Annotated in this window: 56 protein-coding genes (2 of these 56 cut by a window edge); 30 read left to right on the top strand and 26 right to left on the bottom strand. The window is 64.6% G+C overall.

The window, feature by feature from the left end:
• Window positions 1-363, top strand: partial view of a hypothetical protein gene (locus PspR32_RS10870; protein WP_159388458.1) — the 3' portion only. It extends 63 nt beyond the left edge of the window; 363 of the gene's 426 nt are visible here — the last part of the coding sequence; the start codon falls outside the window, past its left edge; its stop codon occupies window positions 361-363.
• Window positions 360-1409 carry an NAD(P)/FAD-dependent oxidoreductase gene (locus tag PspR32_RS10865; protein ID WP_159388457.1) on the top strand — a complete coding sequence of 350 codons (1050 nt, stop codon included), beginning with the start codon at window positions 360-362 and terminating at the stop codon, window positions 1407-1409. Before PspR32_RS10870 ends, PspR32_RS10865 begins: the two co-directional genes overlap by 4 nt.
• On the opposite strand, the gene PspR32_RS10860 is transcribed toward PspR32_RS10865, so the two are convergent.
• Window positions 1399-2274 (bottom strand): LysR family transcriptional regulator, encoded by an 876-nt coding sequence (locus PspR32_RS10860; RefSeq protein ID WP_159388456.1) that lies wholly within the window; start codon window positions 2272-2274, stop codon window positions 1399-1401. The genes PspR32_RS10865 and PspR32_RS10860 overlap by 11 nt on opposite strands.
• 131 nt (window positions 2275-2405) lie before the next feature.
• On the opposite strand from PspR32_RS10860, the gene ampC reads away from it, so the two are divergent.
• Window positions 2406-3560 carry a class C beta-lactamase gene (gene ampC, locus PspR32_RS10855; RefSeq protein ID WP_159388455.1) on the top strand — a complete coding sequence of 385 codons (1155 nt, stop codon included), beginning with the start codon at window positions 2406-2408 and terminating at the stop codon, window positions 3558-3560.
• A gap of 196 nt (window positions 3561-3756) precedes the next feature.
• On the opposite strand, the gene PspR32_RS10850 is transcribed toward ampC, so the two are convergent.
• The gene (locus PspR32_RS10850; protein WP_010221772.1) at window positions 3757-4380 is read right to left on the bottom strand and encodes a glutathione S-transferase family protein; all 624 of its coding nucleotides are present in this window, start codon (window positions 4378-4380) and stop codon (window positions 3757-3759) included.
• A 3-nt stretch (window positions 4381-4383) separates the two neighbouring features.
• Window positions 4384-5175: a helix-turn-helix transcriptional regulator gene (locus PspR32_RS10845; RefSeq protein ID WP_100782221.1), complete on the bottom strand. Its 792-nt coding sequence runs from the start codon at window positions 5173-5175 to the stop codon at window positions 4384-4386.
• A 166-nt stretch (window positions 5176-5341) separates the two neighbouring features.
• On the opposite strand from PspR32_RS10845, the gene PspR32_RS10840 reads away from it, so the two are divergent.
• From PspR32_RS10840 to PspR32_RS10830, 3 genes are all read left to right on the top strand, one after another.
• On the top strand, window positions 5342-6460 hold the full coding sequence (locus PspR32_RS10840) for a DmpA family aminopeptidase (RefSeq protein WP_010221770.1): 1119 nt from the start codon (window positions 5342-5344) through the stop codon (window positions 6458-6460).
• Between the two features lie 86 nt (window positions 6461-6546).
• The gene (ppnN, locus tag PspR32_RS10835; RefSeq protein WP_010221769.1) at window positions 6547-7920 is read left to right on the top strand and encodes a nucleotide 5'-monophosphate nucleosidase PpnN; all 1374 of its coding nucleotides are present in this window, start codon (window positions 6547-6549) and stop codon (window positions 7918-7920) included.
• Between the two features lie 182 nt (window positions 7921-8102).
• Window positions 8103-8789 (top strand): TIGR04211 family SH3 domain-containing protein, encoded by a 687-nt coding sequence (locus PspR32_RS10830; protein ID WP_010221768.1) that lies wholly within the window; start codon window positions 8103-8105, stop codon window positions 8787-8789.
• Window positions 8790-8807: 18 nt separating this feature from the next.
• On the opposite strand, the gene PspR32_RS10825 is transcribed toward PspR32_RS10830, so the two are convergent.
• Window positions 8808-9731, bottom strand: a complete 924-nt coding sequence (locus tag PspR32_RS10825) for a DMT family transporter (protein ID WP_159388454.1) — start codon at window positions 9729-9731, stop codon at window positions 8808-8810.
• Between the two features lie 96 nt (window positions 9732-9827).
• On the opposite strand from PspR32_RS10825, the gene PspR32_RS10820 reads away from it, so the two are divergent.
• Together PspR32_RS10820 and PspR32_RS26505 are read left to right on the top strand one after the other, a co-directional pair.
• Complete coding sequence (locus PspR32_RS10820) at window positions 9828-10385, top strand: helix-turn-helix domain-containing protein (protein ID WP_010221765.1); 558 nt, start codon at window positions 9828-9830, stop codon at window positions 10383-10385.
• 13 nt (window positions 10386-10398) lie between these two features.
• The gene (locus tag PspR32_RS26505; protein WP_010221764.1) at window positions 10399-10920 is read left to right on the top strand and encodes a methylated-DNA--[protein]-cysteine S-methyltransferase; all 522 of its coding nucleotides are present in this window, start codon (window positions 10399-10401) and stop codon (window positions 10918-10920) included.
• A 94-nt stretch (window positions 10921-11014) separates the two neighbouring features.
• On the opposite strand, the gene PspR32_RS10810 is transcribed toward PspR32_RS26505, so the two are convergent.
• The 3 genes from PspR32_RS10810 to PspR32_RS10800 all read right to left on the bottom strand — a co-directional run bounded on the left by PspR32_RS10810 (window position 11015) and on the right by PspR32_RS10800 (window position 15009).
• Window positions 11015-13414, bottom strand: coding sequence for a TonB-dependent siderophore receptor (locus PspR32_RS10810; RefSeq protein WP_159388453.1), 2400 nt, complete (start codon window positions 13412-13414; stop codon window positions 11015-11017).
• Between the two features lie 99 nt (window positions 13415-13513).
• On the bottom strand, window positions 13514-14476 hold the full coding sequence (locus tag PspR32_RS10805; RefSeq protein WP_036996036.1) for a FecR domain-containing protein: 963 nt from the start codon (window positions 14474-14476) through the stop codon (window positions 13514-13516).
• Complete coding sequence (locus PspR32_RS10800; RefSeq protein WP_159388452.1) at window positions 14476-15009, bottom strand: sigma-70 family RNA polymerase sigma factor; 534 nt, start codon at window positions 15007-15009, stop codon at window positions 14476-14478. The genes PspR32_RS10805 and PspR32_RS10800 overlap by 1 nt, the downstream gene beginning before the upstream one ends.
• A 259-nt stretch (window positions 15010-15268) precedes the next feature.
• On the opposite strand from PspR32_RS10800, the gene PspR32_RS10795 reads away from it, so the two are divergent.
• The 4 genes from PspR32_RS10795 (at window position 15269) to PspR32_RS10780 (ending at window position 19156) form a co-directional block, all read left to right on the top strand.
• The gene (locus PspR32_RS10795; protein ID WP_036996039.1) at window positions 15269-15856 is read left to right on the top strand and encodes an SMI1/KNR4 family protein; all 588 of its coding nucleotides are present in this window, start codon (window positions 15269-15271) and stop codon (window positions 15854-15856) included.
• Window positions 15857-15950: 94 nt separating this feature from the next.
• Window positions 15951-16766: a carbon-nitrogen hydrolase family protein gene (locus tag PspR32_RS10790; RefSeq protein ID WP_159388451.1), complete on the top strand. Its 816-nt coding sequence runs from the start codon at window positions 15951-15953 to the stop codon at window positions 16764-16766.
• A 35-nt stretch (window positions 16767-16801) separates the two neighbouring features.
• Entirely contained in the window at window positions 16802-17905 is a 1104-nt protein-coding gene (locus PspR32_RS10785; protein ID WP_036996041.1) for a polyamine ABC transporter substrate-binding protein, read from the top strand.
• 42 nt (window positions 17906-17947) lie between these two features.
• Complete coding sequence (locus PspR32_RS10780; RefSeq protein ID WP_159388450.1) at window positions 17948-19156, top strand: GNAT family N-acetyltransferase; 1209 nt, start codon at window positions 17948-17950, stop codon at window positions 19154-19156.
• Between the two features lie 3 nt (window positions 19157-19159).
• Here PspR32_RS10780 and PspR32_RS10775 read toward each other — a convergent pair whose 3' ends face one another.
• Window positions 19160-19741, bottom strand: a complete 582-nt coding sequence (locus tag PspR32_RS10775; RefSeq protein ID WP_159388449.1) for a DUF4174 domain-containing protein — start codon at window positions 19739-19741, stop codon at window positions 19160-19162.
• Between the two features lie 223 nt (window positions 19742-19964).
• On the opposite strand from PspR32_RS10775, the gene PspR32_RS10770 reads away from it, so the two are divergent.
• A complete protein-coding gene (locus PspR32_RS10770) occupies window positions 19965-20468 on the top strand; it encodes an anthrone oxygenase family protein (protein ID WP_159388448.1) in 504 nt (167 codons plus the stop codon).
• A gap of 524 nt (window positions 20469-20992) precedes the next feature.
• Here the strand turns inward: PspR32_RS10770 and PspR32_RS10765 are convergent.
• Together PspR32_RS10765 and PspR32_RS10760 are read right to left on the bottom strand one after the other, a co-directional pair.
• Window positions 20993-23353 carry a DNA polymerase II gene (locus tag PspR32_RS10765; protein ID WP_159388447.1) on the bottom strand — a complete coding sequence of 787 codons (2361 nt, stop codon included), beginning with the start codon at window positions 23351-23353 and terminating at the stop codon, window positions 20993-20995.
• 66 nt (window positions 23354-23419) lie between these two features.
• The gene (locus PspR32_RS10760; protein ID WP_036996140.1) at window positions 23420-24619 is read right to left on the bottom strand and encodes an MFS transporter; all 1200 of its coding nucleotides are present in this window, start codon (window positions 24617-24619) and stop codon (window positions 23420-23422) included.
• 122 nt (window positions 24620-24741) lie between these two features.
• Here PspR32_RS10760 and PspR32_RS10755 point away from each other — a divergent pair, with 122 nt between their 5' ends.
• The gene (locus PspR32_RS10755; RefSeq protein WP_036996047.1) at window positions 24742-25647 is read left to right on the top strand and encodes a LysR family transcriptional regulator; all 906 of its coding nucleotides are present in this window, start codon (window positions 24742-24744) and stop codon (window positions 25645-25647) included.
• Here PspR32_RS10755 and PspR32_RS10750 read toward each other — a convergent pair.
• The gene (locus PspR32_RS10750; RefSeq protein ID WP_159388446.1) at window positions 25644-26543 is read right to left on the bottom strand and encodes a LysR substrate-binding domain-containing protein; all 900 of its coding nucleotides are present in this window, start codon (window positions 26541-26543) and stop codon (window positions 25644-25646) included. The genes PspR32_RS10755 and PspR32_RS10750 overlap by 4 nt on opposite strands.
• 108 nt (window positions 26544-26651) lie before the next feature.
• Here PspR32_RS10750 and PspR32_RS10745 point away from each other — a divergent pair, with 108 nt between their 5' ends.
• From PspR32_RS10745 to PspR32_RS10720, 6 genes are all read left to right on the top strand, one after another.
• The gene (locus PspR32_RS10745) at window positions 26652-27269 is read left to right on the top strand and encodes a LysE family translocator (RefSeq protein ID WP_010225677.1); all 618 of its coding nucleotides are present in this window, start codon (window positions 26652-26654) and stop codon (window positions 27267-27269) included.
• Between the two features lie 125 nt (window positions 27270-27394).
• On the top strand, window positions 27395-28123 hold the full coding sequence (locus tag PspR32_RS10740) for a sel1 repeat family protein (RefSeq protein ID WP_159388445.1): 729 nt from the start codon (window positions 27395-27397) through the stop codon (window positions 28121-28123).
• 98 nt (window positions 28124-28221) lie between these two features.
• Entirely contained in the window at window positions 28222-28920 is a 699-nt protein-coding gene (locus PspR32_RS10735) for an AzlC family ABC transporter permease (RefSeq protein ID WP_159388444.1), read from the top strand.
• Entirely contained in the window at window positions 28917-29240 is a 324-nt protein-coding gene (locus PspR32_RS10730) for an AzlD domain-containing protein (protein WP_010225671.1), read from the top strand. The genes PspR32_RS10735 and PspR32_RS10730 overlap by 4 nt, the downstream gene beginning before the upstream one ends.
• Window positions 29237-30067, top strand: coding sequence for an AraC family transcriptional regulator (locus PspR32_RS10725; RefSeq protein WP_010225669.1), 831 nt, complete (start codon window positions 29237-29239; stop codon window positions 30065-30067). Before PspR32_RS10730 ends, PspR32_RS10725 begins: the two co-directional genes overlap by 4 nt.
• Window positions 30068-30079: 12 nt before the next feature.
• Window positions 30080-30475: a hypothetical protein gene (locus PspR32_RS10720; RefSeq protein ID WP_010225667.1), complete on the top strand. Its 396-nt coding sequence runs from the start codon at window positions 30080-30082 to the stop codon at window positions 30473-30475.
• A 38-nt stretch (window positions 30476-30513) separates the two neighbouring features.
• Here PspR32_RS10720 and PspR32_RS10715 read toward each other — a convergent pair whose 3' ends face one another.
• Window positions 30514-31143 carry a LysE family translocator gene (locus PspR32_RS10715; RefSeq protein WP_010225665.1) on the bottom strand — a complete coding sequence of 210 codons (630 nt, stop codon included), beginning with the start codon at window positions 31141-31143 and terminating at the stop codon, window positions 30514-30516.
• A gap of 97 nt (window positions 31144-31240) precedes the next feature.
• Entirely contained in the window at window positions 31241-32011 is a 771-nt protein-coding gene (locus tag PspR32_RS10710; protein ID WP_159388443.1) for an AraC family transcriptional regulator, read from the bottom strand.
• 98 nt (window positions 32012-32109) lie between these two features.
• Between PspR32_RS10710 and PspR32_RS10705 the strand changes: the two genes are divergently transcribed.
• The gene (locus PspR32_RS10705; protein ID WP_159388442.1) at window positions 32110-33240 is read left to right on the top strand and encodes a Bcr/CflA family efflux MFS transporter; all 1131 of its coding nucleotides are present in this window, start codon (window positions 32110-32112) and stop codon (window positions 33238-33240) included.
• 54 nt (window positions 33241-33294) lie between these two features.
• On the opposite strand, the gene PspR32_RS10700 is transcribed toward PspR32_RS10705, so the two are convergent.
• Genes PspR32_RS10700 through PspR32_RS10680 form a run of 5 tightly spaced genes read right to left on the bottom strand, consistent with a single transcriptional unit; the run spans window position 33295 to window position 37730 of the window.
• Window positions 33295-34050 (bottom strand): ABC transporter permease, encoded by a 756-nt coding sequence (locus PspR32_RS10700; protein WP_159388441.1) that lies wholly within the window; start codon window positions 34048-34050, stop codon window positions 33295-33297.
• Entirely contained in the window at window positions 34050-35249 is a 1200-nt protein-coding gene (locus tag PspR32_RS10695) for an ABC transporter substrate-binding protein (protein ID WP_159388440.1), read from the bottom strand. The genes PspR32_RS10700 and PspR32_RS10695 overlap by 1 nt, the downstream gene beginning before the upstream one ends.
• Window positions 35215-36063, bottom strand: a complete 849-nt coding sequence (locus tag PspR32_RS10690) for an ABC transporter ATP-binding protein (protein WP_036996053.1) — start codon at window positions 36061-36063, stop codon at window positions 35215-35217. Before PspR32_RS10690 ends, PspR32_RS10695 begins: the two co-directional genes overlap by 35 nt.
• Entirely contained in the window at window positions 36060-37121 is a 1062-nt protein-coding gene (locus PspR32_RS10685) for an acyl-CoA/acyl-ACP dehydrogenase (protein ID WP_036996054.1), read from the bottom strand. The genes PspR32_RS10690 and PspR32_RS10685 overlap by 4 nt, the downstream gene beginning before the upstream one ends.
• A 51-nt stretch (window positions 37122-37172) precedes the next feature.
• Entirely contained in the window at window positions 37173-37730 is a 558-nt protein-coding gene (locus PspR32_RS10680; RefSeq protein WP_010225657.1) for a carboxymuconolactone decarboxylase family protein, read from the bottom strand.
• Between the two features lie 106 nt (window positions 37731-37836).
• Here PspR32_RS10680 and PspR32_RS10675 point away from each other — a divergent pair, with 106 nt between their 5' ends.
• A complete protein-coding gene (locus PspR32_RS10675; protein ID WP_159388439.1) occupies window positions 37837-38748 on the top strand; it encodes an AraC family transcriptional regulator in 912 nt (303 codons plus the stop codon).
• A 140-nt stretch (window positions 38749-38888) separates the two neighbouring features.
• On the top strand, window positions 38889-40514 hold the full coding sequence (locus tag PspR32_RS10670; protein WP_159388438.1) for a methyl-accepting chemotaxis protein: 1626 nt from the start codon (window positions 38889-38891) through the stop codon (window positions 40512-40514).
• An 87-nt stretch (window positions 40515-40601) separates the two neighbouring features.
• Here PspR32_RS10670 and PspR32_RS10665 read toward each other — a convergent pair whose 3' ends face one another.
• Entirely contained in the window at window positions 40602-40955 is a 354-nt protein-coding gene (locus PspR32_RS10665; protein ID WP_010225651.1) for a DUF1428 domain-containing protein, read from the bottom strand.
• 172 nt (window positions 40956-41127) lie between these two features.
• Here PspR32_RS10665 and PspR32_RS10660 point away from each other — a divergent pair, with 172 nt between their 5' ends.
• Window positions 41128-41991, top strand: a complete 864-nt coding sequence (locus tag PspR32_RS10660; protein ID WP_010225649.1) for a LysR family transcriptional regulator — start codon at window positions 41128-41130, stop codon at window positions 41989-41991.
• Here PspR32_RS10660 and PspR32_RS10655 read toward each other — a convergent pair.
• The 5 genes from PspR32_RS10655 to PspR32_RS10635 form a co-directional block, all read right to left on the bottom strand.
• On the bottom strand, window positions 41965-43125 hold the full coding sequence (locus tag PspR32_RS10655) for an HPP family protein (RefSeq protein WP_100782231.1): 1161 nt from the start codon (window positions 43123-43125) through the stop codon (window positions 41965-41967). The two genes, PspR32_RS10660 and PspR32_RS10655, sit on opposite strands and share 27 nt — an antisense overlap.
• Window positions 43126-43341: 216 nt before the next feature.
• Entirely contained in the window at window positions 43342-44601 is a 1260-nt protein-coding gene (locus tag PspR32_RS10650) for an MFS transporter (protein WP_159388437.1), read from the bottom strand.
• 10 nt (window positions 44602-44611) lie between these two features.
• Window positions 44612-45298, bottom strand: a complete 687-nt coding sequence (locus PspR32_RS10645) for a hypothetical protein (RefSeq protein WP_159388436.1) — start codon at window positions 45296-45298, stop codon at window positions 44612-44614.
• Between the two features lie 169 nt (window positions 45299-45467).
• Entirely contained in the window at window positions 45468-46817 is a 1350-nt protein-coding gene (locus tag PspR32_RS10640) for a sigma-54-dependent transcriptional regulator (RefSeq protein WP_100782233.1), read from the bottom strand.
• A complete protein-coding gene (locus PspR32_RS10635; RefSeq protein ID WP_223253833.1) occupies window positions 46802-48205 on the bottom strand; it encodes an ATP-binding protein in 1404 nt (467 codons plus the stop codon). The genes PspR32_RS10640 and PspR32_RS10635 overlap by 16 nt, the downstream gene beginning before the upstream one ends.
• A 278-nt stretch (window positions 48206-48483) precedes the next feature.
• Between PspR32_RS10635 and glsB the strand changes: the two genes are divergently transcribed.
• Window positions 48484-49404, top strand: a complete 921-nt coding sequence (glsB, locus tag PspR32_RS10630; protein ID WP_010225642.1) for a glutaminase B — start codon at window positions 48484-48486, stop codon at window positions 49402-49404.
• A gap of 104 nt (window positions 49405-49508) precedes the next feature.
• Window positions 49509-50063 (top strand): AAA family ATPase, encoded by a 555-nt coding sequence (locus tag PspR32_RS10625; RefSeq protein ID WP_010225640.1) that lies wholly within the window; start codon window positions 49509-49511, stop codon window positions 50061-50063.
• A 304-nt stretch (window positions 50064-50367) separates the two neighbouring features.
• Here PspR32_RS10625 and PspR32_RS10620 read toward each other — a convergent pair whose 3' ends face one another.
• A complete protein-coding gene (locus PspR32_RS10620; RefSeq protein WP_010225638.1) occupies window positions 50368-50775 on the bottom strand; it encodes a MerR family transcriptional regulator in 408 nt (135 codons plus the stop codon).
• Between the two features lie 82 nt (window positions 50776-50857).
• Here PspR32_RS10620 and PspR32_RS10615 point away from each other — a divergent pair, with 82 nt between their 5' ends.
• Together PspR32_RS10615 and PspR32_RS10610 are read left to right on the top strand one after the other, a co-directional pair.
• The gene (locus PspR32_RS10615) at window positions 50858-51688 is read left to right on the top strand and encodes an alpha/beta fold hydrolase (RefSeq protein WP_010225637.1); all 831 of its coding nucleotides are present in this window, start codon (window positions 50858-50860) and stop codon (window positions 51686-51688) included.
• A gap of 114 nt (window positions 51689-51802) precedes the next feature.
• Window positions 51803-53035, top strand: coding sequence for an NADH:flavin oxidoreductase/NADH oxidase family protein (locus PspR32_RS10610; RefSeq protein WP_036996070.1), 1233 nt, complete (start codon window positions 51803-51805; stop codon window positions 53033-53035).
• Between the two features lie 52 nt (window positions 53036-53087).
• Here the strand turns inward: PspR32_RS10610 and PspR32_RS10605 are convergent, their stop codons facing one another.
• The gene (locus PspR32_RS10605) at window positions 53088-53618 is read right to left on the bottom strand and encodes a glyoxalase superfamily protein (protein ID WP_036996071.1); all 531 of its coding nucleotides are present in this window, start codon (window positions 53616-53618) and stop codon (window positions 53088-53090) included.
• Window positions 53619-53853: 235 nt separating this feature from the next.
• On the opposite strand from PspR32_RS10605, the gene PspR32_RS10600 reads away from it, so the two are divergent.
• Complete coding sequence (locus tag PspR32_RS10600) at window positions 53854-54468, top strand: dihydrofolate reductase family protein (protein ID WP_159388435.1); 615 nt, start codon at window positions 53854-53856, stop codon at window positions 54466-54468.
• 32 nt (window positions 54469-54500) lie between these two features.
• Window positions 54501-54987, top strand: partial view of a class I SAM-dependent methyltransferase gene (locus tag PspR32_RS10595; protein ID WP_010225631.1) — the 5' portion only. The gene runs 185 nt beyond the window's last position; 487 of the gene's 672 nt are visible here — the first part of the coding sequence; its start codon is at window positions 54501-54503; its stop codon lies beyond the right edge, outside the window.

Below are 54987 nucleotides of genomic sequence, written 5' to 3'. Positions count from 1 at the left end.
TATCCGGACCCGCTCTACGGCTTTGTGGTCGGGCCTTATGCACTGGTCGGCAAACAACCGGACAACGGCGCCACGTATTCGGGCCGGGCCACCCTGCGCTATCTGGACGGTCAACTGGTGCTGGCGAAGACCATCGACGGCAAGACCCGGACGGCCATCGGCAAGGTCGAGGTCGCGGCCATCGCCCGCGCGAAAGTGCTGCGCTTCACCTGGCCCGGACACTACTCGACCTGCCTGGCCCACAGCGACCTGGATAACAACGCGCGCCTGACCTGTTACTGGCAGCGCAACGGCGTCGAGCACAAGGAGCCCGGTATGGAAAGCTACTTCTCGACTGCCACCTGGCCGGAGAATCGCCAATGACCACCGACCGGCAACGCCCGAACGTCGTAGTGATCGGCGCCGGTATCGTCGGCGCCTCGATTGCCTATCACCTGAGCAAGCATGCCCAGGTGACGGTGATCGACAAGGGCCAAGCAGGCCTGGGCGTCACCTCACAGGCCTTTGGCTGGCTCAACACAACGTCGCCACAGCCCGGCGAATTTGCCCAACTGCGCGGCCTGGCGATTGCCGAGTATCACCGGCTGCAAAACGAGTTGGGCACGGCGCCGATCAACTGGACCGGCGCGCTGTCGTTCAACCAGGCGCTGTCGCCTGCTGACGGCGTCGAGCCGATCGACCCCGCTCGTGTGCAACAGCTTGAGCCGCATTTCAAAGCGCCCCGGCAGCAGGCGCTGTTTGCGCCGCAGGAAGGCTCCATCGACCCGCCAGCGATGACCCGTTTGCTGCTGGAGCGCGCCCAGGCCAACGGCGCCAACTTGCTGACCGACACCCAGGTGCTGGCCATCGAATGCCTTGACGGCGCCGTCGCGGCACTCGTTACGACTGGCGGGCTGATTGCCTGCGAGCGCCTGGTACTGGCGGCCGGCACCGAGTGCAAGGCCTTGCTGCAGCCCTTGGGCGTGACATTACCGCTGCACCCGTCGCCGTCGATCCTGATCCGCCTGCGGGCACACGAGCGACTGGTGCACACCCTGATCGCCAGCAACGATCTGGAAATCCGCCAACCGACGCCCGAGCAGGTCCTGGCCGCCGAAGACTACCTTGATGCCGACGGCGAAAACGGCCCCGAGGCTATTGCCCAGCGGGCGCTGAATACCATTCGGGACAGTTTGCATCGGGGCCAGGAGCTTGAACTGATCAGCACCGAGGTTGGCTGGCGGCCCATGCCGGATGATCGCATTCCGATCATCGGGGCCTTGCCCGCTGTCAGCGGGCTGTACCTGGCGGTGATGCATTCGGGCGTGACCCTGGCAGCGGTGGTCGGTCGCCTGGTTGCGCAAGAGCTGATCGATGGCCAGCTTGCGCCCGAGCTGCGAGGCTGCCGGCCTTCACGCTTCAGCCTGTAGCCGCCTTCGACAACCAGCTTTTGAACGCTGCCATCGCCGGGCTCTCGGCCTTCGACTGCAGGCGCGTCAGCCAGTAGCTACCGGTGCTGATGCTCAAGGCAAACGGCTGGCGAATGGCATCGCTGGCCAGCAGCCGTTCGAACATCAGCGGCGGTGCCAGGGCCACGCCGGCGCCTTGCAGGGCCGCTTCCATCATCCCCAGCGACGAATCGAAGACCATGGTCCGCGAAGGCTGCACCGCGCCCGACAGCCCGGCGGCCTGGAACCATTCGGTCCATTCATCGCTGCGGTAGGAGCGCAGCAGGGTTTGTTGCAACAGATCGGCAGGCGTGTGCAGCTGCAGCGCAATCGACGGCACACACAGCACCGACAGCGGCGCCTCCAACAGCGGCTGCGCATCGATGCCATGCCAGGCGCCGGAGCCAAAGCGAATGGCATAGTCCAGGCCTTCGGCGGCGACATCGACGCGGTTGTTGTTGGTCGACAGGCGCATATCGATAAACGGGTGCAGGGCCTGGAACTCGGGCAGGCGCGGCAGCAGCCAGCCGACGGCAAAGGTGCCCACCGCGCCCACGGTCAGCACCTCGCGATAATGGCCGCCGTCGAAGCAGTCGAGCGTCTGGGCGATGCGGTCGAAGCATTCACGCAGCACCGGCAGCAAGGTCTCGCCTTCGCTGGTGAGCATAAGCCCGCGCGGCAGGCGCTTGAACAGGGTGACCTTGAGCTGGGCTTCGAGGCTCTTGACCTGATGGCTGACCGCCGCCTGGGTCACGCACAGCTCGATAGCCGCGCGGGTGAAGCTCAAGTGCCGGGCCGAGGCCTCGAACGCACGCAGGGCGTTCAGGGGCAAGTGTGGTCGGATCATGCAGACTCCCAAATTTTTCTAATGGCTGCTGCGAAATATCATCGTTTGTGGAGCCTGCGCCGAACGCCTAGATTGGCGCTCCCTGCTGCAGCCAGGCTCACAACAGTCCACTTATGGAAAGGTTGCCGATCATGCACCAAAAAACCAACCTCAGGCCAGGGATTCTGGCCGCCCTGACCCTTAGCCTGGTCACCGGGCAAAGCCTTGCCGATACGTCGCTGGCATCCACGGTAAACGCCGCCGTGCGCCCGCTGATGCAGCAACAGGCCATCCCCGGCATGGCCGTGGCCATCAGCGTCGATGGCCAGCAGCACTACTTTAACTACAGAGTAGCGTCGACGCAGAGCGGCCAGGCGGTGAACGCCGACACCCTGTTCGAGATCGGTTCGGTGAGCAAGACCTTCACCGCCACCCTCGCAGGCTTTGCCGAGGCCAGCGCCAAGCTGAGCCTGGGTGACCCGGCCAGCAAGCACTGGCCTGCGCTCAAAGGCACGGCGTTCGATGGCATCACCCTGCTCAACCTCGGCACCTACAGTGCTGGCGGCCTGCCCTTGCAGTTCCCTGATGAAGTCAAGGGCGAGGCCGACCTGCCCGGCTACTATGGCCACTGGAAGGCCGACTACGCGCCTGGCACCCACCGGCTGTACTCCAACCCCAGCCTTGGCCTGTTTGGCTACCTGACGGCAAAAAGCCTGGGTACGCCGTTTGCCGAGCTGATGGAGAAACAGCTGCTGCCGCAACTGGGCCTGCAGCACAGCTACCTGCAGGTGCCTGCCGCACAGATGGGCAACTACGCCCAGGGGTACAACAAGCAGGACCAGCCGGTGCGTGTCGGCCCCGGGCCACTGGATGGCGAAGCCTACGGTTTGAAAGTGACGGCGGTGGACCTCTTGCACTACCTGGACCTGAACATGCAGCCGCACAGCCTGAGCAAGCCGTTGCAACGGGCCATCGCCACGACGCAGACCGGCTACTACCAGGTCGGTGAAATGACCCAGGGCCTGGGTTGGGAGCAGTATGCCTACCCGGTAAGCCTGGAACAGCTGCAAGCCGGCAATGCGCCGTCCATGGTGCTGCAAGCGCAGCCGGTGACCTGGCTTAAACCGGCGCGGCCACTGCCGGCCAACACCTTGTTGAACAAGACCGGCTCGACCGATGGTTTTGGTGCCTACGTAGCGTTCGTGCCGTCAAAACGCATCGCCATTGTGCTGCTGGCGAACAAGAACTACCCGATTGCCGAGCGGGTGAAGGTGGCGCATCGGATCCTCACGGCTCTGGCCAAGTAGAATCGCGGGGCAAGTCGAGGCGTCGCCCCGCCGCTCCCACAGTGGATTTGTGTACGCCGGACCTGTGGGAGCTGGCTTGCCAGCGATGAAGCCGGTGCAGCCAGCACACCCAGTGTTGCCTGAATTGCGACCGCTGCGCGCTCGATCGCCGGCAAGTCCGGCTCCCACAGGTCCTACGCAGTGCTTAAAGTTGACCTCACGGCAACCCGTTGCGCCCGTGCAAGCGATAGCCTTCACGTTCGCTCAGGCGATCGTAGTAAGCCTCGACCGCCGGCAGCGCCGGGCGCTCCAGCGGCGTCTGCAGCCAGCGGTTGACCGACAGGCCGATGGGAATGTCAGCCAGGGAGAAATCCGCGCCACTGACATAGGCTCCGGTACGCTCCAGCTGACGCTCAAGGAGGGTCATGTTGCGCGCCCAGTTGCGGCAACCCGCCGCCAGCGCTTGCGGGTCCTGGTGGGTCGCGGCCTTGCGCACCAGCGAGACAAAGGCATAGCTCCATGAACCGTTGAGGTCGGTGGCCTGCCAGTCCATCCATTGATCGACCCGCGCCCGTGCCCTGGGCGCGGTCGGGTACAGCTGCTGACCGCCATACTGGCCGGCCAGGTAGCGGATGATGGTGTTGGACTCCCACAAAACGAAATCACCGTCGACGATCACCGGCACCATGGCGTTGGGGTTCAGCGCCAGGAACGCTTCATCCTCGGTCGAGCGAAAGCCCGAGCCCCAGTCTTCGCGCTCGAACGGCAGCTGCAATTCGGCGCAGGTCCACAGCACTTTGCGCACGTTGATCGATGAAGCCTTGCCGAGTATCCGTAGCATCACTCACTCCTGATGGTCGTGTTGTCCCAGGTGTTGCAAAAACAGGCTGAACAGCTCCGATTGGGACGACACCCCAAGCTTGCTGTACAGGTTGCGGCGGTGCACCTTGACCGTCTCCTGGGAGATGTCCAGGCGCTTGGCGATGGCCTTGCTGGAGTTGCCGCGCAGCACCAGGCGGGCCGTTTCCAGTTCGCGGGCCGACAGGGTGTCGCTGCCAAAATGCTCCAGGGCGCGCTCCACCGGCGTCGAATGCTCTGTGACCTGCTGAGGATGCTGCTGGTGCCAGTGCTGGCGCATCAGCGCCAGCAGCCACGGCGCCAGCAGGGTCAACTGGCCGATGGCGGCAGTGTCGTAGCGCTGATTGGCGCCCAACGAAATGGCCAGGACCTTGCCCGCGTCGAGGTTGAGGATCAGCTGCAGCTCGTCCTCGCCGACCAGGGCGCGAAAGTAGTTGTTGAAGTAGTCGCTCTTGCGAAACTCGTCCGGCGCCACCTCTTCCATGCGGTACACGCCATCGGCCAGGCCGTCGCGCATGGCCTGGATGAACGGGTCGAGCAGGTACAGGCCGCCCAGGTACAGCGGTGCCGCCGCAGGCGCATTGCGAAAACCATGGTCGAACTCCTCCAGCACCACAGGCGCACCCTCACGCTCCACCAGCAAGGCCAGCGCTGTGTCGCAAGGCAGCAGTTGATCGAGCAGCACGATCAACTGGTGCCAGAACCCCGGCCTGCCCAGCTGGTCAATGACCCGGGCCAGGCCATGGTGATGGGCGGCGGCTTCGAATAGCAGGTTCACCGGTAACTCCTAGGGGGTAACGATTGGGGGGAATCGCCAGCGGCAGGTTGAGTTCCTAGACTCTGCACACCGGCACGCAGTATTGCCGTTGCTCGAGCACTTGTCATGCTGTGCGAGCAACGGCCATTGCGGGCCCTTCAAACCTTTCAACAGGAGCTGTGAATCAATGCGTGTACGTGATCTGGGCATTCGAATCGGCGTGGGCAACCCTGGCGCATTCAACGCCATCACCGATGTACCGGGCGTGCGTGTCGGCCATCACACCGTGCAGCGCGGCAGCGGCGACAACGCGGTCAACACCGGGGTCACGGTGATCGAGCCACGGGCCCGGGCCGCCAGCCTGCAGCCGTGCTTTGCCGGCGTGCACGTGCTCAATGGCAATGGTGATGCCACTGGCCTTGAGTGGATTCGCGAGGCTGGCCTGCTGACCACCCCGATTGCCTACACCAACACCCACAGCGTCGGCGTGGTCCGCGATGCGCTGGTGGCGGCCGAGCGCGAGATGGGCAAGGCCCGTACCTACTGGTGCATGCCCACGGTGCTGGAAACCTACGACGGCGTGCTCAACGACATCTGGGGTCAGCATGTGACTGCCGAGCATGTCCACGCAGCGCTTGGCGCGGCGCAGTCGGGGCCGGTGGCCGAAGGTTGCGTCGGTGGCGGCACCGGGATGATCTGCCACGAATTCAAGGGCGGTATCGGTACCTCTTCGCGGGTACTGGACAGCGCGGCCGGCGGCTGGACCGTCGGCGTGCTGGTGCAGGCCAACTACGGTGTGCGCGGCGCCTTGCGGGTAGCCGGCTACCCGGTCGGCCAGGTGCTGGGGGAGGTGCATTCACCCTTTAGCGCACCGCGCACTGTCGGCGAACCGGGCATGGGCTCTATCGTCATCACCCTGGCCACCGACGCGCCGCTGCTGCCGCACCAGTGCACGCGCCTGGCGCAACGGGCCAGTGTCGGCCTGGCGCGGGTCGGCGGCGGCACCGAAGACTCCAGCGGCGACATCTTCATCGCCTTCTCCACCGGCAACAGCCTGCCGGCGGCCAACTTCGGCCACCCGGGGGCGCCGACCAGCACGGTGCAGATGGTCAACAACGACCATATCTCGGCGTTGTTCAGCGCGGCGGCCGATGCTGTGGAGGAAGCCATCGTCAATGCCCTGCTGGCGGCCACCGACCTTGAGGCCCATGGCAGCAAGGTGCTGGCCCTCAAGCCCGAGCAATTGCTCAAGGCCCTGCACGCCGTGGGTTGGCGGGCCGCGCCAGATACTGCTGACAAGGCCTGACAGCGAAAGGCACTCGTTGCTGCGACAATTTGTCGGTATGGTGGTGTTCTGAAGATGGACGTTTACCCGCTCACAGGAAACCCAGAATGCCCCAACGCGAAGTCATCAATGCATCTGTCAGCCCAAAAGGCAGCCTGGAAACACTGTCTCAACGAGAAGTACAGCAACTGAGTGAAGCCGGTTCCGGCAGCCTGTACACCCTGTTCCGCCAGTGCGCGCTGGCAATCCTCAACACCGGCGCGCATGTCGACAACGCCAAGACCATCCTCGAGGCCTACAAGGACTTCGAGGTACGCATTCACCAGCAGGACCGCGGCGTGCGCCTGGAGCTGCTGAACGCGCCGGCTGATGCCTTCGTCGATGGTGAAATGATCGCCAGCACCCGCGAAATGCTCTTCAGCGCCCTGCGCGATATCGTCTACACCGAAAGCGAACTGGCCAGCCAGCGCATCGATCTGGAAAGCTCCCAGGGCATCACCGACTACGTTTTCCACCTGTTGCGCAACGCCCGTACCCTGCGCCCGGGCGTGGAGCCGAAAATGGTCGTGTGCTGGGGCGGTCACTCGATCAGCACCGAGGAATACCAGTACACCAAGAAGGTCGGCCACGAGCTGGGCCTGCGCAAGCTGGACGTCTGCACCGGCTGCGGCCCGGGCGTGATGAAAGGCCCGATGAAGGGCGCGACCATCGCCCACGCCAAGCAGCGCATGAGCGGCAGCCGCTACCTGGGCCTGACCGAGCCAGGCATCATCGCCGCCGAAGCGCCCAACCCGATCGTCAACGAGCTGGTGATCCTGCCGGATATCGAAAAACGCCTGGAAGCCTTCGTGCGTGTCGGCCACGGCATCATCATCTTCCCCGGTGGCGCCGGTACTGCCGAAGAGTTCCTCTACCTGCTCGGCATCCTCATGCACCCGGACAACCGTGGCCTGCCGTTCCCGGTGATCCTCACCGGGCCGAAAAGCGCGGCGCCGTACCTGCAGCAGCTACATGCCTTCGTACGTGCCACCCTCGGCGAATCGGCGCAGGCGCATTACCAGATCATCATCGACGACCCGGCCGAAGTGGCCCGGCAGATGGTCGACGGGCTCAAGGAGGTCAAGCAGTTCCGCCGCGAGCGCAATGACGCCTTCCACTTCAACTGGCTGCTGAAGATCGAAGAGGGCTTCCAGCGTCCCTTCGACCCGACCCACGAAAACATGACCGGGCTCGCGCTCAGCCGCGAACTGCCGCCGCACGAACTGGCCGCCAACCTGCGCCGGGCGTTTTCCGGGATTGTCGCCGGCAACGTCAAGGACAAGGGCATCCGCCTCATCGAAGAAAAAGGCCCGTACGAAATCAAGGGTGACAGCGCTGTGCTCGAACCTCTTGGCCACCTGCTGCAAGCATTCGTCGACCAGCACCGGATGAAGCTGCCGGGCGGTGCCGAATACGTGCCCTGCTACCGCGTCGTGAGCTGATTCAAGCCCCTCCCCCGTTTGCGGGCACAGCCTGTGCCCGCAACATTTGCTGCTATTTTCCTACCCCGCTCAGTGAACCTGCCTGCAGAAATATGGTCTTTCAGCTGGCGGCCTGCGCGCACGCCGCCTCTTCACCGGCCCAGTCATCGGGCTTTTATTGTTTATTTCACGCGAAGACCATCATGCCTATCTCTCGTCCTGTTGCTGCGGCGCCCACGCTGTTTTCCTCCTCCAACCCGGGCGCGCGCCGCCTGCTGACGGCCAGCCTGATAGGCGCCCTATTGGTCCTCGCCACCCCGCTACAGGCCGAAGAAGCTGCCAGCAGCAACGAGCGCTGGGTCAGCGACAGCCTGGCCACCTACGTGCGCAGCGGCCCCACCGATGGCCACCGCATCGTCGGCAACCTCAAGTCCGGGCAGAAGGTCACCCTGCTGGCCACCCAGGGCAACTACAGCCAGGTGCGCGGCGAGTCCGGCGACACCGTGTGGATCACCAGCAGCGACCTGCAGACCGTGCCCGGCCAGGCCGAGCGCCTGCCGCAACTGACCGGGCAGGTGACCCAGCTCAGCGAGCAGTTGAAAACCATCGACGACAGCTGGAAGACCCGGGTGCAAGGCATGCAGGAGACGCTTGATTCGCGCAAGGCGCTGATCGACGAGCTGGAAGCGCGCAACAAGGCGCTGAATGCCGAGCTCGGCGATACCCAGTCGGAACTGCGCAGCACCCAGGCGCGCCTGGGTGACGAGAACAAGCAGGTGCTGATGCGCTATATGGTCTACGGCGGCGGCATCGCCGGTGCCGGCCTGCTGGCCGGCTTGATCCTGCCGGCCTTGAGCCGTGGGCGTAAGCGTAATGATCGGTGGTTCTGAGGGATAGTCCTGGGACGCTCAGCGCCCCCTGTGGGAGCGGGCCTTGCCAGCGATCGGCCGCGCAGCGGTCGTGATCCGCAGCGTCCAGCCAAACGTCATCCCCGCCGCTGCCAGCAGAATCAACCCTGAACCCGCCAGTTGCAGCGCGCCCAACGGGTGCCCCAGGGCCAGCCAGTCGACCAGGATCGCCACCACCGGGTAGATGAACGACAAGGCGCCGACCAGGCTGGTGGGGATCTTCTGGATAGCGCTGTACAACAGGGTCGACATCAGCCCGGTGTGGACGATGCCAATGGTGGCCAGCCAGGCCCAGGTAGCGGGCGCACGCGTCATCCCCGGCACCTGCGCAAAGGGCGCCAGCAGCCCTACACCGACCAGCATCTGGATCAGCACGATCAATTGCGGCGCCACACCGTGCAATCGCTTGGTGATCACGGCGGCAACCGCATAGAAAAACGCCGCGCCCAGCGCCATTAACACGCCCAGACGGTAGTCACCGGCGACCGCATCAGCGCTCGATCCGGCCATGACGATCAGCAGCATCCCCGCGAACGCCGCCAGCAACCAGCCGGCTTTGTTAGCGGTCATCTTCTCGGCGAACAACAGCATCCCCAAGCCCACCAGCATAAACGGCTGGGTGTGGTAGACCACGGTGCTCACAGCGATCGAGGCATGCCCATAGGCGCTGAACAGCAACACCCAGTTCAGCACCAGCGCCACCCCGCCGACTGCCGCCGCCAACGCCTGGCGCCAGCTAATCCTCCCTCGCCGCAGCAAACCCAGCCCGGCACAGGCCAGCAGTAATGCCAACGCACCGAACAGGCAGCGCCAGAACACCACGGCGGCCGCAGGCTGGTCTGCGGCCAGGACGAACCAGCCAACCGTGCCGGAGATCAGCATGGCGGCGGTCATCTCCAGGGTGCCGCGTGTTTTCAGGTGCATGGTGGGCTGACTCCTGTCATATCGAACAAAGGTCCGTTATGCTGAACAGATGAAAACCGTTCGTCAAGACGAACAATTGACCGGTATAGCGAACACATGATCGAAGCACACTCCCCCATCCTCCTGCTGGCCAGCGCCATCCGCCGCGAGCGTGAGCGCCTGGGCCTGTCAGTGACCGAACTGGGCAAGCGCGCAGGCCTGGCCAAGTCCACCCTGTCGCAGCTGGAGTCCGGGGTCGGCAACCCCAGCCTGGAAACCCTCTGGGCCCTGGCCGGCGCGCTGCAGGTGCCGGTCAGCCGGCTGATGGGCCAGCCGCGCCAGCATGTGCAGGTGATTCGCGCCAATGAAGGCGCCGCCAGCCACGCCGAGCAGGCCAATTACGCCGCCACCTTGCTCGCTGCCTGCCCGGCGGGGGCTCAGCGCGATATTTACCGGGTGCGGGTGCAGCCCGGTGAGCCACGGCTGTCAAAACCGCATCCACCGGGTACCCTTGAGCATGTGATCCTGTGCCACGGCCGCGCCCGAGTGGGCCCGGTCGAGCAGGCGGTGACGCTGGCGGCCGGCGACTACATGAGCTATTCGGCCGATACCCCGCATCTGTTCGACGCGCTGGACGCCGACACCCTGGCCGTGATGCTGATCGAACACGCCTGAACGAGGACTGCCCATGAGCGAATTGCTGCTGCGCCGCCTGCACTTGCCGGCGCCGATGGGCCAGGTGCTGATCGTCAGTGACGGCCAGCAACTGTTGGCACTGGAATTCGATGCGCCCGAAAAACGCCTGCTGCGGCTGCTGCGCACCCGCTTCGGCACAGGCGTGCAGTTGCGTGAAACCGCGGGGCTGGCGGCGCTCGCCGATGCCGTGCAGGCCTACTGCACGGGCCAATTGCAGGCGTTTGATGCAGTGCCCATTGACGCTGGCGGCACCCCGTTCCAGCAGCGCGTCTGGGCGGCGTTACGAGCCATCCCGGTGGGCAGCACCCGCACCTACGGGCAGATCGCCGCACAGCTCGGCAACCCCGCAGCCGCGCGGGCGGTGGGCCTGGCCAATGCGCTGAATCCGGTGAGCCTGGCCATCCCCTGCCATCGGCTGGTCGGCAGCAACGGCGCGCTGACCGGCTATGGTGGCGGTATTGAACGCAAGCGCTGGTTGCTGGAGCACGAACGTCGTAACTCAGACGACGGCTGATGTTGGCTGAACCGGCCTCATCGCTGGCAAGCCAGCTCCCACAGGTACGGCGTACACAGATTTGCTGCGGGAGTGGCAGGCACCCTACTAACAGTCAAAAATCCCAGCGTGTGGTCAACATCAAGTTGCGCGGGTCACCATAAGACATCGAATTATAGAAACCGATATTGGTGTAATAACGTTTATCGAACAGGTTATTGGCATTGACTGTTGCCGACAGGCTGTCGGTGATCTGGTAGCGGGCCATCAGGTCCACCAGCCAGAACGGGTCCTGGGCGAACTCCTGGTCGATGTCCTTGGGCTGATTGTGCAGCACCTGCCAGCCCTTGCCCTGCCAACGCGCACCACCGCCGACGGTCAGCCGCTCCAGTGCGCCCTTGAGCTTGTAGCTGGTGTAGAAGCTGACCTGGTCTTGCGGCTCCCAGGTCGAAACCTTCTGGCCATCGTCATCGCGAATCACTTTATGGGTGTAACCCGCCTGCAATTGCCAGCCCGGCGCCAGCTCACCCGAGACTTCGGCCTCGAAGCCCTTGGTCTTGGCTTTCACGCCCATCCAGGCGAAGGCCACGTCGGGGTTGGTCGGGCTGCCGTTGTACGGGTTGTCCTCGACCGTACGATTGCTCTCATGGATCTCGAAATAGGCAAGGCTGGCGTTGACCCGGCCGTCAAGGAATTCCCCCTTCAGACCCAGTTCGTAGTTCTGCCCTTCGTCCGGGTCCAGCAGGCGGTTGGTACGGTCACGGAACCAGGCGTCCTGGGGCATGAAGATATCGGTGTAGCTGGCGTACAGCGAGTAGGTGTCGTTGAGGTCATAGACCGCGCCAAGGTACGGCACTAGGCGGTCGTTTTCCTTGTTGTTGTCCTCGATCCCGTCGTAGCTGTAGTTGACCAGGCGCCCGCCGAGCAGCAGGGTCAGGTCGTCGGTCGGGTGCAGGCGGGCTGTGAGGTAGGTGCCGTTCTGGCGCACCTTGTCGTCGGTGCGCGCCGCCACCGGGCCCCAGTCGGGTTCGGCAATGTCGCCGTCCCAGTTGGGGAAGTCCGCGATGTTGTTGTTGCCATGGGTGACATTGCGGTAGTCGTTGCCCTTCCAGCGCGAGGCGGTGAAGGAGTTGCCGATCACCAGCTCATGCTCGCGGCCGAACAACTGGAACGGCCCGCTCAGGTACAGGTCGAGGGAGTTGCTGACGGTTTCGCCGGTGTACTTCTGTGCATAGATACCGGCGGTGCCGTCCTTGCGCGGCTGGTAGCCCTGGATCGAGCCAAGCGGCGCGTGGTAGCCGTTGATCTTGTGATCGAGCTGGGCCTTGGCCACCCAACCGCTGTCCAGATGATGTTCGAGGCTGGCGAACACCGTGCGGGTGTACTGCTCCCAGCTGCTCCATTTCGCCGCGTTGTTGAAATGGTGCGAGACATTGTTGGTGTCACCATTGCCATCGAACAGCGGCACGGTGCCCGACCAGCTGGAGCCTTTGGGGTTATTGTCCTGGTAGTCGGCGCCGACGGTCAGCAAGGTGTCGGGGTCGAGGTCGAATTCGAGAATGCCGTAATAGACGCTGGTCTTACGCTGGTAGTGATCAAGGAACGAATGCTTGTCCTGATAGGCCGCCACCGCCCGGCCACGCACATTGGCGCTGTCGGTCAACGGGCCGCTGACGTCCAGCTCGCTGCGGTAGTTGTCCCAACTGCCGGCACCGAGGGTGAAGTGGCCCTTGAACTCGGCGGTGGGCTTTTTGCGCACCAGGTTGATGGTCGCGCCGAGCGAGCCTGCACCGGTCAGCAATCCGGTAGCGCCCTTGAGCACTTCGACGCGGTCGTAGATGGCCATGTCGCTGAGGCTGTTGCCGGCCGAGTAACCGACGTTGCGCGAGGTCGAGGGAATGCCGTCGTACTGGAAGTTGTTGATGGCAAAGCCGCGTGCGTAGTAGCTGTTGCGCTCGGTGTCATAGGCCGAGACGGTGATGCCCGGCGTATGGCGCATCACGTCGTCGATGTTGTTCAGGCCAAAATCATCCATGTGCTGGCGAGTCACCACGGTGATCGATTGCGGCGTTTCACGGGGCGTCAGTACCAAACGCGTGGCCGTGGCGATGGTGCCGGGGGTGTAGGAATGGCTCTCCTCGGTAATGGTACCCAACTGGTTGCTGGTAACCTCTGTGGCGCTGAGGTTGATCGCGCCCGCCTCGCTCACTTCCCGTACCAGGCTGTAGCGCCCGTCCGCTTCCTTGATCACCGCCAGGCCCTTGCTGGCGAGCAAGGCACGCAGGCCCTCCTCGACCCCGTACTGGCCATGCAGGCCTTCGCTGCGCTGGCCCTGGGTCAGCGCCGGGTCAAACGACAGCACCACTCCAGCCTCGGCGGCAAAGCGGGTCAGCACCTGACCCAGATCATCCTGCGCCAGGTCGTAGGTACGCGTGGCCGCTTCGACCTGGGCCATGCTCAAAGGCAACAACAACGCGCAACAGCGCAGGGCGTGGTGAATCCGGCGGGTTCTCATTCGATGCGTTCTCTTCTGGTTGGCATTCAGGCAGTGGGCCTGCCCCCATAAGTCGAACGACAAGACGAATTAATATCATTTGCATGAAAAATACTTTAGCTAACGGGCCTGCACCGTCACCCAGTACGGCGTGCGCAGGCTGACCCGCACCGGCAGCGTGCTTTCCAGGGCGCGGAAAATCTGCGCCTGGTCGTCGAGCCTGAAGGTGCCGCTGATGCGCAGCCCCACCACCTCCGGCGCACAGCGCAACCAGCCGCGGCGGTAGCGCGCCAGCTCGGCGACAAACGCCCCAAGGTACTGCTCGTTGGCGATCAGCAGGCCTTTGCTCCAGGCGTCCAGGTTGGTTTCCAGTGGCGAACTGAGCACCAGCGCCGGGTTGGCGAAACGGCATTGCTCACCGGCCTCCAGCAGCGCTCCGCCACCCTGCTCGCCCGGCAGCACCCGCACGCGGCTTTCGAACACGGCCAGGCGCGTGGTGTTTTCGCCGGCCAGCACCGAGAAGCGCGTGCCCAGCGCCTGCAGCGTGCCGTGGCGGGTTCGTACCAGGAAGGGTCGATTGGCCGGGTCCTTGGCGGTAGTGATCAGCACCTCGCCGTCGCGCAGCACCAGCAAACGCTGCTGAGGGTCGAAACGTACATCCAGGGCGCTGGCGGTGTTGAGCTGGACCTGGCTGCCATCGTCCAGGGTCAGGCTCAGGCGTTCACCGGTGCGGGTGTGGTAGTCGGCGAACCAGGGGCCTTGGCGCCCCTGCTGGTAACCGGCCCAGCCCAGCCCGCCGGCACCGGCGACCAGGACCAGCCCCTTGAGTACACCGCGCCGGCCCATCGCCGGCTGCTGGCCGGCCAGCTCCAGCGTGCGTCCGGCCAGGCGCGTGGGCATTTGCTGCAGGCGTTGCTGCACCCGTTCGACCTGCTGCCAGGCCCAGCGGTGCTGCTCGTCGGCCTGCATCCAGGCGTGCCAGGCGGCTTGCTCGGCATTGCCGGCGCTTTCGTCACCGAGGCGCGCACGCCAGGCGGCGGCCTGCTCGAGGGCGGCGAGTTGGCGCGAGTCCAGGGCGGCCATCAGTCGGTCTCGTGCTGCAGGCTGTACAGCGTGCAATGGTGCAGGGCCTTGGCGATGTCGCGGTTGACCGTGACCACCGAGATGCCGAGGGTTTGGGCGATGGCCTTGTAGGTCATGCCATCGAGTTGCGACAGCAGAAAGGCCTTGCGCACCCGGGCGCCGAGGCCTGCGAGCATGGCGTCCAGCTCGCAGAGGGTTTCCAGCAAGATGGCCCGGCCTTCGGCAGAGATATCCAGGGCTTCGGGCTGCTCGGCCAGCGCTTGCAGCCAGGCGCGTTCCAGCCGCGCGCGGCGAAAGTGGTCGATCATCAGCCGCCGGGCGATGGTCGCCAAGTAGCCACGAGGTTCACGCACGGCGCGCAGGCGGTCACTGGCATCGTCGGCGCTGAGCACGCGGACGAACACGTCCTGCATCAGGTCGGCGGCCAGGTCCTGGCATTCCACCCGCGGCCGCAGCCAGCCGGTCAGCCAGCGGTGATGAGCCTGGTAGAGGTGGCTGACCTGCTGGCGCAGGGCGGGGTTGGAATCGGTCATGGCGACTCGAAGAGCAAATGAGAATTTCTATCATTCTATGCGAATGATAGAAGGCGTTGGAAGAGCGCCGCACTCAAGCTGGCCCACCGGCCTCATCGCTGGCAAGCCAGCTCCCACAGGTTTTGCACAAACCCTGAGAGCGGCGCGGACCCTGTGGGAGCGGGCCTTGCCCGCGATCGAGCGCGCAGCGCTCGCAATCCCGGTGAATTTACGTCAGCCTGGCTATCATCTGTGCTCTTTCAGGAAGGAACCGCCCCTCATGTCCCTCGTCACCACCTACCTCACCGGCCTGCGTCAGGCGCTGCCAAGCGAGTCACTTGAGCAGTTGAACCTTGCCCACGGCGCTTCGGCCGAAGGCCTGCAGACGCTCACTGAGCGTTACCCGCTGTGCCCCGCCAGCCTGCTGGAACTGCTCGGCCATATCGACGGGACCCATTTCCGAGACTACCCAGGCGGCACGGTCATCGTCCTGATCCTCGGCTCGGACGTATTAGAGTACCCCTACTTCCTCAGCGCCGCCGCACAGATCCTCGAAGACGCCAGGGGTTACACCGACAGCATTCGCGGCATCTACGGCGATTACCTGGACGAATACCCGGAAACCGTCGGCCCGGGCATCGACATCGACCTGGGCATGAACCAGCGCCTGTGCTTCTCCCACTGCATGAACAATGGCGGTACTTCCAAGCTGTACATCGACTTCAACCCCGCCGCCGGCGGCACCGTCGGCCAGGTGCTGCGCTACCTGCACGACCCTGACAGCTATGAAGTGATTGCCGACAGCTTCGATCAGTACCTGCAGCAGTTGATCGACGACGACTTCGCCTTTGTTGAACGGGAGATCTGAGCGCCATTACCCATTCAGGGTTACTCCATCAACGTGATTACCGCCCACGCCGTCGCGCCGCATACTCGGTTCCAGCCCTACGCAAGGAACCACGATGAAGATCGAACTGATACAACTCGCCGGCCGCGACGGCGATACCGCCTACAACCTGCAACGTACCCTTGAGGCCATCGCCGGTTGCGCGGCCGACAGCGACTTGCTGGTGTTCCCGGAAACCCAGCTGATGGGCTTTGCCAGCGCCGCGCAATTGCCCGAGGTCGCTGAAGCCGTGGATGGCCCCAGCGTCCGGGCCGTGCTGCAGGCAGTGCGTGAACGCGATGTCGCGGTGGTGATCGGTCTGGCCGAAAAGGCCGACGGCCGCTACTACAACACCTCGCTGCTGCTGACCCCCGAGGGCATTGCCCTGCGCTACCGCAAGACCCACCTGTGGCCCTCGGAGCGCGGCCTGTTCATGCCCGGCGATCGCTACGCCACAACCACCTGGAAAGGCCTGCGCATCGGCCTGCTGATCTGCTACGACATCGAGCTGCCGGAAAGCAGCCGCGCCCTGGCGCAACTGGGCGTCGACCTGATCGTGGTCAGCAACGGCAACATGGACCCCTACGGCCCGGTGCACCGTACCGCGATCATGGCCCGCGCCCAGGAAAACCAGGCCTTTGCGCTGATGGTCAACCGCGTCGGCGCAGGCGATGACGGCCTGGTGTTCGCCGGCGCCAGCGCGGTGGTCGACCCGCACGGACGCCTGCTGTTCGAAGCCGGGCGCGAGGCCTGCCGGCAGGTCATCGAGCTGGACCTGCAACAACTCGAACACGCCCGCCGCGCCTACGACTACCTGGCCGACCGGCGCCTGCAACTGCCCGGCCAACGCATCGAACACCCTGACGGGCGCCGCGAACTGCTGATCCCCTGAGCGCTATCCCTTACAACAAGAGCCCGGAGAGCCCCATGAAGTCGACCCGCCCTATCCCCCTGGTACTCGCCGCGCTGCTCAACGTCGCCGTCGCCCAGGCCGCCGAAAGCAGCGCACCCAGCGTGCACATCTACAACTGGTACGACTACATCGCCCCCAACACCACCAAGGAATTTCAGCAGGCCTCGGGCATCGCCCCGGTGTATGACGTGTTCGACAACAGCGATGTGATGCAGAGCAAGCTGATGGCCGGGCGCAGTGGCTATGACGTGGTATTTGCCAGCGGCGACCTGCTGCCCAACCTGATCAAGGCCGGGGTGCTGGCCGAGCTCGACCGCAGCCAGTTGCCCAACTTGCCGCACCTGGACCCACAGATCCTCGCCAAACTGCAGAACAACGACCCCGGCAACCGCTTCGCTGCTCCGTATTTATGGGGCACCACGGGCCTGGGGTATGACGTCGACAAGGTCAAGGCGCGCCTGGGCGATGCCGCACCGCTCAACTCCTGGGACCTGATCTTCAAGGAAGAAAACATCGCCAAGCTGGCCGACTGCGGCGTGGCCATGCTCGATGCGCCCAACGAGATCATCCCCATCGCCCTGCATTACCTGGGCTTGCCCTACAACAGCAAGAACCCCGAGGACTACCGCAAGGCCGAAGCGCTGCTGCTCAAGGTGCGCCCGCATATCGCCTACTTCGACTCCTCGCGCTTTATCTCGGACTTGGCCAACGGCAATGTCTGCGTGGTGCTGGGCTGGTCCGGTGGGGTGTTTGACGCAAGACTTGCCGCCGACAACGCCAAGAATGGCCGCGACATCCGCTACAGCATTCCCCGCGAAGGTGCGCCGTTCTGGCTCGAAAGCATGGTGCTGCTCAAAGACGCGCCCAACCCGCAGCAAGGCCTGGCCTTTATCAACTACATGTTGCGCCCCGAGGTGATCGCCGCCTCGACCAACTACCTCGGCTACCCCAACGCCAACAAGGACGCCGCACCACTGGTAGAAGCGAAGATCCGCGACAACCCGTCGGTGTACCCGCCCCAGGCGGTGCTCGATACCCTGTTCGCCCTGGAGCCGCTGCCACTCAAATACGAGCGCATCCGCACCCGGGTGTGGAGCAAGGTCAAGACCGGGAGTTAGTGTTAGCGTAGTGAACCGCACGCTCGCCCAAGGACTCGCTGCATGATCCGCCTGGCCTCCACTGAAGACCTGCCCGCCATCGATGCCCTGATCGAGGCGGCCTACAGCCCCTACATCGCCCGCATCGGCGCCAAGCCCGGCCCGATGCTGGAAGACTACGCGCAGTTGGTCACCCGCCGGCAGCTTCAGGTGCTGGAAGACCAGGGACAGGTAGTGGGTCTGCTGGTGTTGATCGTCGAAGCGCAGACAATGCTCCTCGACAATATCGCGGTGCATCCCGAAGCCCAGGGCCGCGGTCATGGCCGCCAGCTGATCGAGCATGCCGAAGCCCGCGCCCGCCAGCTGGGATTGCCGCGGATTCGCCTGTACACCAACCAGGCGATGGCGGAGAACCTGGGGCTGTATCAAGCGCTTGGGTATCGCGAAACCCATCGCGCCGTCGATCAGGGTTTCCAGCGGGTGTTCATGGAGAAGTACATCGGTGGGGTGGATGCCAACGGCGCTATCCTCACGCTTGCGCCGATAGCGCTACAACCCGCCTACCGGCCTGTGCTCGACGATCTCTGCCGCACCCTCGAAAACCGATGCCATACGCTGCTCGGTGGCATTTACCTCTACGGCAGCGTTGCCCGTGGCGATGCCCGCGAAGGTGAATCGGACCTGGACGTGCCCCTGATACTCAACCATTGCCCCAACGCCAATGACCTGCAGCAGCTTGAACGGGTCAGAGGTGAGCTGCAGAACCGGCACCCACTGGTGAGCAAGATCGATTTCGACATCGGCACCCGTGACCAGGTACTGGCCGAAGAACACCGCAACAGTTGGGGTTACTGGCTAAAGCATCACTGCCGCTGTATCTGGGGCGAAGACCTCGCCCAGTGCTTCGCGCCATTCAAGCCTTCACCAGCCATCGCGCGGGCAGTCAATGCCGACCTGCAGGCTGCATTTAAGCGATATGCCGAGGGTATCGCCGATGCGGGCGACGCAGACACGCTGCGCTGGCTGCAACGGGAAGTCTCACGCAAGGCATTGCGGGCCGGCAACATGCTGCGAAGTGACAAGGACCCTTCGTGGCCGCTGACCCTGGAGGATCATGCTGACCAGTTACGTATTGCTTGTCCGCAACTGGCCGCTGAGGTCGAATTCTTTTTGCGTCACGCCTATCAACCCGAAGCCAGCGCCGAACAGTTCCTCGAACAGCTCGGCGCATTCAACACAGCATTCTTTGTACGTCTGAACGCTTCTGGTTGAACCTCAATCCTCCAGCGGCTTCGGCGGTTTGGGTGGTGGTGCCGGCTTGGCCGGCTTGGCGGGTTTGCCGTCCTTGCCGGGCTTGACCTCTTTGCCCTTGGTGGCGTCCTCCTTCAAATCGGCAACGGTCGGCGGCACGATGGCTTTTTCCGCTGCCGGCAACTGGTCGACCGCATCGTAAATCGCCTTGGGCTCGAGGATGCCGGTGTGTTCGATCCGGTGCAGCTCGCCGTCCTTGCCCACCAGTACTACCTGGGTGACCATCGTATCCCGGGCGCTGAACTTGAACTTGCGGATCAGGGCCATGGTCGCCTGTTGATCCAGAAACTTGTCATCACGCTTGCCGATCATGCCGGCGACGCTGTACAGCACCAGCTTGCGCTCCTCGAAGGCAGCCTTGGTGGCCGGGTCTTCAAGGGCTTTGTTCAACGCGCGAAGGGTCGGGTCAGCGGTACTGGGGGCAAGCACAACCAAGGCGCGGGCCTTGTACAGATCCTGGCCCAAGGGGTCATCGCTATCGGCAGCGAGGGCGGGACCGGCAACGATGGCCAGCAAGGTGGCGAAGGTCAGTGACCGGACAAGCATGCGCATCTCCTTTCAAATTCCATGCATCAAAGACTACAAATCGCGACGAAAGATCCGGGTTGCGAGCCTAAACTACAGGGCCAGATGAGTGGGCAAGGCAAAGGTAACTTCCGATTACCAAGTGCGACCTTGGATGCACACCGAAAGGTCTGTCATCCGATTCTGAGGATAGCTGAAGGCCGCCTGCCATGCCCGACGACCACCCTGGAAAAAGGCCTGAACCATGAGCATTGCCGACACCCTGCTATTGCTGCTGATCCTTGTTACCGCCCTGGGCTGCGGGTTGATGGGCGGATTGTTCTTCGCCTTCTCCAACTTCGTCATGCAGGCCCTGGAGCGCATTCCGGCACAGAGTGCGGTGACGGCCATGCAATCGATCAACCAGGTGGTGCTCAACCGCCTGTTCCTCTCGCTGTTTCTCGGTACCGCCGTGACCTGCGCGATTCTGCTGACCTGGGCCTGGTTGCGCTGGCCATTGCCGGGCAGCCTGTGCATCGGCATTGGCAGCGGCCTGTATCTGCTCGGTAACGTGCTGGTGACCATGCTCTTCAACGTGCCGCGAAACCAGAGCCTGGCGCGCCTGGACCCGGCCAGTAGCGAGGCGGCCAGTGCCTGGCCGACCTATGCGCGGATATGGAACCGCTGGAACCATGTGCGCACCATTACCGCCCTGGCGGCCACGGCCTGGTTGATGGTGGCGTTGCTGCGGGTGGTGTGGACTCAATAGCGGCTGCTCAGCTCCCACAGTAGATCTGTGCACGCCGGACCTGTGGGAGCTGGCTTTGCCTGCGATCGAGCGCGCAGCGGTCGCAATCCAGCCAACCCCTGATGTGCTGGCTGCACCGGCCTCATCGCCGGCAAGGCCGGCTCCCACAATAGACCTGCATGTACCGGACCCGTGGGAGCTGACTTTGCCTGCGATCGAGCGCGCAGCGGTCGCAACCCAGTCAACCCCTGATGTGCTGGCTGCACCGGCCTCATCGCCGGCAAGCCAGCTCCCACAGTAGATCTGTGCACGCCGGACCTGTGGGAGCTGGCTTTGCCTGCGATCGAGCGCGCAGCGGTCGCAACCCAGTCAACCCCTGATGTGCTGGCTGCACCGGCCTCATCACCGGCAAGCGCCGGACCTGTGGGAGCAGGCCTTGCCGGCGATCGAGCGCGCAGCGGTCGCAATCCAGTCAACCCCTGATGTGCTGCCTGCACCGGCCTCATCGCCGGCAAGCCACACAGGGTCAGTGCATGCAGGTCCGGCTAGAACAAGCCCATCTGCCGATCGATCAACGCCGTGAAGTCGTCCTCCACGAACGGCAGGATCGCATCCGCCACCGGCTGCAACTGACGGGTCAGGTAGTGGTCGTAATCGATCGCCGAATGCCGCGTCTCCAAAGGTTCCGGCCCCGCCACGGTAATCACGTAGCTGATCCAGCCGCCATTCTGATACTGCCGCGGCCTGCCCTGACGGTCATTGAAGTCATCAGCCATGCGCGCTGCGCGCACATGCGGCGGCACATTGCGCTGGTAGTCGGCCAGCGGCCGGCGCAGGCGCTTGCGGTAGATCAACAGCTCATCCTGCTCACCCGCCAAGGTCTTGCGCACGTATTCACGCAAATACTGTTGATACGGCTGACGCTTGAAGATCCGCTCATACAGTTCCTGCTGAAACTGCCGGGCCAGCGGCGACCAGTCGGTGCGCACGCTTTCCAGGCCCTTGAAAATCATCTCCTCGACGCCCTCGCCACGTTGCACCAAGCCGGCATAACGCTTCTTGCTGCCCTCCTCGGCGCCGCGAATGGTCGGCATCAGAAAGCGCTTGTAGTGGGTCTCGTACTGCAGCTCCAGGGCGCTGTCCAGGCCATAACTGTCGCGCAGGTGCTCGCGCCACCACTGGTTGACCTGCTGCACCAGCTCGCGGCCGATGCGCGCCGCATCCGCCTCGTCATGGGCACGCTTGAGCCAGACGAACGTGGAGTCCGTGTCGCCATAGATCACCGCATACCCCTGGGCCTCGATCAGCTCACGGGTACGGCGCATGATCTCGTGGCCGCGCATTGTGATCGATGAGGCCAGGCGCGGGTCGAAGAAGCGGCAGCCACTGGAACCGAGCACACCGTAAAAGGCGTTCATGATGATCTTCAGCGCCTGGGAAAGCGGCGCATTGTGCTCGCGCTTGGCCACCTCGCGGCCCTGCCAGACCCGCTCGACAATCGCCGGCAGGCAATGCCGGGTACGGGAAAAGCGCGCACCGCGAAAGCCCGGCACCGAGGTCGCGTCGCCCGGCTCGCGCAGGCCTTCGATCAGCCCTAGCGGGTCGATCAGGAAGGTGCGGATGATCGACGGATACAGGCTCTTGTAGTCGAGCACCAGCACCGACTCGTACAGCCCCGGCCGCGAGTCCATGACGAAGCCGCCGGGGCTGGCCTCCTCCGGGCGCTCGCCCTGGTTGGGCGCGACGAAGCCCTGGCGGTGCATCAGGGGCATGTACAAATGACAGAACGCCGCCACCGAGCCGCCGCTGCGGTCAGCCGGCAAGCCGGTAACCGTGGCCCGTTCGAGCAGGAAGGTCAGCAGTTCGGTCTTGGCGAAAATCCGTGTGACCAGTTCGCAGTCCTTGAGGTTGTAACGGGCCAGGGCCGGCTTGTCCTCGGCGAACATGCGGTTGATTTCGTCCATGCGCTGGTACGGGGTGTCGATGGCCTTGCCTTCGCCGAGCAGGGTCTGGGCGACGTTCTCCAGGCTGAACGAAGGGAAGCTCCAGGTCGCCGAACGCAGCCCTTCGATACCGTCGATGATCAGGCGCCCGGCGGCCCCGGCAAAAAAATGCGCGCGGCTGCCGTGCGCGCGCCAGTCCATTGCTTCACCGCCACGGCCCAGGCGCAACGGCACCTTGAGCTCGGTGGCGTGGTGTTGCAGCACGCGCAGGTCGAACTGCACCAGGTTCCAGCCGATGATCGCGTCGGGGTCGTGCACAGCCAGCCAGTCGTTCAGGCGTTCGAGCAAGCAGGCGCGGCTGTCGCAGTATTCGAGGTCGAAATCCACGCCTTCGGCGTTGCCGTTGGCCGGGCCGAGCATGTACACCTGGCGCTGGCCGCAACCTTCCAGGGCGATGGAGTACAGCTCGCCGCGCTCGGTGGTCTCGATGTCCAGCGACACCAGCTTGAGCGTCGGCCGGTAGTCGGGGGCGGGTTTGAGCTGGGCGTCGAGCAGCACACCGCTGGCATCCGGCGTGCCGCTGAAACTGACCGGCGCGGTGATGAAGCGCTCCATCAGGTAACGCTCCGGCGGGCGCACATCGGCCTCGTAGATTTGCACGCCGGCGGTGCGCAGGCGTTTTTCCAGCTGGATCAACTGGCGGTGCTGGCGGCAGTACAAGCCCAGCACCGGCCGTTGTTCGAAATCGCGCAGGGCCAGCGCGCGCAACTCGACGTCGCGCTCGCCGCGCAGCAGCGCTTGGGCTTGCCCACGCTGCTCGGCGGGGACGAACGCCACCGAGGTCTGCACCGGCAGACGCAAGCGCCGGGGGCCCTGATCGGTGGCCAGCCAGAACTCGACAAGCGTACCCGCCGGGGTATCGCGCCAATGCCGGGTCAGGACAAAGCCCTGCTGTAACTCCACCGCTGCAACCTCGAAAACACCTGTGTATGCAGCGATTCTACCCGTCTGGGCCGGCGCCTGCCGAACTTAGCTCGGCACCCGTGCGCCCGGTGCGAAACCATGACCATGGGCGCGACCGGCAATCAGCAAGGCCACGGCGATCAGTGCCAGCAACACCCAGGGGAAACTGCCCACGCCCCACTGGCTGAGCAGCACGCCGCCGAGCAGGCCGCCTGCGGCAATCGCCGAGTTCCACACCGTGACTATCATCGACTGGGCGACATCGGCGCCCTCCCCGGCAGCGTCGGCGCTGGCGGTTTGCAGCAGGGTCGGCGCGCCGCCGTAGGTCAGGCCCCAGAGCGCAACACTGAGATACACCAGCGGCGCCGACTGGCTGACAAAACCGAGTACCAGGGCCACCATGGCAAAGCCGAACAAACTCAGCAGGACCATGTTGCGCAGGTGCTTGTCGATCAACGCACCCACCACGCCGATACCGGCCAATGCGGCAATACCGAAGGTCAGCAGGACCATGCCGGTACTCGCCGCCAACCCCACCGACGCCAGGTACGGCACGATATAGGTGTACAGCACGTTGTGCGCCAGCACCCACGTGAGGATCACCAGCAACACCGCCAGAACGCCGGGTGTGCGCAGTACCTGAGCGATGCCCGGGCGTTGGCCGGGGGCGTGGCCGTCAAAGTCCGGCACCTTGCACAGCACCCAGGCCACCAGCACCAGGGTCGCAGCCGAGACCAGGGCAAAGGTCATGCGCCAGCCCAGCAGCTCGCCCAGCCAGGTACCGGCCGGCACGCCCAGCGACAAGGCCACCGGCGCGCCGATCATCGCCACCGCCATCGCCCGGCCCTGTTGCTCGGGGCTGACCATGCGCCGCGCATGCCCGGCGATCACGCCCCAGGCCAGGCCAGCGGCGACGCCGGTCATGAAGCGGGCGACCAGCGTCAGCCAGTAGGAACCGGACAAGGCCGTCACCGTGTTGAACAACAGGAAGCCGATAATCGCCAGCAGCAACACCGGCCGCCGGCGCCAGCCCTGGGTCAGGGTCACCAGCGGGATGGCGGTCAGCAGCGAGCCCAGGGCATAGACGCTGACCATCTGCCCGGCCATGGCCTCGCTGATGTGCATGCCGCTGGAGATCTGCCCGAGCAGGCCAGCCGGCAGGGTTTCGCTGAGGATGGCGATAAAACCGGTCATTGCCAATGCCAGCAGGCCGCTGACCGGCAAGGGCTGCTCCAGTGCGGCGGGCCCATCCGCCGTGCAACTCATCTGAGTCATGGTGACACTCCTGTAGGAAAGATGGGCGAACCTTAAGCCTGCGGTAACTGCGGAAAAAGACGGGTACAATTCCGCTCATAACGGACACTGATGTCCGCAATCAGGAAATGCAGATGGATAGCCTCAGCGGTTTCGTGGTGTTCGTGCGGGTGGCAGAAACCGGCAGCTTCGTCGGCGCCGCGCAGTCGTTGGGCGTCAGCGCTTCGGCCATTGGCAAGCGCGTGGCGCGCCTGGAGAGCCGCCTGGGGGTGCGCCTGTTTCACCGCAGCACGCGCAGCATCACCCTGACCGCCGAGGGCAGCCTGTTCCTGGAGCGCAGCCGGCGCATCCTCGCCGAGATCGAAGCCACCGAACTTGAACTGTCCCAGGCCAGCGAGGTGCCACGCGGACGCCTGCGTATCAGCCTGCCGCAGGTGACCGCGCTGGTGATGCCGGCCTTGAGCGAGTTCATGGCGCAGTACCCGGCCATCGAACTGGACCTGGATTTCGACGACCGCCTGGTGGATATCATCGGCGAAGGTTTCGATGTGGTCATGCGTGGCGGCACACCCAGCGACTCGCGTTTGAGCGCGCGCTTTCTTGGCCACTTTCATCACGTGCTGGTGGCCTCGCCGGCGTACCTGGCGCGCAATGGCACGCCCGTGCACCCCGATGAACTGGCCCGGCATACCTGCCTGCACTACCGCTTTCCCAGCACTGGCAAGCTCGAGCAATGGCCGTTGCGCCAGGAGCCCGCCGGGCACGAATACGACATCCCGGTGTCGATGGTGTGCAACCACGTCGACACGCGCATCTGCTTTGCCATCCGCGATCGCGGCATCACCTGCATTCCGGATTTCACCGTACGCCAGCAGCTGCAACGCGGTGACCTGGTGACCGTGCTGGATGACTACATGGAGCGGCGCGGCAGCTTCTACCTGCTGTGGCCCTCGGGGCGGCAAGTACCGCCACGGCTGCGGGTGTTCATCGACTTCATGAGCACGCGGCTGCTGCCGGGTGCTGGCGCGCCGCAGTATTAGTCATACAAATAGTCCAGCCCCTGGCCAGGCAGTTGCGGTGCCTGCTGCCGCAGGAATTGGCCGAGTTTCTGCACCTGGTACGCCTTGGGGCTGGCCTGCAGCCAGGTCAGGTAATAGCCCTCGCCGGTGGCCACTGCCTGGGGAAATGGCGTGACCAGGCGGCCGGCGTCAAGCTCGCCACTGGCCAGCAGCAGGTCGACCACGGCCACACCCAGGCCTTGCTGGGCAGCAGAGATGCCCTGATCCAGGGTGTCGAATACCTGGCCACGTTCCAGGCTGAGCGCGCTGCCCCCTGTCCGATTCAACCAGCGCCGCCAGTCACGCCGGTCCGGCGACGGGTGCAGCAGTTCGCAGCGGGCCAGGTCTGCCGGGTATCCGGGCTGGCACACCGGCACCAGCCACTCGTCAAACAACTTGAGGCTGGCGATGTCAGCGGCGAAGTGACCGTCGCCGAGCAGGATCGCGCAGTCGTAGGGCTCGCTGTAAAAGTCCACCGTGTCGATGTCCATCCAGACGCTGCTCAGTTGCACATTACTGTGCTCATCGCGTTGCTTGAACGCTGCCAGGTGCCTGAGCAACCAGCGCACGGTCAGGGTCGAGGGCGCCTTCAGGCGCAGATGCTGGCGGCCCTGCCTGAGCAGCCCGCAGGCGTTCTCGATGATTTTGAAACCGACCTTGAGCTCCTGGGCCAGCAACCGGCCCGGCTCGGTCAGTGCCACTTTCGGCCCGCGGCGCTCGAACAGCGCGCAGTCGAACAGGCCTTCGAGAGTCTTGATGTGATGGCTGATGGCGCCCTGGGTCAGGGCCAGTTCTTCAGCGGCGCGGGTGAACGAGCCGTAGCGTGCGGCCACCTCGAATGCCCTGAGCGCCTGCAATGCGGGAATACGTTCGTTCATGTCCAGCCAAAGCATGAGTAAAACTAATAGAAAGCCACAGTAACAGGCGTTTTACAACCTTCCCTGGCCTGCCGAGAATTCTGCTCCCCCTGACCGAGAGATCCGCCTGTGAACAGTGCCCTGCTTGCCACCTACGTTCTGACCGTCTTGCTGCTGATCGCCAGCCCCGGCCCGGTGGTGGCGCTGGTGGTCAACACCACCGCCCGCGCCGGGCGCAAGCAGGCGCTGCTGACCGCCCTGGGCACCAACGGCGCTTCGTTGGTGCTGATTGCCCTGGCGGCAGCCCTGATCTTCAGCAGCGCCGCACTCAACCCACTGGTGTTGAGCGCCCTGAGCCTGTTCGGCTGCCTGTTCATCGGTTATCTGGGCCTGAGCGCCCTGGCCGAACTGCGCCAGCCCGCCCTCGCCACGGAGCAGGCCCCGCCCCACCAGGGCGGGTTGTGGCAAGGCTTTGCCATTGGCCTGGCGAACCCCAAGGACATCCTGTTCTTTGTTGCCTTCTTCCCGCAGTTCATCCAGGTCACCGAGCGCTTCAGCCACAGCCTGATGCTGCTGGGGCTGGTCTGGCTGGTGCTCGACCTGGGTATTCTGGGCCTGTACATCCTGGCCATCGGCCGCCTGGCCGAGCGCCTCGACCGGCGCCTGATCAGCGCCATCAGCGCCGTGGTACTGCTGGTCATCGCCGTTGCCGGGCTGGCCTACAACATCCGGCAACTGTTGCCCTGACGGGCTACGCTTTCGGCTGTGGGCCCAGAGCGGTTAGAATGGCGCGCTATAACCCAGGCCAGCCTCAAGCCACACTATGGACAGTCGGATTGAACCCTGAACAGCGCAGTTGTCTCCAAGCCCACATGCATGCCCGTCCGACCCCGAACCTCAGAGGCTCTTCCTTGATCCGCTCGCCCCTTTTGCACGGCCTGCTCGCCGTCGTGCTGCCGACTTCGGCACTGGCCGCCGGCGTGCAGATCGACCCACATGCCGACCTGCTGTACCGCCAGGCCCTGACCTTCCTGGAACAGGCCGAGTCCCAGACCAGCAGCTACACCCTCAAGACCAGCACCACCGACCAGGACCTCGCCCAGCAAGGCCAGGCCCTGGGCCGCACCCTGGCACCGGCGGTGACCCTGCTGAAGAAGGCCGTGGCACTTAACCACCCGGCAGCACAATACCGCCTGGCGCTCTACTACATCACCTATTTGCCGGCAGCCCAGATCCCTGACGCCGCCTGCCCGCTGCTCGAAGGTAGCATGACCCAGGGGTTTGCCCCGGCAGCGCTGGGCATCGAGAACTGGTGCCCGAGCTTCAGCCGCAGTGAATACCGCACGGCGCTGGAAAGCGTGCAGAGCACCGCGACCCTCTACGCACCTTACTACCCGCAACCGGCCGTACGCCTGCCGTGCCATCGCGAGCAACCGCAAGGCCTGGCCATGCAGTGGGGCCGTCAGCGCGATTACCAGGCCGAGGTCTACCGCCTGCTGGCCAGCACCGACCCGGCGCAAAGCAGGAGCTACTGGCAAAAAGCGGTGGACATCAACGGCTGCATCCCGGCGCAGCGCCGGCTGGCCAGCAACCTCTACTGAGGGCACTGGCGTCGCCGCCGACAGCAAGATCGTTCAAGTCAGCGGCGCATCGCTCTGGCATGCTGTGCAACCGTGTTCATTGGTTGTTGCTGCCGTCCATGTCCAGTCCGCCGTTCGCCCGCCAGGCCTTTATTCGAGGCGCCATCGCCATCCTGCCGTTGTCCCTTGCCGTGGCCCCCTGGGGGCTGCTGGCAGGCTCCATGGCCATCGAAGCCAACCTCAGCCCCTGGGAAGGCCAGGGCCTGTCGGCCATTGTCTTTGCCGGCGCGGCGCAACTGGTGGCGATCGGCATGCTCAAGGGCGGCGCCAACCTGTTCTCGATCCTGCTCACCACCCTGTTGCTGACCTCCCAGCACTTGCTCTACGGGCTGTCGATGCGCCCGGTGCTGTCGGGCCTGCCGACCCGCTGGCGGCTGGGCCTGGGCTTTCTGCTCACTGACGAGTTTTTCGCCCTCACCAGCCAGTACGACAAACAACAGTTCAACCGCTGGTACGCCCTGGGGGTGGGCCTGACCTTCTACATCGCCTGGAACCTGTTCACCCTGGCCGGGATCATCCTCGGCCAGAACATCCCGCACCTGGACCAACTGGGCCTGGACTTCTCCATCGTCGCCACCTTCGTCGCCCTGATCGCGCCGCTGGTGCGCAACCTGCCCACCGTGGTGTGCGTGGCGGTGTCGTTGTCCTGCTCGGTGTTGTTCAGCTTCTGGCACTGGGACATCGGCCTGGTGGCCGCCGGCCTGCTGGGCATGAGCGCAGGTTTTGTCTGCCAGAAATTCAGTGGAGCACGCGCATGATCTTCGCCCTGATTATCGGCATGGGCCTGTTGGTGTTTCTCAACCGCTATGCCTTTCTGGAACCGCGCCTGCCTTTGCGCCTGAGCTCCAACGCCCGGCAATTTCTCGGCTTTGCCGTGCCGGGCATGCTCACCGCGATCTGCGGGCCGATCGTCTTTCTGCCCGGGCACCAGCTTGACCTGAGCCTGAGCAACCCTTACCTGATCGGTTCGCTGGTGGCGATAGTGCTGGTGCTGTTGACCCGCAGCACCTTGATCAGCATGCTGCTGAGCATGGCCTTCTTTTTTGTCTTTCGCTGGTGGTTGAACGGCAGCCCATGAACCCTGCACCCAAGGAACAGACCCGCTTCTGGCAAGCCTCGGCGCTCGGTGACACCGAGATGCTGCATGCGCGTTATTTTCAGCAGCGCTTCGCCCCCCATGTGCATGAAGGCTACGTGATCACCATCATCGAGTCCGGCGCCCAGCGCTTCTGGCACCGCGGCAGCGAACACCTGGCGCCAGTGGGCAGCATGGTGCTGATCAACCCCGACGAGCTGCACACCGGCGCCAAGGCCAGCGAAGAGGGCTGGCGCTATCGCGGTTTTTACCCCGACAGCGAACGCATCACCGGCGTGCTCGACGAGCTGGAACTCAAGCGCGACGGCCTGCCGCGCTTTGACGCCAGCGTGCTGCATGACCCGCAACTGGCCAAAGCCTTCAGCTGGCTGCACTGCTCGGCCGAACGGGGCGCCAGCGCCCTGGAACAACAAACCGCCTGGCGCGAAGCCGTGCTGTTGCTGGTGCAGCGTCATGCCCGCGCCGGTGCGGCGCGCACGCCCGGCAACGAGCCCTGCGCCGTGGCCCGGGCCAAGGAGTTGATGGACAGCCGCCTGGCCTACCCGCCCTCGCTGGAAGAGCTGGCCACGGCGGTGAATCTCTCGCCCTTTCACTTCGCCCGGGTGTTTCGCCAAGCCACGGGCCTGCCGCCCCATGCCTGGCTCAAGCAACGGCGCCTGAGCCGCGCCCGTGAACTGCTGAAAAGCGATTGCCTGCCGTTCAACGTCGCCTTTGCCCTGGGGTTTTCGGACCAGAGCCATCTGAACCGGCAGTTCAAGCAAGCCTATGGCGTAACCCCGGGCGAGTACCGGCGCGCCTGCACTCATTAACGGACTAAGCCAATGCCCTACCCGCTTGCCTACCGCTGGTTCATTCACAAAGGCCTGACCGACTGGGAACCGTGGTATTTCTGTGATACCCAGGCGTCGCTGCAACAAGCACCTGACCTGACCAGGAACGCCTTCGCCGCCAGAGCCTTTGCCAAGGAAACCGGGGCGGACTTCGAGGTTTACCTGTTCGCCCGCCGCCAGGATCGGGAAGACTTTGCCTTCTTCGTGGTGCGCGACGGGGTGATTGAAGACAAGGTCATCACCGTGCATTTGTCGTTTGCCGACACACTCGAGCTACGCTCGCGGTTGAGCTATGAACACGTGACCCGCAGCTTCAGTGAATGGGTCGCCGAGGTGGCGCTGGCGGATGCGCTTGAGTGGATGAGCGAGGACGACCTGCAGGATTGAATCTGGGGTTGCTCTGCAGCCCATCGCTGGCAAGGCACTCACGCCGGGCGCTGCATCAACACCAAACGCAGCGCCAGCAGTGCCAACACACTGGCCAACAACCGTGGCTGCAATTTGGCCAGGCGCCCCTTGCCACTGAACCAACGGCTTATCACCCCACCACACGCCCCCAACAGCACATGAAAGACCAGGGCAATCACGCTCAGCACCAGCCCCAGCAGCAGCAACTGCTGGGCCACCGCGCCTTTGGCCGGCACCACGAACTGCGGCAAGAACACGATAAAAAACAGCAGTGCCTTGGGGTTGAGCAGGCTGTTCAACGTGGCCGCAACCAACACCGCCGCCAGGGATGTCTCGCGCGGCCTATCGGCGTTGCCCGCCTTGCGCGGCTGCAACAGTTTGAAGGCCATCCACAACAGGTAGACCGCGCCGCTGAAGCGGATGATGTCGAAGGACGGCGGCCAGGCGGCGACCAGCGCGGTAACACCGGTGGCGGTCAGTACGGTGAGCACCAGGTCCGCCAGGCTGATGCCCAGCGCCGCCGCCAGCCCGCCGCGCCAGCCCATGGACAGCCCATGGCTGATGACAAAGGCCATGTTCGGCCCCGGCGACAGCAGCAACAGGGTCACCGCCCCGGAAAAAATCACCAGCGTTTGCATATCGAGCATCGCACACCCTCCTGGCTGAGCTACTGGAATTGACAGTAACGGATCTCGAGCCCGGGAAAGCGCTACAGCGTCGCGAATTTATTGCGTAACAGTTGCCTCAGCAGCAATACGCCCGCGGCGTGCTGCCGGTCATGCTTTTAAAGAAGGCAATGAACGCACTGTCGCTGGCAAAGCCCAGTTCCAGCGCCACCTGGCTCAGCGGCTGATGGATCGCCAACTGCTCCACCGCGCGCACCAGCCGCCACTGCTGGCGCCATTGCTGATAGGACATGCCGGTGTCACGGCGGATCAGGCGGCCGATGGTTTTCTCGCTGGCGCCCACCGTGCGGGCCAGTTCCTGCAGCAGCGGTGGCAACTGCTCAAGGTTCTCGACCAGGCTGGCCAGGCGTCGATCCCTGGGCAGCGGCAAGCGCATCGGCTGCTGACCGGCGGCCTGCAGTTCGGCGATGCACAGGCCGGCCAGGTGCGCGGCGGCGCCTTGGCTCCAGTCGGTCTCGAACGGCGCCTGGGCAATGCGTTCGAGCAATTCGCGCAGCAGCGGATTGACGTCGAGGATCACCACTTCAGCGGGCAAATGCGGCCAGTGCCGGGGGTCCAGGTACACCGAGCGATAATCGACGGTCGCCCGCATCCGCGCCCGATGGGCTATGCCGGCGGGAATCCATGCCGCGCGGGTCGGTGGCAGCAGACAGAGCAGATCCGGCGCCAGGGCGTCGATGCGCACGCAGCCCTGGCGGGTGAACAGCACCTGCCCCATGCGATGCTGATGGATGCCGGAGTCGTGATCGCCCAAGGCTGAGCAAATGCCGACGATGGGCGTGCCAAAGCTCTGCGGGTCGAATGTGGCGGTGGGTTCTAGCCAGGCCATGCAGGTTGTCCGATTTTCACTATTTTTAGACCAGACCGCGACAATACACCCCTCGCCCGCCACCTACCATGAGCGCCCTTACCGACGGGACGCTGCTGATGACCCAACCTACCTGGCTGACCCTGGCCACGGCCCTGCTGATGTTCCCGCAGATCGCCGAAACCCTTTACAGCCCCGCCCTGGTGGATATCGGCCAGGGCTTTGGGGTGACGCCTGAGCAGGCGGGGCAAACCCTGTCGCTGTATTTCGCCGCCTTTGCCGTCGGCGTGTTGGTGTGGGGCCGCCTGTGCGACCTCTGGGGCCGGCGCCCGGCATTGCTCGCCGGCTTGCTGCTGTACAGCCTGGCGTCGCTGGCGGCCTTGCTGGTCACAAACTTCACCGGCCTGCTTGGCGCGCGCGTCGTCGCCGCCTTCGCCGCAGCGGTCGGTTCGGTGGTGACGCAAACCGCGCTGCGGGACGTGCATGGCGGTGCGCAACTGGCCCGGGTGTTTTCCCTGATCGGCATCTTCCTGGCCATCAGCCCGGCGATTGGTGTGCTCAGTGGATCGCTGCTGACCGAGGCCTTTGGCTACCGTGGCGTGCTGACCGCGCAGTTGCTGATGGCCCTGGCGTTATTGCTGTGGAGTTGGCAACTGATGCCGGAAACCCGCCCGCAATCGCCCAACCACGCCAGCCTGATCAGCACCTTGCGGCGCATGCTCGGTGATCGGCGGGTGCTACTGGCGACGCTGCTGGTGGCATTGTTCAATATTGGCGTGTTCAGTTGGTACAGCCTGGCGCCGTTCATTTTCCAGCGTTTGCAGTTGCAAAGCCTGTTTGGCTACAGCGGCGTGTTGCTGGCGCTGGGCTCGCTGCTCGGCGCGCGCCTCAATGCACGATTGCTGGCGCGGGGTGTCAGCCAGGCAACCCTGCTCAACCTGGCCTGCGCGGTGAACCTGCTGGCGGCTCTGGCGATACTGTTGCTCGGCGAGCACTGGCTGATCGCTGTGGCCATGGCCTTCATGCTCGGCGCCTTTGCCATGGCGATCCCATTGCTGCTGGGCTCGGCACTGGTCGAGTATGGCGATTGCCGGGGGACGGCGGGGGCGTTGTTCGGGTTGATGTATTACGGGTTGATTGGCGCGGGCTTGAATCTGGCGGGTGAGTGGCAGGCGTTGGGGGTTACCCTGGTGTGGTGTGCAGCGCTTATCAGTATTACGGCGTGGGGTTATGGGCGGCGGAGTCTATGAGAGCAGCGCGGGGCAAGCCCGCTCCTACAGGGTGGGAGCGAGCTTGCCCCGCGATCAGGCATGTACCCAGCGCCGATGCAGCCCGCGGGCCAGGGCATCAAGCATAAAGCCCAGCACGCCGATCAGCAGCACCATCGCCATCAGCTCCGAATAGGCCAGCCGATCGCGGGTATCGAGGATGAAGTAGCCAAGCCCGGCACTCACCCCAAGCATCTCGCACGGCACCAGCACGATCCACAAGATACCAATGGCCAGGCGCACGCCGGTGAGCACATGGCCAAGCACGCCGGGGATGATCACCTTGCACAGGGTCTCCCAGCGCGTCGCGCTCAGGCTGCGGCTCAACTGCAGCCAGCGCGGATCGAGTTGACGCACACCCGCAGCGGTGTTGAGCAGAATCGGCCACAGTGCGGCGAAGGCCAGCAGGAAGTAGATCGGCTGATCGCCCACCCCCATCAGCATCACCACCACCGGCATCCACGACAGCGGCGAGATCATCCGCAAGAACTGAAACGCCGGGGTGGTCGCCGCCTCCAGGTGACGATAGCTACCCACCAGCAAGCCCAGCGGCACGCCGATCAGCAAGGCCAGCAGCAAGCCGATAAGGATGCGCTTGAGGCTGACCCAGATATGCGCGTACACCTCGCCCTGGCCCAGCAGCTCGATCAGGCTGCCGAGGGTGGCCTGGGGCGAAAAACGCGCCGACAGGCCATCGGCCTCGCCAAACGCATGCACGCCCAGCCACCACAGCAACAACAAGCCGAGCAGGCCGGCAACGCCCAGGGCGCCATGGATTGCATGCCTGCCCATCAGATCGAAAACTCCTCGCTACGCTCGAAGCTCTCTGGCAAGCCGAAAGCCTTGAGCCCGCCGACCGCAGCGATGCTGTTGCGCACGAAGCGGTCGTCGACCAGGTCACGGGCGGTCTGTTGCGGGTCGAGTCCGGCAAGAAAACCCTTGTCGCCTTCGATCAAAGTGTTCTGCAGGCGGCGCACCAGCTCTTCGGTGTAGCTGGGGAACGGATAGGGCTGAAAATCGATGCGCTTCTCGTCCCACTGCGCATGCTGGATCGCACCGCTGGCGATGTAGGCGTCGCGGGCCGCGGCCGTCGGCGCCAGCACCTGGCTGAGCACCTGCGGGGTGTGCGGGGTGTATTTGTTCGGCCCGCTCTTGGACAGCAGCGCGGCGGCTTCGGCGCGGTGGTCGCGGGTCCACAGCTGGGCCTTGACGATGGCATTGACCACCTTCTGCGACCACTCTGGGCGGTTGTTCAGGTCATGCTCGTGCATGAACACCACGCAGCAGGCATGGTTGCGCCAGATGTCGCCGGTAAAGCGCTGCACGCGGCCAACCTTGAGGTCTTCGGCCAGGGCGTTGAACGGCTCGGCGACGATGTAGCCGGCAATGCGCTTGCTGGCCAGGGCCGGCGGCATGTCCGACGGTGGCAGCACCACCAGGTTGACCTCATTGGCCGCCAACTGGGCAGTCGCGGCCTTGGACACCGGGGTCAGGCCATGGTCGCGGAACAACTGCTGCACCACCACGTTGTGGATCGAGTACCAGAACGGAATCGCTACGGTTTGCCCGCCCAGTTGCTTGACCTCGGTAATCCCCGGGGCCACGGTCAGGCCCGAGCCGCCAACGTGGTTCCAGGCCACCACCTTGGCCGGCACCTTGCTGCCGTAGCGCGCCCATACCGTCATCGGCGAGAGCAGGTGAATGACGTTGACCTGCCCGGAAATGAACGCCTCGATCACCTGCGCCCAACTGCGCAGCAGCACCGGCCGCTCGGCCTTGATGCCCTCGGCTTCGAACAGGCCATTGTTGTGCGCCACCAGCAACGGCGTGGCGTCGGTGATCGGCAGGTAGCCGATGCGCACCGGTGCATCCGGGTCGCTGGCCGCACGCGCCTGCAGGCTATTGAGCAGTGGCATGGCGCCACCGGCGGTCAGCAGGGCGCTGAGTTTGATGAAGTCACGACGAGTGTGGGTGAAGTCGTCCAGGCACATGGGCAGTCTCCGACGGCAGCGGCATAGGTTGAGAATCAGGTTCGGGTGTGCGGCTGGCCCGCCGAAGGGTTTTGAGTATGTCGATGCGCAGCGCGCCCAGTTCCTCGACCCGCTGCTCGCGGGGCTGCGGCAGGTCGATGAGCCATTGGCCGAGGGTGCGCGCCGGGTGGTTGCCCAGTAGCAGCACGCGATCGGACAACAGCAGGGCTTCGTCGATATCGTGGGTAATGAGGATGGCCGCAGTGTTGTGCCGGGCAATCAGTTGCAGCAGCAGTTGCTGCATGTCGGCGCGGGTCACTTCATCCAGCGCGCCGAAGGGTTCGTCGAGCAACAGCACTTGCGGCTGGCGTGCCAGGCAGCGGGCCAGCGCGGTACGCTGGGCCATGCCGCCGGAGAGCTGCGCCGGGTACTGCTCGCGGGCGTGCTGCAGGCCGACCGCCTCGATGGCATGGTCGATACGCGCACGCCGTTCGCTGGCGGCAAGCTTGGGCTGGCGGGCGAAATCCAGGCCGAAGGCGACGTTGCTTTCCAGGCTCAGCCAGGGCAGCAGGCTGGGGTCCTGGAAGGCCACCGCCAGGCGCGGGTGCGGGCCCTGCAACGGCTCGCCGAGCAGGCTGACGCTGCCGGCGCGGGCCTGCTGCAAACCGGCCAGCACCCGCAACAGGCTGGATTTTCCGACACCACTGGGGCCGAGGATGGTGATCACCTCGCCCGGCGCCAGTTGCAGGTCGAAATTTTCCAGCACGCTTTGCCAGCCGTGCTCACGCGGGTAGCCAAGGCTGATACCGCGGGCTTCGAGCAACACCTCGGTCATGCTGCCGACGCCTGGCGTTGCAGCTCGGCGCGCAGTTGCACCAGGCTTGGAGTAACGATTGGCACGAACGCCGACTCGCGCCAGCGGCGGGCGAACCCAGCGCCGTAAGCGGTGAGATAAGCCTTGCCGCCGCTGGCCTGCAACTCAAGCTGCACGGCATCGGCTGCGGTTTCGGCGAGGCTGATGCGCAGCTTGAACAAGGCCGCCGGCTGGGTCAGAAAATGCCCGTCGAGCAGGCCCTTTTTCAGTTCGGTCACGGTGTTTTCCAGACGCTCGCGCAGTACCTGCAGCGCCTCGCCAAGGAACGAGCGCATGCCTTGCAGATGCGCCTCCACCTCACTCAATGAACGGCGCGCCAGGCCGATGGCCATGCCGCATTGCAGGCCCAGGAACGACGGACGCACCGCAGGCAGAAACTGCTTGGCGTTTTCGTGCAGCAGCCAGTCGCGGCTGACCGGCACCTGCTCGAAACTCAAGGCGGCGGTGTTGCTCGACTGCAGGCCCAGCAGTTGCAGGTCGTCGGAGCGGGTCAGCCCGACAGCAGTGTCGGGAATGGCCAGGACGAATGGCGAGGCGCCCTCCTCTTCAATGGCCGCCGCCACCACGAAGCCCCCCTTGCGCAGGTTGGTCACCCAATGCAGGCGCCCGGCCAGGGTCCAGCCCTGGTCGTCACGCAGGCCCTTGACCTGCAGCGCTTCGATACCCGAGAGGTACTTCATGGCGTTGGAGAGCCCGGTGGCGCCGGCCAGTTTGCCACTGAGCAGGTCGGCCAACAGGCGCTCGCGCAGCCCGGCGTTGGGGCTGTGCAGCAGGTATTCGACAAAGGCGCGCTGGCCCCAGAAGACGAAGGCCGCCGCCAGCGAATGGCTGGCGACATTGGCAAGCGTCTCTACCGCGTCGGCGACCGTGCCGCCGCTACCGCCCAGAGCCTGGTCGATGCCGACGCGCAGCACCTGCGCCGCCGCCAGTTGCCCCAGTACCGCCTGCGGGTCGCCATGGCCCTGGTCGAGGGCTTCGGCCTGGGCATCCAGCCACGTGACCAATGCGGGATCGAGCATAGCGTTTACTCCTTTAAAAATGCGCCAGCCTGCGCCGGCGCCGAGGGTTCGTTATGCCGAAGGCTGCCAGCGGTACTTGCTCAGCTCGTCATTGAGCGGGGTTTGGGCGAACACATTAGCAAAGTTGCACAGGGTTGCCAGGCTTACACCGAGGATCACCTCCAGGGCATTGCCTTCGCTATAACCCGCTTCGCGCAACGCTCCGTAGCCGGCCTCGCTGACATTGCCGCGGGTGGCGATGACTTCGCGGGTGAACGCCGCCAGGGCTTCGAGCTTCTCTTGCGGCAGCTCGCTCTTGGCGCGCAGGGCATCGACCACCTCTTGAGGCAGCTTGGCCTTGTTCAGCGCCACGGCGGTGTGGCCGGCCACGCAGAAATCGCAGCCGTGGTGGGTGGCGGCCACCAGTTGCACCACTTCACGCTCGGCCAGGCTCAGCTCGGCCTTGCCGTTAAGTGCAGACACAGTGACGTAGGTTTCCAGCGCCGCCGGGGCATTGGCCAGCACGCCGAGCAGGTTGGGGATGAAGCCCGAGGCCTTCTGGGCGTTCTCCAGGTAAGGACGGGCAGCCTCTGGGGCGCTTTGCAGTGTATGGACAGTGACGCGCGACATGGAGTGGACTCCTGCATACTAGGGGTGTGCCACAAGTCTGTTGGTTATAAGAATTACCTGCCATATTCTGCAGTCGCTATTACTTGCTCCTGAGTCTTTTCATTAGATGATTTCGTCCAGCCCGGTAGTCGATTGGTTATTAGAAAGCCTTGAGCTAGACGCCAGCCTGTTCCATGTCGGGCGTTATTGCGGCGCTTGGCACGCCAGCACCCACGGCCTGGCGCGGGCCAGTTTCCACCTGGTCGTCCAGGGCCATTGCTGGCTGCATATCGACGGCCAGGCCGAGGCCATGCGCCTGCAAGCCGGCGATGCAGTGTTCCTGCTGCGCGACTTCAACTATCGGCTGTCCAATGCCCAGGACTGCGAGCTGGCCCAGCAGCAACCGCGCCAGGTCATGCAAGCGCTGGACAGCACAGCCACTGACGGCGTGGGCCTGGTGTGCGGGTTCTTTCATTTTCAGCCGGGCCTGTCGTCGCTGGTCATCGACAGCCTGGACGACTGGATCATCCTGCGTGCCGGCGACCCGGCATCCACGGCCGCACGTGCACTGTTCGAACTGATCCTGGCCGAGTGCCAACGGCTGCCCGCGCCCTCCTCGGCGCTGCTCGAACGCCTGAGCCATCTGCTGTTTTTGTATGTGCTGCGCCAACGCGTCAGCGACGACCAGGGCATCAGCGGCCTGGTGGCCCTGGCACGTCACGCCAACTTTGCCAGCCTGCTCGAGCAACTGATCGAACACCCCGACCAGCCCTGGTCGCTGGAAAGCATGGCAGCCTGCACGGGGCTGTCGCGCTCGGCGTTCTTCAAGCGCTTCAGCGAACTGGCCGGGCAATCGCCGGGGCAAGTGTTGCTGGCCCTGCGCATGCGCCATGCCTGCCAGTTGCTCAAGGCCAGCAACACCGTCGAGCAGGTGTGCGCGGCGGTGGGGTATCAGTCGATTGCCGCCTTTACCCGTGCCTTCAGCAAGGCCGTCGGCTTGCAGCCGGGGGCGTATCGGCGCCAGCATGAAGGCCGCTGAGGCAAACAGCGTGCGGTAATCGAACACAAGCAGGCCTTACCCCCTCAAGTCCACCAGCAACCACTCCGATAGCAGACCCACCCACCGCCGTTACAGCGGCAACGCGTGGGGCTGATAACAACTAAAGGAGTACTGCCCGCATGTTCGCCGACCTGAAAATCCGCACCGGTATGTTCTGGGTGCTGTCGCTGTTCAGCCTGACCTTGCTGTTTTCCACCGTCAGCGCCTGGCGCGCGGCGGTGGGTAGCGACCAGCAGATCAGCGAACTGGACCAGACCGCGCACCAGTCGGACCGCCTGAACAACGCCCTGCTGATGGCGATCCGCGCCAGCGCCAACGTGTCCTCGGGCCTTATCGAACAGACCGGCGGCCATAGCGAGAGTGCCAACAAACGCCTGAAGCTCTCGGAAGAACTGCTGGGCAACAGCGCGCAGTTGATCAATGAGTTGGTCAGCAACGCCCAAGAACCGACGCTCAAATCCCTGACCGTGGCGCTGCAAAGCACCTTTGGCGAATACGCCAAGGCGGTGGCCGGGCAGCGTGAAGCCACCCGCCAGAACGACCTGCAGCAGTACTTCAACGTCAACACCGACGCTGGCAACGCCATGGGCCGCCTGCAGGCGCTGCGCCAACAACTGGTGGCGGCGCTGAACGAGCGCAGCCAGCAGATCATGCTCGAATCCGACCGGCGCCTGAGCAGCGCCCAGGTGCTGAGCGTGGCGCTGGGGCTGCTGACCTTGCTGCTCGCCGCCCTGTGCTGGAGCTTTATCGCCCAGCGTGTACTGCGTCCGCTACGCGAGGCCGGCCAGCACTTCCAGCGTATTGCCAATGGCGATTTGAGCGTGCCGGTGACGGTGCACAGCAGCAACGAGATCGGCCAGCTGTTCAGCGAACTGCAGCGTATGCAGCACAGCCAGCGCGACACCCTGGGGCAGATCACCGGCTGTGCCAGGCAACTGGCCGAGGCTGCCGGTGCACTCAATGGCATTACCGAACAGAGCTCGCACAGCCTGCGCCAGCAAGACCAGGAGCTGGAACAGGCCGCCACCGCCGTTACCGAAATGACCACGGCCGTGGAGGAAGTCGCGCGCAACGCCGTGTCCACCTCGCAAGCGGCCAGCGCCTCCAACGAACTGGCCGAACAAAGCCGCCGCCAGGTCAGCGACAACCTCGACGGCACTCAGGCCATGGCCCGAGAGGTGCAGACCAGCAGCGCGCACCTGGAGCAACTGGCCGGGCAGATTCGCGACATCGGCCAGGTGCTGGAAGTGATTCGCTCGGTGTCCGAACAAACCAACCTGCTGGCGCTCAATGCCGCCATCGAAGCGGCCCGTGCCGGGGAAGCCGGGCGCGGCTTTGCCGTGGTCGCCGACGAAGTGCGCACCCTCGCCTACCGCACGCAGCAATCGACCCAGGAAATCGAGCAGATGATTGGCCGCGTGCAGCACGGTACCGAAGCGGCAGTGACGTCGATGCAGGCCAGCACCCAGCGGGCGCAGTCGACCTTGGGTATTACCCAGGCCTCAGGGCAGGTACTGGAAGGGATCTACAGCGCCATTGGCGAGATCAACGAGCGCAACCTGGTGATTGCCAGCGCCGCCGAGGAACAGGCGCAAGTGGCGCGCGAGGTGGATCGCAATTTGCTGAACATCCGCGAACTGTCGACCCGCTCGGCGACCGGGGCGCAACAGACCAGCGAAGCCAGCCAGGCGTTGGCGGGGCTGGCCGGGCAACTGACGGCACTGGTGGCACGCTTCAAGGTTTAAGCAATAAGCGCCCACAGGGTCGGCATACACAGATCCCTGTGGGAGCCGGCCTTACCGGCGATGGGCTGCAACGCAGCCCCAACGCTCTCAGACATCCACAAGAATCCTGAATCCACCAAAAATCACCCGCTTACCATCAAACGGCATCGGGTTCTGCTCAGGCTGCAAGCGCGGGTCCTGCATCATCTTCTGCATCCCCGCATCGCGCACTTCGCGTGACGGCCAGAGGACCCAGGAAAACACCACCGTCTCGTCGTCCTTGAGTTTCACGGCCATGGGGAACGAGGTGAGCTTGCCCTCGGGAACATCATCGCCCCAGCACTCGATCACCTTCAGCGCACCGCATTCCTTGAACACCACGGCGGCCTCTTCGGCGTGTTTTTTGAAGGCTTCGCGGTTGGCGGTGGGCACTGCGAGGACAAAACCGTCGACATAGGACATGGGCTGAACTCCTGCATGAGTGGGGTACAGGGTGGTCGATCAGGCAGGCGCGCAATCGACAGGCCTATCGCCTGAGGCGACCAAAGGTCATCGATCTGCACCACCTCTTCCCCTGCCCCATTGCGGTGCAAAGCCACTACAATAGCCCACCGCAAAAACAGGCTGCCCCCCAATGGATATCGAGCTGGCCCGCACCTTCCTTGAAATCGTTCGCAGCGGCAGCCTGGTGTCCGCCGCCGAACGCCTGCACGTCACCCAGACGGCTATCACCGCCCGGGTGCAAAAGCTCGAACAGCAACTGGCCTGCCAGCTGTTCATCCGCAGCCGCAGCGGCGCCAGCCTCACCGCCGACGGCGAAGCCTTCGTGGTTTACGCCAATCAGCTGGTGCAAACCTGGGAGGCCGCACGCCGCGACCTGCCCTTGCCCGAGGGCTGCCACCAGGTGCTGCACATCGGCGGCGAAGTCAGCCTGGGCAACCCGCTGGTGCTCGGCTGGGTCAGCGCCCTGCACCGGGAAATGCCCGGCCACGCCATTCGCAGCGAAGTCAGCGACGGCGAGTCCTTGCTGCACAAAGTGGAAATGGGCGTGCTCGACGCCGTGCTGGTCTACCAGCCCACCTACGGCCCGGGCCTGCAGGTGGAACAGCTGATGGAAGAAAAACTGATCCGCATCCGCCGCAAAGACCAGCCCGAACCTTACGTATACATCGACTGGGGCCAGGCCTTCCGCCGCCGCCACGACGCCGCCCTGCCCGAATGCGCGCGCCCGGCGCTGAGCTTCAACCTCGGGCCGCTGGCGCTGCAGTACATCCTCGAACACGGTGGCAGCGGCTACTTCCGTACCCGCGTGGTGCAGGCGTACCTGGACAGCGGCGTATTCGAACGTGTGCCGCAAGCGCCGGAGTTCACCTACCCCACCTACCTGGTGTATGCCCGCGAGCGCGACAGCGAGGCGTTGCAGCAGGCGTTCAGGGTGCTGCGCGAAGTGGTGGCCGGTGAGAGTGACTGGTCACAGCGCTGGGATCCTGTGATCTGAGCGCGTCGCTTCACTGAGCAACTGGCGCTTGAGCCCGGCAATCAAATCGGTCTGGGTGATCACCCCCACCAGCGCCTCCCCTTGCATCACCGGCAAGCAATGCAGCCCCTGCTCACTGAGCAACGGAATCAGCGCCACCGCGGGCTCGTCACTGCGCACGGTAATCACCGGCCGGCTCATGATCTGCTCCAGCAGCACCTGAGGCCTGTGCCCAAACAACCCGCGCCAGCTGAAACGCCCCTCGGCCATGGCCGGCCCGACTAGGTCGCTCAAGCTGACAATCCCCACCAAACGCCGCGCCTCATCCAGTACCGGCAAGGTGTGCAAGTGGTGGCTCGACAACAACTGCCAGGCCTGCTGCAGGGTGGTCTGCGGGGTCGCCAACTGCACATCCCGCGACATCACCGAGGCGGCGGTAATGCCACCGAGGCTGCGCTTGAGCGCGTGTTGCTCGGTGGCCATGATGATGCGTTCGAGCTCATCGCGGGTGACGTCGACAAACTCGCCGAGCTCTTCCAGCGCCTGGTCGAGGTCCTCGCCACTGACCCCGACCCGCTCACCCGGCAACACATCGGCGGTGTGGTGCAGGTCTTTGCGCGGCGTGGCGGTTTTCGGGTAGCGCACGCCGGTCAGGCGGTTGTAGATCACCGCCACGGCCACCAGTACCAGGGCATTGAGCATGATCGGCTCGAACACCTGGTCGCCCATTGCCGCCAGTGATGAGTCCGCCAGCACCACGCTCACCGCCACCCCGCCCCCCGGCGGGTGCAGGCAGCGCAGCAGGCACATCAGCAAAATCGCCACGCCAAGGGCCAGTGCCGCGACCCACAAGGCCGAGCCAAAACAGTGATGCAACACCAGCCCCACCGCCGTCGCGCAGGCATAACTGCCAACAAAGGGCCAGGGCTGCGCCAGCGCGCCGGAGTGCACGGCAAACAGCAGCACCGCCGAGGCCGCCAACGGCCCGAGCAAGTGCAGCGCCACCGTCGGGCCAAAGGCCAGGCTACAGGCGAAACCTGCGAGAAACAGACCGAGCAGCGCGCCGACGCCTGCGCGTAGCCATTCTTTCGGGGGGATGTTCAGAGGGGCCGGCAGCAGCCGGCTGAACCAGTTGTTCAGACCGCGGGTAGACATGGGTAAATCGGGCACCTGGGCAGTAAAAAAAGCCCGGCCAACGTGGCTGGGCTGAGTATTGCGAGGGGCAATACCAATGGGCTCCGTCCGTGGAGATGGAATTTTTTGAGTGTTGCGTCGGGGGGATTTTGCCGGGGTTGCGGTGAGGGGTGGTAATTCAAAAAAGTGAGGGGTGGGTGCAGTTTTTTTGAGGGATGGGCAGCGACAGGCCGGTGTCTACCGATCCGCGCCGGTACCTTGGCCAAGTCGGCGAGCAGGTTGGGTGACGATGCCAACGTGATAGGTGAGTAGTCCGCTTGCGGCCACGATGCCCAGCGCGACGAAGGCTGCGCTATAGCCGAAACCATGCGCGATCCAACCGGCGAGTGCGTGACTCATGGCCGCGCCTACCCCTTGGATTGCCATCACGGCACCAAGCCCTGCATTGACGTGTCCAGTGCCGCGCAGGATGCACGCGACAAGCCCGGGCAAGGCGACACCCAGCAGGCCCGCCCCGATTCCGTCAAGGGCCTGTACCGGAAGCAGCGCCCATGGGGACGCCCAGAAACCGGCGATCAGCCCTCGCAAGGGTAAAACCAACAGGGCGGTAATGATCAGTAGCCGATACCCGTGCCGAGAGGCATACCATCCAGCCCAAAGCGCCACAGGAACCATCACCAGCTGCGCGACGATGACGGTCGATGCCGTGAACACGCTGGGGTCCGCCAGCCCGCGCGTGACGTTCGACTGCGCAAACAAGGGCAGCATCGCGGCATTGCCCAGGTGGAACAGCAGCATCGTGATCGCGAGCAGGCCCAGCTCGCGCGAGTCCGTCAAAATCCGCAGCATGGAAGGCGCAGGACCGCCACCTTGCGCAGGCTGGTTGCAAGTGAGGTCTGCACCACGGGCCCGCTCATGATTGATGTCCTGCGGATGGATCTTGCACAAGCAAGCAAGCGCCGCGCACGCCATCAGGGCCATCAACACGAATACGGCTGACAGCCCCCAGCGGTAGCCTGCCAGCCCGGCCAATGCAGCCGCGACCACGTTGCCGGCATGGTTCCAGGCCTCGTTGATGCCAAGCTGCCGAGACAGGTCCCTCTGATCCACGATGCCCAAGGTAATACCCATGATGCCGGCGCCCATCAACGCCCCCACGGCACCGGTCACCAGCTGAGAGGCGACCACGACGCCGAACGACGCTGCCGTCCATAGCGCCGCCGTGGCGAGCATGAGCATGACGGTGGCACTTGCCAGTAGAAGTCGCTTGTGGCGCGAAGCGTCGATCCAGGCTCCCATCGGCGTGGTCGCCAGCATGCCTGCGACGCCGCCGATGGCCATCACGTAGCCGATGTCATCGGCTCGCCAGCCTTGACTGGCCAGAAGCACACCGAGGAAGGGCCCCAGGCCGTCACGGACGTCGGCCAGGAAGAAGTTCAGGCCGGACAGCCAGCTCCGCGAGCCGGCGTGCGTCGGGGTTATGGAAGGCGTTGCCATCGTCACATCCTTACTGCGCACGGTCGTAGAGCGGCTCCAGGGTGGACAGCGAGGTGCCCATGCTGACGGCTTCCAACGCGGTGCCAAACACATTGCGCGTGCCCAGCCCGGATGCCGCGAACGGCGCGCCCGTCTGCACCGACAGGCGCAGGCTTTCTGGCGGGAAACGAACGATGCTGCCATCGCTGAGGATGACGCCGTTGGCCTCGCCCCGCGGACCGGTGAGCACAGCCTCCACCTGGCCTTGCACCTGCTGGGGCTGCAGGCGCTGGGCGCGCAGGTGGGGTGGCAGGACTCGGCCTTCGCCGACCGGCGGCGGCTGGTCGTACACGGTGCGCCCGCTGTCGGTGTGGACGATGGCGTCGGCCTTGACCGTGCCCCGCGCTTGCGCCCGTCCGATGATGCGCACGGCGTCCCCCACCTGGACCGCCGCAGTGAGCGCATCGGCCATGTGCGGCGCGAACTTGACAATGGTTCCGTCGCTCAGGCGCAGGCCGTCGACCTCACCGTAGGGATTGATGAGCATCCGCTGGACCTGACCTTCCACCACGTACTGGCCCATCAGGCCAGGGGCGGCCATGCCTTGATGCGATGTCGCAGGCAGATGAGCGGCTGGGTCGGGCGGCATGGCCTGTGCGCTGAGGCTGCACAGGCCGAATACCAGCGCAGCAGACGTGGCGATGAAATACGTAGACATTGGAGAAGCTCCTTGGCTTGGGAAACAACACCCAACCTGTAGTGCAAGCACCATGCCTAACAATATTTACAACAAATTCAACTGCTTACATAAATAACGAGCCATGCGCCGTCCGATCCCGTGACGCCCGAGTGTCACAGAATCGGACACCGGCTGGCCTGCGCTGGGGTCAGTCCAGCCCAAACTCGGCCAGCTTGCGGTAGAGCTGTTGGCGAGACAGACCGAGACGCCGCGCCGCCTCCGCGCGGTTACCGGCCGTCGCAGCCAGGGCTCGCACAATCATCTCGCGCTCCAGGTGGGCAACGGCTTGTGCCATAGGTCCCTCCCAGTCGATGTCCAGGCCCGGGGTGGGCGCCGCCGCTGCCTGCAAGCCGATGTGTTCGACATCGATGACCGCGCCGTGGCTGAGGATGGCCGCGCGTTCCATGGCGTTGCGCAGTTCGCGCACGTTGCCGGGCCAGGGGTGGGCCAGCAGCAGCCGGGCGGCCGCTGCACTCAAGCGCTTGGGCGAGTCGCCGCCCAACAGGCGTAGAAAGTGCTCGGCCAGCAGCAGCACGTCGCCCAGCCGCTCACGCAGCGGCGGCAGCCACAGCGGCACCACCTGCAGGCGGTACCACAGGTCTTCCCGGAAGCGCCCCTCCTTGACCGCGGCGGGCAGGTCCCGGTGCGTGGCCACGACGATGCGCACGTCCACCGGCTGGACGCGGTTGGCGCCCACGGGGGTGATCTCGCGCTCCTGCAGCACCCGCAGAATCTTCGCCTGTGTGGGCAGCGGCATGTCGCCGATCTCGTCAAGGAACAGGGTGCCGCCATCGGCCTCGCGAAAGCGTCCGGTGCGTTCGTGGACGGCACCGGTGAACGCGCCTTTGACATGACCGAACAGCTCGCTTTCCATCAGTTCAGCCGGGATCGCAGCGCAGTTCACTGCGACGAAGGGGCCGCTGGCTCTAGCGCTGTTGCGATGCAAAGCGCGCGCCACCAGTTCCTTGCCCGTGCCCGTCTCGCCGAGGATCAAGGCGGTGGCATCGGAGTTCGCAGCCAGCCCGATGTGCTTGAAGACCTGGCGCATGGCCTCGCTGGCGCTGACCAGTTCACGGCCATCCACAGGTTCTCTTGCGCCGGGCGATGCCCCGGCCGCCTGAGGCCGGTCTGGGCTGGGGGCTGCTTGACGCAAGGCCCGCTCGAGCGTTTCGACCAGGGCGACCCTGGTCACGGGCTTGGTCAGATGGTCGAACGCGCCCAGGCTCATCGCCTCGATGGTGTTGCCACCGCTCGCATAGGCGGTGAGCATGATGCAAGGGACCTGCGAGAGGCGCGCCGCACGGCGCAGGAACACCAGACCATCCTCTCCCGGCAGCCGCAGGTCGACGATGGCCGCATCCACGGCCTCGGTGCGCAGCCTGTGCAGGCCCGCATCGGTGCTTTGGGCCTGCAGCACCGTATGGCCCAGGTCCTGCAGCACTTCTGCAAGGCTGTCACGGAACGCGGCGTCATCGTCGACAATCAGGATTCGGGCCACGGTAGCTCCATCTCTATGCGCGTGCCCTTGGCCGACTCGGCGAGACCGACCCGCCCGCCGTGTCCCTGCACGATCTCGCGCACCAGCGCCAGCCCCAGGCCGGTACCGCCTGCGCGGGTAGTGGCGAAAGGCTCGAACAACGTATCGCGCATGTCGGCCGGAATACCGCAACCATCGTCCGCCACCCACAACAGCAATGCGCCACGGCGCGTGCGCTGCGCACCGAGTTCGATCTCACCGCATTCTCCCGTGTGCGCCATCGCGTTGAGCAGCAGGTTGTCAAAGACCCGTGCCATTTGTGTCGGGTCGAACAGCGCCAGCCCCTTCGCGCTTTCGGACAGCTGCGGTTCAACCGCCAGTGTGATTCGTACGCCATGCTTTTGCGCCGCCTCGGCATGGGCATTGCGCTGCGCCTCCAGCCATCCCCGCAGGTCAACCGCCTGGCGCTCGGCGCGCAACGGTTGCGTCAATGCCAGCAGGCTCGACACCAGTGCCTCCAGGCGTGCCGTTTGCGACAGCACCGCCTCCAGGGCACCAACCACACGGGCTTCGCGCCGGTCGGCCGGCGCAGCCATCGCGTTTTCCGCCTTCATGCGCATCGTGCCCAATGGGTTGCGAATCTCATGCGCGAGCCCGGCGCAAACGCGCCCCAAGGTCGCCAGACGTTCGGACTGGGCCAGTTGCTCTCGCAGGTGGGCCGACTGGCGCTGCCAACGCGCAAGCATCCAGCCCAGCCATGCGCCGGAGACCACCACCAGCGCCAGCAGCAGGCTCACCGCGAGGATCAGGGTGTTGACCGTGCCTGCGGCCAACAGCGGCACGCGCAGCAGGGTCCAGGCGATCAGGCGGCGGTCATCGGTGGGCACAGGGCAGGCAGCGAACGCCACGGCTTCGCGTAAACCCGGTCGCACGTCCGCCACAAGGCCTGCAGAATCCTGCGCACGCTGGGCCGTGGAGGCAATGCGCTCCAGCTCGGCACTTGGCGGATCGCGCTTGATTCCCGTGCCATCGTAGGTCGGGAAAGCGTAGGCCACCACGCCCGCATCCGCTCGCCAGAAGCCGCCCTCCATGCCCGGCTGATCGCGCAGTGCCAAATCAAGCACCGCCTGTGCCGCAGCCGGGGTCATGGGATAGGGCTGATCGTCTGCAGGCGGGAGCTGCTGGCGAACGCGTGCCGCCCCCGCTTGCAGCGCCTGGCAACTGGTCGCGGTGAGTTGGCGCGCATGCGCAATCTGGGGACCGGCGCCTTGGCGGCTGAGTATCAACAGCAACCACCCCAGCACAAGCGCAACGGCGGCAATGGATAGCCACAGGATCAACAGATCACGTCGAACGGATGATTGCAGCGACAGGTCAAATTCCCTTTGATGTGAGGCACCGCGGGTCAATCGGTGGGCGTTTTGCCGGCAACCTTGCCAGATGGGCCATTGCCGCGCAAGAAAACGCTCGATTGGCCGGCCGTTTCATAACCAGGCGTGACGTGGTTGAGCAAGGTTACGAGGTTGCAAGGGTGTATGCAGGGGCAAGTTGTTTTCGAGCAAACGTGCCCCGCTGCCGGGGAAGATCGTCTGTCAGAACTTCCCCAAATATGGCATTCAGCCTGATGGGCAGTGACACCTCTCTAGCCAGGGGGGATCCGACACCAACGCACCATAGGCAACACCTGATGCAAGCATTACTGCTAGAGATCCTCGACCAAGTTCGTCCCCTGCTCAGCCAGGGCCAGGTGGCGCAATACATCCCCGCCCTGGCCCAGGTAGAGCCCAACCAACTGGGCATTGCCGTGCATGGTTTGGACGGTCAATTGCACTGCGCGGGGGATGCGCACACGCCATTCTCGATCCAGAGCATTTCCAAGGTGTTCAGCCTGGTGCAGGCGATCAACCACAGCGGCGAAGATATCTGGTCGCGGTTGGGTTACGAGCCTTCCGGGCAGGCGTTCAATTCGCTGGTGCAGCTTGAGGTGGAAAAAGGCAAGCCGCGTAACCCGTTTATCAATGCCGGCGCACTGGTGATCTGCGATATCAACCAGTCCCGTTACGCCACCCCAGCGCTCTCGATGCGTGATTTTGTCCGCCGCCTGGCAGGCAACCCGCGCGTTACCAGCGACCTTGTGGTCGCGGACTCCGAATACCAGCACCGCGCACGCAATGCCGCCATGGCCTACCTGATGCAGGCGTTCGGTAACTTCCACAACGATGTTGATGCGGTGCTACGCAGCTACTTCCACCATTGCGCCTTGTCCATGAACTGCATAGACGTTGCCCGGGGCTTCGCGTTCCTGGCCAACAGCGGTTACTGCCCACATAGCGGCGAACAAGTGCTCAACCCACGCCAAGCACAACAAGTGAATGCGATCATGGCCACCAGCGGGCTGTATGACGAGGCAGGCAACTTTGCCTACCGTGTGGGCCTGCCAGGCAAGAGCGGTGTCGGTGGCGGTATTGTCGCGATTGTGCCGGGACGCTACAGCATCTGTGTGTGGTCACCAGCACTGAACGCTTCGGGTAACTCACTGGCGGGGCTGCGCGCGCTGGAGCTGTTGAGCGAACGCATCACGGGTTCGGTGTTTTCGGCGGTACCTTGAACTGGCCGGGCCTCGACCGTTGTCCCGATTCCCCGCCAGTCCTTCTTTAACGGCCCCGGCAAAACCCGCACAATCGCCGGCTTTTTTCGACAAGGTAGTCCCTCATGCAACGGATCGTCATTTTGGGCAACGCCGGTAGCGGTAAGTCCACCCTCGCCCGCGTTCTCGGTAAACGCCTGGGCTTGCCGGTGGTGCACCTGGACAGGCTGTTCTGGGAGCCTGGCTGGGTCGAGCCCGACGCCGAGCAGTACCGCGCGCGGGTGCGCGAGGCGGTGGCACAGGACACCTGGGTGTGTGAAGGCAACTATGCACGGCGTACCTTTGACCTGCGCCTGCCGCGCGCTGACCTGGTCATCTGGCTGGATACACCGCGCTTGACCTGCTTTTGGCGGGTGATCAAGCGCAGCGTGTTGAACCGCCCTCGCCCCGACCTGCCCGAAGGTTGTAGCGAAAAGCTTGATCGGGCGTTTCTGACTTTTTTGAAATTCGTCTGGACCTTTGATCGCGGTTATCGCCCGGGAATCGAGGCAGTGCGCGAGGCCATCGGGCCGCAGGTGCCGGTGGTGCATTTGCGCGGCAGTCGGCAGATTGCGGCGTTTGTCGAAGGCTTGCCCGGCAATGCAGGCTTCAGCCCAAAGGCACAGCAATCAGTGCAATGATGCTGCCGTGTATGGACCGGAGACATTGCTGACGAGCCAGCGCCCTTGAGAACGGCGCAAGTCCTGTGGGAGCGGGCCTTGCCCGCGATCGAGCGCGCAGCGGTCGCAATCCAGGCAACACCTGATGTGCTGGCTGTACCGGCCTCATCGCTGGCAAGCCAGCTCCCACAGGGAATGCATCAACCCTGAGAACGCGAAGCGGTCGTCGGCCTAGCTCCTGCGTCAACGGCACCGGCAGTTGGTTGAGCGGGCCGCTGTGGCGGGTCCAAGGTTAACGTCAACGTCAAGATCAAGCCTGCTCCGCTCACCCCTGCTCCAACAGCCGTTCCATCAGCATCCGCGCGTTTTCGGTGCAGGTGCGGTCTTCGGGGCGGTTTTCGATGCTGTCGATGGCCACCAGCAATTGCGCGCGATTCTGCGCCAGTTGCTGCTGCAGCACTTCGATCTCGGCGACCTTGCGCTTGAGCCCGGCCAGCAGCGCATCATGCTGCCAGCCGTCGGCGTTGGCCGGCAGCAGTTGGCGGATCTCCTCGAGGCTGAACCCGGCACCCTGGGCGCTGGTGATGATTTGCAGCGTCCACAGCGCTTGCGGGGCGTAGTCGCGGTAGCCGTTGGCCTTGCGCGCCACCGATCTGATCAGGCCGCTGGCCTCGTAAAAGCGAATGCGCGAGGCACTCAGGCCGCTGCGTTTCGCCAGTTCTCCTATTCTCATAGCTCGCCTTCAACAGGGCATTGACCTTAAACCTCACTTTAACCCTAGGACGCAGCAAACACATCACAGAGGAGCAACGAACATGGCATTCGTCACAACCAAAGACGGCGTTGAAATCTTCTACAAGGACTGGGGCCCGCGCGATGCCCAGGTGATTTTCTTCCACCACGGCTGGCCCCTCAGCGGCGACGACTGGGATGCGCAGATGCTGTTCTTCCTGGCCCAGGGTTATCGGGTGATCGCCCACGACCGCCGCGGCCATGGGCGCTCCAGCCAGGTCTGGGATGGCCACGACATGGACCACTACGCCGATGACGTGGCGGCAGTGGTCGACCACCTGGGCGTACGCGGCGCGGTGCATGTCGGGCACTCCACCGGTGGCGGCGAGGTGGTCCATTACCTGGCCCGCCACGGCCAGGACCGCGCCAGCAAGGCGGCGATCCTCGCGGCGGTGCCGCCGCTGATGGTGCAAACCGCCAGTAACCCCGGCGGCCTGCCCAAGTCGGTGTTCGACGACCTGCAGGCGCAGCTGGCGGCCAACCGCGCGCAGTTCTACCACGACATTCCCGCCGGGCCGTTCTACGGCTACAACCGCCCCGGTGCGACACCGTCGCAAGGGGTGATCCTCAACTGGTGGCGCCAGGGCATGATGGGCAGCGCCAAGGCCCACTACGATGGCATCGTCGCCTTCTCGCAGACCGACTTCACCGAGGACTTGAAGCGCCTCACCCTGCCGGTGCTGGTAATGCACGGTGACGACGACCAGATCGTGCCCTACGAAAACTCAGGCCTGCTGTCGGCCAGGCTGCTGAGCAACAGCACCCTGAAAACCTACAAAGGCTACCCCCACGGCATGCCCACCACCCATGCCGACATCATCAACGCCGACCTGCTGGCCTTCATACGCAGCTGATGCGATGGTGCCAGGGCCCTTCCCTGGCACCTCGCCCGCCCCGCTGAAAAAGCCTGTTGACATTAAAGTTAACTTTAAAGTTATGGTTTGAGCACGATCAACCGAGGTGCTGCCATGAACGTGTTCGACAAGCTGACATTGCCCAACGCAAGCGAAATCCCCAACCGTCTGGCCAAGGCCGCGATGGAAGAGAACATGGCCGACGCCGACCAGGCGCCGTCCGTAGAATTGCTGCGCTTGTACCAGGCCTGGGCCGAAGGTGGCGCCGGCCTGTTGATCAGCGGCAACGTGATGGTCGACAGCCGCGCCATGACCGGCCCGGGCGGCGTGGTGCTGGAGGATGACCGGCAACTGGCCAAGTTCAAGCGCTGGGCCAGTGTCGGCCGTGCCCAGGGTGCGCAGTTCTGGCTGCAGATCAACCACCCCGGGCGGCAAATGCCGGCCAACCTCGGCCAGCCCACCTGGGCGCCGTCGGCGGTGGCGCTGGAGATGGGCAAACTGTCGAAGCACTTCAACCCACCCCAGGCGATGACCGAGGCGGTGATCGACGATGTCATCCAACGCTTTGCCCGTACCGCGCAACTGGCCGAACAGGCCGGTTTCACCGGGGTGGAGATTCATGCCGCGCATGGCTACCTGCTGAGCCAGTTCCTCTCGCCGCTGAGCAACAAGCGCAACGACGCCTGGGGCGGCTCGCTTGAGAACCGTGCGCGGCTGTTGCTGGAAATCGTCAAGGCAGTGCGCGCGGTGGTGGCGCCGCAGTTTGCCGTGGCAGTCAAGCTCAACTCCGCCGACTTTCAGCGCGGCGGCTTCAGTGCCGATGATGCCCGTCAGGTGGTGCAACTGCTCAACGGCCTGGGCGTCGACCTGGTGGAATTGTCCGGTGGCAGCTACGAAGCCCCGGCCATGCAGGGTGAAGCCCGTGACGGGCGGACCCTGGCCCGGGAAGCCTACTTCCTGGAGTTCGCCCGCGACGTGCAGAAGGTGGCGAGCATGCCGCTGATGGTCACTGGCGGCATCCGCCGCCTGCCGGTGGCCCAGCAGGTGGTCGACAGTGGCGTGGCCATGGTCGGCATCGGCACGGCGCTAGCCATCGACCCCAACCTGCCCCGCGCCTGGCAGCAAGGCAAAGGCACGGCGCCGGCGCTGGCGCCGATCACCTGGAAGAACAAGCCGCTGGCATCGCTGGCCAACATGGCCCTGGTCAAGTTCCAGCTGCGCAAGCTCAGCCAGGGCAAGGCGCCCCGCCCGCAGGTGTCGCCGCTGTGGGCGCTGATCGGCCAGCAACTGGGCAATGCGCTGCGCGCCCGCCAGTACCGGCAGTGGGTCGCCCAGCGCGTGCGTTGAGCCACATCACGCTAGACCCGCGATGAGGCCAGCACAGCTCTATCAGGGCTCATCAGCTCTGGCAGAAGCGGATCCGGTTGCCAAACGGGTCATAGACTTCCAGCACCTTGCCCCAGCCCTGCTCGACAATATCCGGCCGGCCATAGCCGTAGCGCTTGGCCTGCAGCTCGTCGCGCAGTGGCTCGATATTGTGCATGGGCACGAAGATCGTTGCGCCTGGGCTGGCATCACCGTGATGCTCGGACAGGTGCAACTGCAGGCCATCGCGGCTGATGCCCAGGTACAGCGGCAGGTCAGCCTCGAAACGGTGCTCGAACTCGACGCTGAAACCCAGGAAACCCAAATAGAATTCGCGGGCCTTGGTTTCATCGAAACTGCGCAAAATGGGGATGGGCTTGTCGAAGCGGATCGCCGCTGCCGGGCTGTCCGGGGGCAACAACGCAGCGGCGGTGTTCCAGTCTTTATAACCCAGCTGCTGCGCCACCAGCTCCAGCGCGCCTGAATGTGAAAGCTGCGGGCTCTGCGCTTGCAGCGACACGCGCAGACGCTTGGCCATCTGTTTGGCCTGTTCGAGTGAAATCATCGTTCCTCCTGGAGTCGAGGCCACAAGGTGCTCGCGTTGCCAAACCTCGACTGCAAGAAAAGCGACAGGGTTCGGGAGTTGTTCACATGCTTTCACCATGCCCTGAGGGCGCGAGCGGCAGGCAGCATTGGCCTGGTGGCGATAGTACACAGATGATCAGCGCACTGTCGATTTCGCCGCGCCTGGTTCGACTATGGTCAGGCATGCCCTCAACCCACCCCATCAGGAGCAGACCATGCGCAAACTCATCGTTGCCGCGTTCACCAGCCTCGACGGCGTAATCCAGGCTCCGGGCGGGCCTGAAGAAGACACCAGCGGCGGTTTCCGCTACGGCGGCTGGGTCGTGCCGTTTGCCGATCTAGCGTTCGGCGAGGCCATGCAGACGCTGTTCTCGCAGCCGTTCGAACTGCTGCTGGGGCGGCGCACCTACGACATCTTCGCCGGCTACTGGCCGCACCAGACCGCCAGCGCAGACCAGTTCATCGCCGACCTGTTCAACCGCGTGCCCAAGCATGTGGCCACCCATCATCCCGACACCCTGAGCTGGCACAACAGCCATGCCCTGGCCGGTGAGCTGGCGCAGGCGATCCGTACACTCAAGCAGCAGGCGGGCGACACCTTGTTGACCCAGGGCAGCGGCGAGCTGGTGCGCCAATTGCTGGCGGCAGGGTTGGTGGATGAGCTGCAGCTGTTGATCCACCCGATCATCCTCGGGCGTGGCAAGCGCTGGTTCGATGACCAGGCACACGCGTCGGCATTTACCCTGGCGCAATCGAGCAGCACGCCAAGCGGAGTGCTGGTTGCACGTTATGTGCTTAACGGGGAGGTGCGCACCGGGTCGTTTGCCTAGACTGGGCAGGTACCGCCGCACTGGAGAGCGCAATGCCCGCCCCTGAAACCGAACTTTTGCAAAGCTGGCAACACAACGCCCGAGCCTGGATCAAAGCCATCCGCAGCGGCGCCATCGAAAGCCGCCTGAAGGTTACCGATCAGGCCATTCTGCTGGCCGTGCTCGGCCGCCAGCCCGAACGCGTGCTGGACCTCGGCTGTGGTGAAGGCTGGTTGTTGCGGGCGCTGGCCAAGCGCGGCATCGATGCCGTGGGCGTCGATGGCGACCCGACCCTGGTGGAAGCGGCGCGGGCGGCGGGCGCTGCCCAAGTACACCTGGCAAGCTACCAGGCACTGGCACAAGCGCAGGTAGATATTGGCCGCGACTACAACCTGATCTGCGCCAACTTCGCCCTGCTGCACCAGGACATCATCCCCCTGCTCGGCGCCATGAACGCCCTGCTCGCCCCCGGCGGCGCCCTGGTGATCCAGACCCTGCACCCGTGGACGGCCGCTGCAGGCGACTATCAGGACGGTTGGC

It is taken from the genome of Pseudomonas sp. R32, from assembly GCF_009866705.1.
GTDB lineage: Bacteria > Pseudomonadota > Gammaproteobacteria > Pseudomonadales > Pseudomonadaceae > Aquipseudomonas > Aquipseudomonas donghuensis.
The sequence above is the reverse complement of the archived record's forward strand: the minus strand, read 5'-3'. Positions and strand labels throughout refer to the sequence as shown.

Bases quoted from the DNA above. Each gene is read 5' to 3' on its own strand.
- PspR32_RS10865 (WP_159388457.1), top strand. From the start codon at position 360: ATGACCACCGACCGGCAACGCCCGAACGTCGTAGTGATCGGCGCCGGT.
- PspR32_RS10860 (WP_159388456.1), bottom strand. From the start codon at position 2,274: ATGATCCGACCACACTTGCCCCTGAACGCCCTGCGTGCGTTCGAGGCC.
- ampC (WP_159388455.1), top strand. From the start codon at position 2,406: ATGCACCAAAAAACCAACCTCAGGCCAGGGATTCTGGCCGCCCTGACC.
- PspR32_RS10850 (WP_010221772.1), bottom strand. From the start codon at position 4,380: ATGCTACGGATACTCGGCAAGGCTTCATCGATCAACGTGCGCAAAGTG.
- PspR32_RS10840 (WP_010221770.1), top strand. From the start codon at position 5,342: ATGCGTGTACGTGATCTGGGCATTCGAATCGGCGTGGGCAACCCTGGC.
- ppnN (WP_010221769.1), top strand. From the start codon at position 6,547: ATGCCCCAACGCGAAGTCATCAATGCATCTGTCAGCCCAAAAGGCAGC.
- PspR32_RS10830 (WP_010221768.1), top strand. From the start codon at position 8,103: ATGCCTATCTCTCGTCCTGTTGCTGCGGCGCCCACGCTGTTTTCCTCC.
- PspR32_RS10825 (WP_159388454.1), bottom strand. From the start codon at position 9,731: ATGCACCTGAAAACACGCGGCACCCTGGAGATGACCGCCGCCATGCTG.
- PspR32_RS10820 (WP_010221765.1), top strand. From the start codon at position 9,828: ATGATCGAAGCACACTCCCCCATCCTCCTGCTGGCCAGCGCCATCCGC.
- PspR32_RS26505 (WP_010221764.1), top strand. From the start codon at position 10,399: ATGAGCGAATTGCTGCTGCGCCGCCTGCACTTGCCGGCGCCGATGGGC.
- PspR32_RS10810 (WP_159388453.1), bottom strand. From the start codon at position 13,414: ATGAGAACCCGCCGGATTCACCACGCCCTGCGCTGTTGCGCGTTGTTG.
- PspR32_RS10805 (WP_036996036.1), bottom strand. From the start codon at position 14,476: ATGGCCGCCCTGGACTCGCGCCAACTCGCCGCCCTCGAGCAGGCCGCC.
- PspR32_RS10800 (WP_159388452.1), bottom strand. From the start codon at position 15,009: ATGACCGATTCCAACCCCGCCCTGCGCCAGCAGGTCAGCCACCTCTAC.
- PspR32_RS10795 (WP_036996039.1), top strand. From the start codon at position 15,269: ATGTCCCTCGTCACCACCTACCTCACCGGCCTGCGTCAGGCGCTGCCA.
- PspR32_RS10790 (WP_159388451.1), top strand. From the start codon at position 15,951: ATGAAGATCGAACTGATACAACTCGCCGGCCGCGACGGCGATACCGCC.
- PspR32_RS10785 (WP_036996041.1), top strand. From the start codon at position 16,802: ATGAAGTCGACCCGCCCTATCCCCCTGGTACTCGCCGCGCTGCTCAAC.
- PspR32_RS10780 (WP_159388450.1), top strand. From the start codon at position 17,948: ATGATCCGCCTGGCCTCCACTGAAGACCTGCCCGCCATCGATGCCCTG.
- PspR32_RS10775 (WP_159388449.1), bottom strand. From the start codon at position 19,741: ATGCTTGTCCGGTCACTGACCTTCGCCACCTTGCTGGCCATCGTTGCC.
- PspR32_RS10770 (WP_159388448.1), top strand. From the start codon at position 19,965: ATGAGCATTGCCGACACCCTGCTATTGCTGCTGATCCTTGTTACCGCC.
- PspR32_RS10760 (WP_036996140.1), bottom strand. From the start codon at position 24,619: ATGAGTTGCACGGCGGATGGGCCCGCCGCACTGGAGCAGCCCTTGCCG.
- PspR32_RS10755 (WP_036996047.1), top strand. From the start codon at position 24,742: ATGGATAGCCTCAGCGGTTTCGTGGTGTTCGTGCGGGTGGCAGAAACC.
- PspR32_RS10750 (WP_159388446.1), bottom strand. From the start codon at position 26,543: ATGAACGAACGTATTCCCGCATTGCAGGCGCTCAGGGCATTCGAGGTG.
- PspR32_RS10740 (WP_159388445.1), top strand. From the start codon at position 27,395: ATGCATGCCCGTCCGACCCCGAACCTCAGAGGCTCTTCCTTGATCCGC.
- PspR32_RS10735 (WP_159388444.1), top strand. From the start codon at position 28,222: ATGTCCAGTCCGCCGTTCGCCCGCCAGGCCTTTATTCGAGGCGCCATC.
- PspR32_RS10730 (WP_010225671.1), top strand. From the start codon at position 28,917: ATGATCTTCGCCCTGATTATCGGCATGGGCCTGTTGGTGTTTCTCAAC.
- PspR32_RS10725 (WP_010225669.1), top strand. From the start codon at position 29,237: ATGAACCCTGCACCCAAGGAACAGACCCGCTTCTGGCAAGCCTCGGCG.
- PspR32_RS10720 (WP_010225667.1), top strand. From the start codon at position 30,080: ATGCCCTACCCGCTTGCCTACCGCTGGTTCATTCACAAAGGCCTGACC.
- PspR32_RS10715 (WP_010225665.1), bottom strand. From the start codon at position 31,143: ATGCTCGATATGCAAACGCTGGTGATTTTTTCCGGGGCGGTGACCCTG.
- PspR32_RS10710 (WP_159388443.1), bottom strand. From the start codon at position 32,011: ATGGCCTGGCTAGAACCCACCGCCACATTCGACCCGCAGAGCTTTGGC.
- PspR32_RS10705 (WP_159388442.1), top strand. From the start codon at position 32,110: ATGACCCAACCTACCTGGCTGACCCTGGCCACGGCCCTGCTGATGTTC.
- PspR32_RS10700 (WP_159388441.1), bottom strand. From the start codon at position 34,050: ATGGGCAGGCATGCAATCCATGGCGCCCTGGGCGTTGCCGGCCTGCTC.
- PspR32_RS10695 (WP_159388440.1), bottom strand. From the start codon at position 35,249: ATGTGCCTGGACGACTTCACCCACACTCGTCGTGACTTCATCAAACTC.
- PspR32_RS10690 (WP_036996053.1), bottom strand. From the start codon at position 36,063: ATGACCGAGGTGTTGCTCGAAGCCCGCGGTATCAGCCTTGGCTACCCG.
- PspR32_RS10685 (WP_036996054.1), bottom strand. From the start codon at position 37,121: ATGCTCGATCCCGCATTGGTCACGTGGCTGGATGCCCAGGCCGAAGCC.
- PspR32_RS10680 (WP_010225657.1), bottom strand. From the start codon at position 37,730: ATGTCGCGCGTCACTGTCCATACACTGCAAAGCGCCCCAGAGGCTGCC.
- PspR32_RS10675 (WP_159388439.1), top strand. From the start codon at position 37,837: ATGATTTCGTCCAGCCCGGTAGTCGATTGGTTATTAGAAAGCCTTGAG.
- PspR32_RS10670 (WP_159388438.1), top strand. From the start codon at position 38,889: ATGTTCGCCGACCTGAAAATCCGCACCGGTATGTTCTGGGTGCTGTCG.
- PspR32_RS10665 (WP_010225651.1), bottom strand. From the start codon at position 40,955: ATGTCCTATGTCGACGGTTTTGTCCTCGCAGTGCCCACCGCCAACCGC.
- PspR32_RS10660 (WP_010225649.1), top strand. From the start codon at position 41,128: ATGGATATCGAGCTGGCCCGCACCTTCCTTGAAATCGTTCGCAGCGGC.
- PspR32_RS10655 (WP_100782231.1), bottom strand. From the start codon at position 43,125: ATGTCTACCCGCGGTCTGAACAACTGGTTCAGCCGGCTGCTGCCGGCC.
- PspR32_RS10650 (WP_159388437.1), bottom strand. From the start codon at position 44,601: ATGGCAACGCCTTCCATAACCCCGACGCACGCCGGCTCGCGGAGCTGG.
- PspR32_RS10645 (WP_159388436.1), bottom strand. From the start codon at position 45,298: ATGTCTACGTATTTCATCGCCACGTCTGCTGCGCTGGTATTCGGCCTG.
- glsB (WP_010225642.1), top strand. From the start codon at position 48,484: ATGCAAGCATTACTGCTAGAGATCCTCGACCAAGTTCGTCCCCTGCTC.
- PspR32_RS10625 (WP_010225640.1), top strand. From the start codon at position 49,509: ATGCAACGGATCGTCATTTTGGGCAACGCCGGTAGCGGTAAGTCCACC.
- PspR32_RS10620 (WP_010225638.1), bottom strand. From the start codon at position 50,775: ATGAGAATAGGAGAACTGGCGAAACGCAGCGGCCTGAGTGCCTCGCGC.
- PspR32_RS10615 (WP_010225637.1), top strand. From the start codon at position 50,858: ATGGCATTCGTCACAACCAAAGACGGCGTTGAAATCTTCTACAAGGAC.
- PspR32_RS10610 (WP_036996070.1), top strand. From the start codon at position 51,803: ATGAACGTGTTCGACAAGCTGACATTGCCCAACGCAAGCGAAATCCCC.
- PspR32_RS10605 (WP_036996071.1), bottom strand. From the start codon at position 53,618: ATGATTTCACTCGAACAGGCCAAACAGATGGCCAAGCGTCTGCGCGTG.
- PspR32_RS10600 (WP_159388435.1), top strand. From the start codon at position 53,854: ATGCGCAAACTCATCGTTGCCGCGTTCACCAGCCTCGACGGCGTAATC.